This is a genomic window from Streptomyces sp. NPDC102258, assembly GCF_055584685.1.
The window spans coordinates 513,071-569,808 of the sequence record NZ_JBVJLO010000001.1 but is presented as its reverse complement, the minus strand read 5'-3'; the positions used below and the strand labels follow the sequence as shown (position 1 = coordinate 569,808).

Sequence of the window (56,738 nt, the reverse complement as noted above, 5' to 3'; positions counted from 1 at the left end):
CGCTGCCGTGCGAGGTCGATACGGAGAAGGCCCGGTAGCTCACGCCGGGCGCCGGCTCGACCGGGAGGACCCACCCCGGGCGGGCCTCCACCGGGAGCACCCGGGCCGCGCGGTCCTGCGCCCGCAGCACCCGGGCCGGGCGGGCCCGCGCGGACAGCAGCTCCACCGGCCCGGCTTCGGTGACGAGTGCCCCCAGCGTCGGAGCCTGCGCCGAAGCCCCCTCCGCCGGGAACCCGTCCACGACGGCGCCCACCGCTGCGCCGCCCACCGCGCCGGCTCCCGCTCCCCCTGGGCGGCCGTCGCCCGAGGGGGCGCCCGCCGGACCATCGCCGACCGAGCCGTCGCCGCCCGGGCCGCTGCCGCCCGGACCATCGCCGACCGAGCCGTCGCCGCCCGGGCCGCTGCCGCCCAGACCGTCACCGCCCGAGCCGTCGCCGCCCGGGCCGCTGCCGCCCGGACCGTCGCCGTCCAGGCCGTCCTCGCCCGGCTCGGATGCCCCCGGGAGCGCCCGCGTCGCGCTGTCCGGCACCTGTAGGCGGGCCGCCGGAGCGGCCCGCACCGGGAGCCGGTTCGCCGCGCCGGCTCCGGACGCGTGGTCGCCGCCCGGCCCGGACTCCGTTCCGGCGTCGGGCCCCGGGCTGCCACCGGCCCCGCGCGCGCCTCCCGGGTCGGCCGCCCCCGCCCGCCCCTCACCCGCCCGGCGGGAGTCCGGCACAAGGGGCTCGGGCCACAGCCGGAGGGGGGTCGCCGCAAGGGACTCCGGCGATGGACGGGGCTCCCGCCGGGCGCCCGTCTCCCGGGGAGCTTGCGCCGGGCGGCGCGCTTCCGGCGCGGCGGTCTCCGGTGGGCGGCCGGGGCCGGTGGCGGCGACGCTCGCCACGACCAGGGCCGCGACGGCCGCGAGGCGGGGGTACCTCTTCATCGCGTCATCGTGGGTGATGATCCGTTAAGAAGCCCGCAGACCCGCCGGGTTCGCTCCCGGTTCGCCCCGTTGTGCGCCCCGTTGTGCGCCGACCCGGCCCTCAGGACAGTTCCCCGAGGCCCCGCTCCCCCACGAGGGTGACCGAGCCACCGACCAGCACCCGGCGCACCGCCCGCCCGTGCCCCTCCACGTTGACGCCCATCTCACCGGGACACCCGATGAAGCGACCCTGCCGCAGTACGCGGGCGGTCGGCACCCTGTGGGAGCGGGGCCGCGCTTCCGGCGAGGGGCTGGCCCGCCTGCTGGGTCGCAGCCGGGTCAGGCTGCTGGTGTTCAGCAGCTCACCGGCAACCACGACGCAGCTGGCCGCCCGGACCGGGCTGAGGCCGCCTCGGCGCGGTCTGCCACACCTCGCGGTACTGCGCGACGCCTGCCTCGTCACGAGCCACCGCTACCGACGCGCGGTGCACTACGCGGCCGGCGAACTCGGCACCGACCTGCTGGACCGCGCCTGAGCCGCCCGGACCGGGCCACGCGGCCATAGGAGAGGATGAGGGCCGGTGCCGTCGCGAAGGCGGTCCGCGATCCCCGCCGCCCGGCATCCGGATACCGAGCCCACACTGACCCGACCGACCCCGAGGATGACCCGGGGTCAGAGCACGAGGCACATCATGAGCAGCGACACCCCCGCCCGGGTCCTCCTGGTCGTCAAGGACCGGCGGCTGTGGGGGCTGCTCGAACGGCTGCTCGTGGCCGGCGGGTACGCGGTGGTCGACGGCGGGAGCGGCCGGGACACGCTGGGGCTGCTGGAGCGGGAGGGTCCGGTCGCGCTGCTGGTCTGCGAGCGCACCGGGCCGGGGCTGGACGAGGTGGCTCTGTTCGAGGAGATCCGCAGGGACCCCGGCCACGGGTCCCTGCCGATCCTCGCGCTGCCCCCGGCCGACCCGGAGTGCACCGTCCAGGCGCTCCGGGCGGGCGTGGACGACGTCCTCGCGAAGCCCTTCCACCCGGCCGAGTTCCTCGACCGGGTACGCCGCCTCGCCCGTGGCGGCGCGGCGTCGGCCGGGTGAGCCTCAGGCGATCTGCCACTGCTGGTACGCCGACCCGTCGGCCGGCCGCTGCGTGACCGCGGCCCCGTCCGCGCCGGAGGCGGTGGTCAGCAGCAGGCCGCTCTTCCCGTTCGTCACCGCGTGGCCGCCGCCCGGCAGGTCGGTGATCTTCCAGCGCTGGCTGTCGGCGCCGGTGCAGGCCGCCTGGACGACGGCCGCGCCCGCCGCCGTCGAGCCGCCCTCGACATCGGCGCACAGTCCGGAGGCGCCGTTGACCAGGGTCAGGGCGGCGTCCGCGGCGGGGGTGAGCCGCCACTGCTGGTTGGGGCCGTCGTGCGGGGTCCAGGTGATCAGCCGGGTGCCGGGGGCGGTGGAGCTCGCCGGGTCGTCGAGGGCCTTGCCTGCGGCCGTGAGGGTGCGGACGGCCGCCGGCCGGCTCCCGTAGACCTCGAACTCGTAGAGGGAGTAGCCGTACGAGGTGCCGCGCTGGGTCCCGTACAGCCGGACGTAGCGGCCGGTCCCGGTGAGGCCGGTGAGGTCCTGGACTCCCCCGGTGGCGCCGGTCGCGGTATGGACGGTGCGCCAGGTGACGGCGTCGTCGGAGAGCTGGATCTGGAACGACTTGCCGTACGCCGCCTCCCAGCGCAGTACGACGCGGCCGACGGCCTGCGCGGAGCCGAGGTCCACCTGGAGCCATTGCGGGTCGGCGTAGCCGCTGGACCAGCGGGTGCCGGGGTCGCCGTCGGTGGCGGCCGCGGCCGGGAAGGCGGCGGTCTCGGTGCTGGAGGCGGTGGTCGGGCGGCCCAGGGCGAGGTTGCCGGGCTGGGCGGCGCCGGGCCAGGCCGGGTTGTGGCCGATGGCGGCGACGATCGGGGTGAAGGCGGCGTACGTGGCCACCGGCTTCGGGGAGCCCCAGGTCTGCTGGGCGAGCGCGCGCAGCGGGTACATGATCCCGGCGGCGATCTGTTCCTCGGTCTCGGCGCCCGGGTTGTCGCACCAGACGTGGAGGAGCGAGCCGGGGTTCTTCGCCGGGTCGGGCAGGGTGGCGCCGCCTTCGAAGCGGTCCGCGGTCCAGGTCTCGTACATCCACTTGGTGTCGGGTTTCGCGCCGCCGAGGACGTAATAGGTGGGTGTCCAGGAGGCGTTGGCGACGGTGTGTCCGGCGGCGGCGAGCTGCGCCGGGGTCAGGCCGTAGCTGTACCAGTACTCGACGAGGATGCCGGGGTGCGGGGTGAGCGTGCCGTCGCCGGACTTGATGCCGTCGTTCCACATCCGGGTGGTCTTGCCGGCGGCCCGGACCAGGTCGTCGGCCCAGTTCACGAACCCGTAGTAGGTGTCCTTGGCGGTGGCGGAGGTGCCGTAGTGGGCGCGGGCGTAGGTGAGGAGCTGGGGGTACTTGGCGTAGTCGGTGACGTATTCGTCCGCGCCGATGTGCCAGTAGGGGGCCGGGAACAGCGGCAGGTACTCGGTGACCAGGTCCTTGATCAGCGTGTACGAGGCGGGCAGCGAGAGGTCGATGAAGTCGGGGCTGACCGCTCCGGAGCTGCTCTTCAGCTTGAGTTCGGGGTGTGCGGCGAGGACGGCGTTCATGTGCCCGGGGGTGTCCAGCTCCGGGACGATGGTGACGTGGTAGCGGCGGCCGAGGTCGACGAGGTCGGCGATGTCCTGCTTGGAGTAGTGGTCGGCGGAGACGATCTCCGGGTGGGTGGAGCTTTCCAGGCGGAAGCCGAAGGTGTCCGAGAGGTGGAAGTGGAAGTAGTTGAGCTTGAGGTAGGCCAGTTCCTTGATGTGCTGCTTCAGCCAGGCGACGGTGAAGAACTTGCGGCCCTGGTCGACCATCAGGCCGCGTTCGGCCTTGTCGGGCCAGTCGACGGCGGTGCCTGCGGGTACCGAGGAGGACTGGTGCAGGAGTTGCAGGACGCTGCGGGTGCCGTTGAAGGCGCCGGTGTCGGTGCCGGCCCGGACGGTGAGGGCGGCGCCCGCGGTCATCCGGTAGCCCTCGGCCGGCAGGGCGGGTTCGCCGAGGGCCAGGGCGATGTCGCCGGTGGCCGGGCTGCCGGTGACGACGGGGACGTCGTGCCCGGTCAGGGCCGCGAGGTCGGCCGCGAAGGTGGCCGCCTCGTCGGAGAGCGGGCCGGCCGAGGCGGGGTCGACGACGATCCGGGTGGCGGCCGTGAAGGTGTAGGCCCCGCTGCCCGAGGGGGTCCACTGGCGCAGCGCCGGTACGGTCTGCGGAGCGGCGGCCCCGGCGGTGGTGCGGGCGGGGGGTGGTGCGCCGGGGGCGGCGACGGCGACGGACGCCGTCAGCAGGGACACCGCGCAGGCGGTGGCGACCAGTGATCCGAGCAGACGCATGGCTGCCTCCAGCCGGGTGGGGCCCGCGGGGAGAAGGGGTCACCAGTGCAGCGCAAGGGTCGCGTACATGTCAATAGATGCTCGGAACGGGGCCGGATCGAGCATGCACGCGCAGAACGGCGGCCGGAGCACGCGCACGCGCCGCCGGGGTGCGCCTTCGGCCGCAGGCGGCCCGGGCCCCTCTACTGTGGGCGCATGAGCGAACAGAAGGCGTCCGGGGTGGGCCCGTCGGGCATCGAGGTGGCGTACGAGCGCTTCGGCGATCCGCGCGACCCGGCCGTCCTGCTGATCATGGGGATCGCGCTGCCGATGCTGGCCTGGCCGGAGGGGTTCTGCGCCGAGCTGACCGGGCGCGGAGTCCAGGTGATCCGGTTCGACAACCGCGACGTCGGCCTCAGCACGCACTTCCCGGACGCGCCCGTGCCGGACCTGCGGGCCGCGCTGGCCGGGGACCTGTCCTCGGTCTCGTACACCCTGTCCGACATGGCCGCCGACAGCGTCGGCCTGCTCGACGCGCTGGGGATCGACGGCGCCCACCTCGTCGGGATGTCCATGGGCGGCGCGATCGCGCAGACGGTCGCGCTCGAACATCCCCGCCGGGTGCGGTCGCTGACGTCCTTGATGTCCACGACGGGCGACCTCCGCGTCGGGCAGCCGAAGCCCGGGGCGCTCGCCGCGCTGGCCGGGCCGGTCGCGACGGAACGCGAGGAGGTGGTCGAGCGGATGGTGCGGACCGTACGGGTCCTCGGCTCCCCCGGCTTCCCCTTCGACGAGGCCGCGGTCCGCGACCGGGCCGGGCGCTCCTACGACCGGTCCTACGATCCGCTCGGCATCGCCCGCCAGGCGCTGGCCTCCGTCGCCTCCGGGGACCGGACGGCGCGGCTGGCGTCGCTGGAGGTGCCCACGCTGGTGATCCACGGCGCCGACGACCCGATGTGCGACGTCAGCGGCGGCCGGGCCACCGCGGCGGCGGTGCCGGGGGCCGAGTTCGTCGCCTTCGACGGGATGGGACACGACCTGCCGCCCGCGCTGTGGCCGCGGATCGCCGCGCTGATCACCGATCTGGTGCGGCGGGCGGAGGCGGTCCCGGCGGTCCGCTGATCCCGGGCGCGGTGTCCGTCAGGGCTGGTCGTACCAGGAGCAGGCGGCGATGCGCCAGCCGTCCGGGGTCCGGACGAACTGGAGGGTCTTGGTGCCCCCGCCCTCGAAGGGCTGCCCGTCCAGGGTGCCGGACTTGCGGTACGTACTGAAGCGCGAGGCGATGTCGCCCTCGATCGCGGTGCGTTCGGTGGTCTCCCACTCGCTGAACTCCACGAGCCGGCCCTCGTTCAGCAGCCGCTCGCGCGGCGCGATGAACTCCTCGACGGTGTAGGCCGTGAAATCCGGGCCGGTCATGACGATCACGCCGCCGGGCAGGACCAGCCGGCGGAGCCGGGCCACGTCGGCGGACTTGCCGCCCCGGTTGTCGAAGGCGCCGAAGAACTCGGCGGTCACCGCGTCTATCGCGGTCTTCTCGATCTTGGACATGGGCGCGACGGTAACACCGTGGGGCCCGCTTCCGCCGGGGATCCCGGTTTCCCCCCGGGGGGTACGGGACTCAGCCGGCGCCGTGGTGGCCGAGGGCGGCGTGCGGGTCGTGGCCGTCCGCGGCGGCGTGGTCGGTGTGCACGGTGGCCGCCGTGAGCCGCGGCACCGCGTGGATCAGGGCGTGTTCGGCGGCCACCGCCACGTGGTGGGCCTCGACCACGGTCAGCCGGTCTCCCACCACGATGTCTGCCTCGGCGCGCAGGGTGTGCCCGAGCCACCTCATCCGCAGCTGCCCGATGTCCAGGACCCCGTCCACGCCGCGCAGGGCGTGCTCGGCGGCGTCGACGAGCGCCGGGTCGACGGAGTCCATCAGCCGTCGGCCGACCTGGCGGGCGGCGTCCCCGAGCACCAGCAGGATCGCGAGGGTGATCAGCAGGCCGACCGCCGGGTCGGCGGCCCGCCACCCGAGCGCGGAGCCGCCCGCGCCGAGCAGGACCGCGAGGGAGGTGAAACCGTCGGTGCGGGCGTGCAGTCCGTCGGCGACCAGGGCGGCGGAACCGATCCTGCGGCCGGTGCGGATGCGGTAGCGGGCCACCCATTCGTTCCCGGCGAACCCGGCCAGTGCCGCCGCCGCGACCGCCGGGAGGTGGGTGACCTCGCGGGGGTCGAGGAGCCGGCCGACGGCCGTCCACGCGGCGAGGGCGGCGGACGCGGCGATGGTGAGGACGATGAGCACCCCCGCCAGGTCCTCGGCGCGGCCATAGCCGTAGGTGTAGCGGCGGTTGGCGGCCCGTCGGCCGAGGACGAAGGCGATGCCCAGGGGGACGGCCGTCAGGGCGTCGGCGGCGTTGTGCACGGTGTCGCCGAGCAGCGCGACCGACCCGGACAGGACCACGACGACGGCCTGGACGACGGCGGTCGCCCCGAGGACGGCGAGGGAGATCCACAGCGTGCGCACGCCCTCGCGGGAGGCCTCCAGCGCCGCGTCCACCTGGTCGGCGGCCTCATGCCGGTGGGGCCGCAGCAGGTGGCCGAGCCGGTGCCGCCACCCGGCGGGGTGCCGGTGCGCGCCGCCGGGGCTGTGGCCGTGGCCCCCGTCGTGGCCGGCGCCGCCACCGGCATCGTCGCCGTCGTGGTCATGGTGGTGATGCTGGTGCGTGCGGGTGTTCCGGTCGCCCTCCATGGGCCCACGGTGGCACAGCGGACCGGTTGCGGCTACAGCCGTCGTACGCCCTGTGACCAGGTGCGACGCCCTCGCTGGTGCGTCCCCTGAGCGGGGGTCAGCGCATGACGCGCGGCAGCCGCAGGCTGAGCAGGACCGTCAGCACGATCATGCCGAGCTGGACGAGCAGGGTCACCCCGAGGGCCGTGCCCATCCCCACCGCCGGGATCAGCGCGAGGAACAGGCTGCCGAGGGTCGCGACGCCCAGGGCGAGCGCCGACTGCTGGGTGGTGACCATGACGCCGCCGCCCACCCCCGCCCGGTCGGCCGGCACGTCCGACAGCATCAGCCGCATCAGCACGGGCAGTTGGAGGCCCTGGCCGAGGCCGGCGATCGCGACGCCCGGGGCCAGCGAGGCCAGCCCGAGCTCCGGCCAGCCGCTCCGCACGGTCAGCAGGAGCACCAGGATGCCGAGGCCCTGGAGCACGCCGCCCGCGGTGACGACCCGGCTGCCGAAGCGGCCCACCAGGCGCGGTCCGGCGAGGGAGGCGGCGAAGAAGGCGAGCGCCATCGGCACCAGGGCGAGCCCGGCCGCCACCGGCCCCATCCGCAGCCCCGTCTGGAGCGCCACCGCGACCACGAACATGAAGCCGCTGAAGCCGATGGAGAAGGGCACCATGATGACCAGGCCGCGCCGCAGGGAGACCAGCCGCAGCAGGCTCGGCGGCACGAGCGGGGTGCGGCCGGTGCGGTCCGCGTGCCGCTCCACCAGGCAGAAGGCCGCGGCGGCGAACGGGAACACGGCCAGGGACACCCACGTCCACAGCGGCCATCCGGTCGCCCGGCCCTCGGTCAGCGGCAGCAGCAGGGAGACCAGCGACAGGGCGAGCAGCAGCGTGCCCGGTACGTCGACCGAGGCGGGGCGCTCCGAGCGGGTCTCGGGGACGGCCCGGGCGGCGAGCACCAGCCCGAGCAGCACGACGGGCACGTTCACGAGGAATACCGAGCGCCAGCCGGAGCCGGCGACGTCGGCGGCGACGAGCACGCCGCCGAGGATCTGCCCGGTGACCATGGACAGCCCCGCGGTGGCTCCGTAGAGGCTCATCGCCCGGGCCCGGCGCGGGCCCTGGGTGGTGGCCTGGATGGTGGCGAGCACCTGCGGCAGCATCAGGGCCGCGGCCGCGCCCTGCGCCACCCGGGCGCCGACCAGGGTCCAGGCGGTGGGGGCCAGACCGCAGGCGAGCGAGGTCAGGCCGAAGGCGGCCATGCCGATGAGGAAGAGCCGGCGCCGCCCGGCCATGTCGCCGAGGCGTCCGCCGAGTACGAGGAGCACCGCGTAGGCGACGCCGTAGCCGCCGACGATCAGTTCCAGCATGGCCGGACCGGCGGCGAGGTCGCTGTCGATGGCGGGCAGCGCCACGTTGACGATGAAGAAGTCGATCAGCGGGAGGGCCGCGCCCAGGAGCACGGTGAACAGTCCGAGCGGGCGCAGTGCGGCGGCTCCCGCCCCGGTCCCCGGGGTGGCCGGGTGCGTCGGGTGGGAGGGGGAGGAAGGGGAGAGGGTGCGTACGGTCGTTTGGCTCACACCGGGAACAATGCTCCGGCGCCCAGTCTGGTACCAGAGTGTCTTTATCCTGGTACCGGCACTACCTGGCACCGGGATGACGGGTACGGCACCCTGGTGCCATGAGCACTGTGGCACCCGAAAGCGATGTCCGCCGGCACGAGCTGGCCGAGTTCCTGCGCAGCCGCCGCGAGCGGATCACCCCGGAGCAGGCCGGACTGGTGCCCGGCCGGCGCCGCCGCACCCCGGGGCTGCGCCGCGAGGAGGTCGCGCAGCTGTCGGCGGTCGGCGTCACCTGGTACACCTGGCTGGAGCAGGCCCGCGAGATCCGGGTGTCCCCGCAGGTCCTGGACGCCCTGGCGCGCGCCCTGCTGCTGGACGCCAGTGAGCGGGCGCACCTGTTCGCGCTGGCCGGCAGTACCGATCCGGCGCAGCACACGTCCTGTCCGAACGTGACCCCGGCGCTGCGCGCGATGCTCGACCAGCTGGATCCGATCCCGTCCTGCGTCCAGAACAGCCGCTACGACATCCTCGCGTACAACGCCACGTACGGGAAGCTGCTCTGCGACCTGGACCGGCTGCCGCCCGAGGACCGCAACTGCATGTGGCTGGCCTTCACCGATCCGGACTGGCGGGCGGCCGTCGTCCACCTGCCCGAGTCGAACCGGACGATGGCGGCCAAGTTCCGGGCCGCGATGGCCGGGCACCTGGCCGAGCCGGCCTGGAAGGCGCTGCTGGCGCGGCTGGAAACGGCATCGGCCGAGTTCCGGGAGGTGTGGGCGCGGCACGAGGTGGTCGGGCCGGGCGGGAAGGCGAAGTACATCCTCAACCCGCACGTGGGGCTGCTGCACGTGGAGCACACCAACCTCTGGCTGGGTCCGGCGGACGGGGCGCGGCTGGTGAGCTACGTCCCGCTCGACGAGGAGACCCGCGAGCGTCTCGTCCGGCTGGGGGAACTGGCCGGCGGCGCAGTGCCGGCCCCGGAACGGATCCCCGTGCCCTGAAGTCGGCTTGACGGCGCGCCGTCGCGGCGAAATCGGCCGTGGCGGGCCTCCGCCCGGGCGACCATGGCGGTCCGGCACCCCCGGACACGACAGGAGCACGACTGTGGCCAGCCCCGGCGAGCACACCGACCGCACCGACCCCCCGGCACCCCCCGTACTGCGGGACCTGATGTACGGCCACTTCCACTCCTCGGCGCTCCGGGCCGTGGCCGTCCACCGGATCGCCGACCACCTCGCCGACGGCGCGCACACGCCCGGCGAACTGGCCGCCCGCACCGGCACCGACGCCTCCGCCCTGCGGCGCGTCCTGCGGCTGCTCGCGGTACGGGGACTGTTCCACGAGGACGAGCGGGGCGCGTTCCGGCTGACGGAGGCCGGACGGCCGCTGCGCACCGACGTGGCGCACTCGCAGCACGCCGGGGTGCTGATGATCACCGATCCGATGTTCGAGCGGGCGGCCGCCGAGCTGTCCGGGACGCTGCGCACCGGGCTGCCCGCCTTCGAACTGGCCTACGGGGCGCCGTTCTTCGAGTACCTGCGCACCTCCCCCGGGGACCGGGCCGTCTTCGACGCCGGTATGGCCTCGCTCTCCGGGCCGGTCGACGAACCGGTCGCCGCGAGCTATCCGTTCCCGGAGGGTGCCCGCGTGATCGATGTCGCGGGCGGCTGGGGCGGGCTGCTGCGGGCCGTGCTCGGCCGGGGGCCGACGCTGTACGGGGTCCTCTTCGACCGGCCCGACACGGTCGCCGAACACGTCCTGGACGGCCCCGGGCTCGCGGGCCGGTGGCACGCCGAGGGCGGGGACTTCTTCATGGCGGTCCCGTCCGGCGGGGACTTCTACCTGCTCAAGCACGTCCTGCACGACTGGGACGACGAGGACGCGCTGCGGATCCTCACCCGCGTGCGCCGGGCCGCGGCGACCGGTGCCCGGCTGCTGGTGGTGGAGGTCGTCCTGCCCGGCGGCGGCGTACCGCATCCGGGGGTGGAGCGGGACATCGTGATGCTGACGGTGGCGACGGGCCGCGAGCGCACCGCGGCCGAGTTCGAGACGCTGCTCGACCGGGCGGGTTTCCGGCTGCACCGGATCCTGCCGACGCCCGTGCTGCCCTCGGTCATCGAGGCCGTCGCGGTCTGAGCGCCCGGGCGCCGACGTACGGTGTCGGCCATCCGGGTCATACGCGCCGCCCGGGCTCCCGGCACGCTCCTAGGATGGGCGCCGCCGCCGCTCACGGTGCGGCGCCGGTGGTCCACGTACGGGAGTTGAGGCATGAGGCGGTTGCGGGTACTGGTCGCGGTCGGGGTCCTGGCGCTGGGTCCGGCGGGCGCGGGCACCGCCCGGGCGACCCCGGCCTCCGGCGCCGCGGGGTGTCCGACGGCGGAGGTCTTCGCGACGAACAACACGGCGGTCATCACCGATCCGGCCGACCCCCGGCTGACGGACCGCCTGACGGGCTTCGACCGCGAGGTACGCGCGATGGTCCGTGCGCAGGGCGCCCGGCCCGTGGGATCGACGCTGCTGGACGGGGTGTTCTGGTCGGGTGAGCAGCGGCGGGCCACGTACGAGCGGTCGCGGAAGTTCGATGTCGACCGGCTGAGTCCCTCCGGCCTGCACCACCTCGCCGCGGTCATCGGCAAGCGCTACGACCAGGAGTCGGTCCTCACCTTCCGCTGCCTGCCGCGTACGGCGCCGGACGTCGACGCGGTGGAGATCCAGGCCCCCGGCGTCAGCCCCACCGGGCTGCGCGACGCCCTGCTCGCCGACCCGCAGGCCCGCGACCGGCTGGGCGGCGGCTCGGTCACCCTCGACGGCCGCCTCGTCCTCATCGCGCCGCTCACCGACCTGCCCCTGGCCCGGGCGTTGACGGAGTCGCTCGGCGTGGACTGGAAGCGCGCCGAAGTCCGCTACGGGGACGAGGAGTTCGTGGCCGGTTCCGCTCCCGGGGAGTCACCCGGCGGGCGGTGAGCGCGGGGAGTGGACCGGGGCGGCGCGGCGCGGGGCGGGTGCGGGCGGCGTTTAGGCTGGCGGCGCGAGGGACTTCACACACAGGCAGGGTGAGCATGTTCGAGCCGGTCCAGGACAATCCGTACCCCGACACGCACGTCCTCGGCGAGGGGCCCGAGCCGCATCCGCAGCTCGCGCCGGTGCTGGGGCTGATCGGGCGGTGGCACGGGAGCGGGCGGGGCGAGTACCCGACGCTGGAGCAGGACTTCCGGTACGCGCAGGAGGTCGCCTTCAGCCACGACGGCCGCCCCTTCCTGCGCTACGAGGCGCGGGCCTGGCTGATCGACCCCGCCGGGACGCCGGTGCGGCCCGCGGGGCGGGAGTCGGGGTGGTGGCGGGTGGCTCCGGACGCCTCCCTGGAGGTGGTGCTCGCCCACCCGACGGGCATCGTGGAGACGTACACCGGGCAGGTGGACGGCGCGGAGATCGAGATCGGCACCGGGGAGGTGGCGCTCACCCCACGGGCCAAGGAGGTCACCGGGACGCGGCGGCACTACACCCTCGACGGCGACCGGCTGACGGTGGTGCACGACATGGCGGCGGTGGGCCAGCCCCTCCAGCACCACCTCACGGCGCACCTGGTCCGCCGCTCCTCCTGACCGGCCGCCGGGGGTGGTGCCTCGGCCTCAGAGGGGGTGGCCCTCCGGGCCGGTCCGGTCGGCCTGGCTGGAGAACTTGTTCAGGAAGACGTCGTACCAGCCGTCGGAGCGCCGGGTGAAGGTGGCGCCGTCCTGCCAGGTGCCGTTGTCGGGCCACCACTGGCTGCCGTACGGATCGCCCTGGTTCTGGTGGATGTTGTGCATGCCGAGCCCGCCGTGGTCGAAGGGCTGGCCCAGGACCAGGATCGGCCGGCCCGGGACGAGGATCGGTTCGAGGGCCGCGGCGGCGTCGAGGTTGGAGCCGGAGATCCAGGGCCGGGGCGGGTTCAGCCGGTCCAGGAAGGCCTGGATCCAGGCGGGCGGGCGGCGGAGGAAGAGGCAGCCCGGACGGTCCGCGAGGGCCGGGTGGCGCAGGTAGTCGACGGCGCCGGAGCCCGGGGAGGCCGACAGGTCGTGGTAGCCGGCGGCCAGTGCGGGCAGCGGGTCGAGCACCGAGGCGGCCAGGGTGAAGGTCTTCCACCGCACCCCGGTGGCGGATTCCTTGCTGTCCACGTCGACGGCGCAGCGGTAGCGCCCGGCGGGCGCGTCCACCTCCAGGTTGACGTGGAACCAACGGCCCTGGGTGTCGGGCTGGTCGCGGAAGTGGCTGTGCAGGGTCCCGGACAGCACCCCGTAGGTGTCGAGCGGCATGACCGTCAGTCAACCACCGCCGGCCGGCCCGCGCGCCGGGACGCGCGCGGCCGGCGGTCAGTTGGCGCAGGCGGTGTCGTGGGCGGGGCGCTTGCCGGTGGTGAGGAACGTGGTGACGGTTCGGTCGCCGCAGGCGTTGCCGTTGCCGAGGTAGAGGCCGTGGCCGCCCTGCTCGACGGTGACGAGGACGGCCCGCGCGCCCAGCGCCTCGCGCATCTTCAGGCTCTTGGACAGGGGCGTGGACGGGTCGCGGCGGCTCTGGATCATCAGGATGTCGGAGGGGCCGTCGGCGGTGATCCGGGTCGGCTTCTCGGCGGGGGCGCTCTTCCAGAAGGCGCAGGGCAGCACGTTCACGGGCATTCCGGCGGTCAGGGGGTGGCGGACCCGGTCCTCGTCGACGGCGCGCTGGCCGGCGGCGGCGCTCTCGCGCGGCCAGGCCACGTCGTTGCAGAGCACCCCGACGAGCTGGGCGGCGTCCTCGTCGCGCAGCGGCTGGGCCAGCTCCGGCGGCAGGGCGGGGGTGGCCGCCGGGTCGTCGAGGGAGAGCAGCAGCCGGGCCAGGGCGGGGAAGGACGCGTCGCTGTAGAGGGCGTTCTGGAGGGCCTGGCGCAGGCCGTTGCCGGTCAGGGGCACGCCGGGGGTGGTGGAGGGCCTCGGGGTGCGGTCCAGGGCGGCGGCCAGGGCCAGCAGCCGGGGCTCGACGTCCTCGGCGGCCGGCGCGAGGCGCAGGCCGTCCTTGTCGCGGTCGGGGTGGGAGGCCCAGGCGGCGAAGTCGGGGAAGCGGTCCTCGGCGCCCTGCGCCATGTTCGCGAGCCAGCCCCGGGCGACGCGCGCCGGGTCGGGGTCGCCGCTGCTGTCGAGGACCCAGCGGTCGGTGCGCTCGGGGTACTTCTGCGCGTACACGGCGCCCACGTAGGTGCCGTACGAGACCCCCCAGGCGGAGAGTTTGCGCTCGCCGAGGGCCTCGCGTAGCCGGTCCATGTCGCGAACCTGGTTGGCGGTGGTGAAACTGCGCAGGACGGGCCCGCCGTGGGCGGCGCAGGCCTCGGCGACGCGCTGGGCGCGGGCCACGTTCTCGGAGACGTCCCCGTCGGCGGCCGGCCAGGCGCGCAAGCTGGTGAGGTAGCGGTCGCCGGGGGCGAGTCCGCAGGAGGCGGTGGTGCTGCCGCCGACGCCGCGGGGGTCGAAGGTGACGAGGTCGTAGGCGCCGCCGAGTTGGGCGCGGAGCGCTTCGCCCTTCTGCGTCAGGCGCTGGACGCCGGAGCCGCCCGGGCCGCCGGGGATCACGACGAGCGCGCCGCGGCGGGCCTGGGGGCGGTCGCTGCGGACGCGGGAGACGGCGACCTTGATCTGGGGGCCGGCCGGGTCCGCGTAGTCGAGGGGTACGGGCAGGTCGGCGCACTCCTGGGTGGCGGGGCCGCCCGGCTTGGCGCAGGGGTGCCAGGCGAGCGGGGGGACCGGGGCGGCGCCCGCGCCGGCCGCCGTGCCCGCGCCCGCCGGGGTCGCCACCGCCGGGAGCGTGGCGCTGAGGGTGGTGGCGGCGGTGGCGGCGCAGAGGGCGAGGAGCAGGGCCTTGTTCCTGGAAGTCGTCATGGAGCAAGCCTCGTTGACCGGGGGCCGGCGCCCCATCCGGCAGCCCTGCCGCCCCGGGGTGGGGATAACCCCCGTTCTCCGTCAGGCGGGTGGGCCGGTGGGGTGGGTGGGGCAGCAGCCGTCGCGGAGCATCTGGCGCAGGACCGGCTGCCAGTCGGCAGCGGGTTCGGCGGCTCGGGGGCGGGTGGCTTCGAGTGCGGTGCGCTCGTGGACGGTTCCGGCGCGGACGGCCGCCCGGATCCGTACCAGGTCGTCGAAGTCGGTGAAGGGGTCGCCGTCGACGACGGTGAGGTCGGCGAGCTTGCCCGCCTCCACGGTGCCGAGCCGGTCGGCGACGCCGAAGACCCGGGCGGGCATGCGGGTGGCGGTGGTGAGGGCCTCGGCCGGGGAGAAGCCGTGGCGGTGCAGGGCGCGCAGGGCCAGGTGGAGGTGGAGGCCGACCGGGGTGAGGGGCGCGTCGGTGCCCAGCGCGAGCCGGCCGCCGCCCGCGAGGACCCGCCGGTAGGTGCCGACCTCCCGTTCCAGCAGGGCGAGTTGCTCCGCCGTCGGGGCCTGGGCGGCGGCGGCCCGGACGGCGCTGACGTCCCAGGGCGGCATGAGGGCCGTGACGCGGGGGTCGGCGGCGAGTGAGGGGTCGGCGCCGATCAGGGCCAGGGCCGTGAAGGGGGTGGCGATGAGGTCGAAGCCGCCGTGGGTGTAGAGCGCGAGGGTGTCCTCGTACGTATGGCCCGCGGGGGTGGCGCCGTGGCCGTGCTCGGCGCGTTCGGTGGCGACCAGGTGGGTGGTGAGGTCCTGGCCCGAGGCGATGCCCTGGGCGCACAGGTGGGAGCCGGCCAGGACGCCGAGCCGTTCGTGGGCGAAGCGGGCCGCCTGCTCCATGAAGGCGTACGGGGCGCGGACGTACGTCTTGACGAAGTCCCAGTCCAGGGCCTGGGCCCGGGTCAGCGAGCGGGCGAGGCCCTCGGCGGTGCGGTGGGCGCGGCCCATGCTGTAGGCGACGCGGGAGCCGTCGAGGAGTTCGCCGCCGGCCAGCAGCCGGGGGGCGGTGAGCCGGCCGGCCCGGATGTCGTCGCGCAGCCGGGCCTGTTCCTGGGCGGAGCCGCCGAGGGAGACGGTGGTGGTGACGCCGTAGGCGAGGTGCAGCAGGCCTTGGCGGGCGCCGTAGGTGTACGGGTACGGGTGGACGTGGGCGTCCCACAGTCCCGGCAGCACGGTGCCCCGGGAGGCGTCGACGGTGCGGGCGGCGCGCCGGCCGGGGCGGTGCGGCTCGACGGCGGTGACGCGGCCCCCGCTGATGAGGACGTCCACGTCGGCGCGGGGCGGGGTGCCGGTGCCGTCCCAGAGCAGGCCCGCGCGGACGACGGTGTCGACGGCGGCGGGGCGCCGGTGGCTCAGGGCCACCGGGGCGGTGCGGGGCGCCCGGGCGGGCGCGCCGTCGGCGTCGAGGGCGAGCAGGCGCAGCCGGGCGCCCGACTGGTAGAGCAGGCCGCGGGAGTCGGCGGACCAGGAGGGATGGTCGGCGGCCTCGTCGGTGATCCGGCGGGCGGGGCCGGCCGGGGCGCCGTCGGGGGCGACGGGCAGCAGCCAGAGGGCGGATTCGGCGACGCAGGCGAGGTGGCGGCCGTCCGGTGACCAGACGGGCCCGGCGGCGTAGCGGTCGGAGAGCGAGGTGTGCGGGGCGAGGGCGTACAGGCGGGCCGCGCCGGTGGTGGTGTCGACGATCCGGATCAGGTTGTAGCCCTCGCGGAAGCGGCGGTTGATCCGGTTGCGGTCGCAGAGGGCGAGGTGGCGGCCGTCGGGTGACCAGCTGGGCGGGCTGGGCAGTCCGCCGCCGCCGAGGGCGGTCACGAGCGGGGTTTCGGCGCCGTCGGCGAGGTCGCGGACGATCAGGCGTCCGGCGAGGTCGAGGCAGGCGAGGCGGGTGCCGTCCGGGGAGAGCGATCCGTACACGCGGCCCGCCGGGGAGAGCACGCTCTCGCGGCCGTCGGCGAGTTCGCGGCGGCGTACGGTGTTCAGCCCGTCGCGGTCGTCGGTGTAGAGCAGCGCGCGCCCGTCGGGCGTCCACACCGGCCCCTGGACGTAGGCGGTCGCGGGGGCCTGGACGATCCGGCGCGGGGCTCCCCCGGTGACGGGCGCGGTCCACAGGGCGTTGAGGGCGGCGAAGGCGACGGTGCGGCCGTCGGGCGAGAGGCTCGGCAGGTGGATGCCGCGCACGGGGCGCCCCTCCTCGGCCTCCAGGGCGTACGCCTTGATCCGGTGGTGGGGCCGGGGCACCTCCAGGGTGGCGTCGAGGGGGATGGTGTGGCGGGTGGTGTCGCGGTGCGGGCGGATCACCTGGAAGCGGCCGTCGAGGGTGACCAGCAGGCGGTCGTCACCGATCCAGCGCGGGGGCGCGGGGGCGAGGTCCCCGCCGAGGGGGACGGGCCGGCCGTCGGCGTACAGGGTGAGGGTCTGCGCCGTACGGGGGCCGGCGGCGCCGGACAGCCAGGCGGTGCGGCCGGCCGGGGAGAGCGCCGGGGTGAGCAGGCTGCCGTCGGGGGCGGTGTGTTCGAGGCGTACGGGGCCCCGCCCGTCGGCGGCGACGGAGGCGAGGGTGCGGGCGGTGAGGGTCTCCCCCGTGACGGTGGCCCGGACGAACAGCACGCGGGCGCCGTCCGGGGTCCAGACGGGGTCGAAGTCCTCCCAGGCGCCGTCCTGGCCCGGGCCGGTCTGGCCGGGGAGCCCGGTGAGGGGGGTCGGGGCGCCGCCGGTCAGGGCGGTGGTCCAGATCCGGTACGGGCTGCCCGCGACCGGGTCGCCGCCGCGCTCCGAGCAGAAGGCGAGGCGGCGGCCGCCGGGTGACCAGGCGGGGGCGCGGTGGTCGAAGGGGCCGTCGGTGAGGCGGCGCGGGCCGGAGCCGTCGGCGTCCATGACCCAGATGTGGAAGGCGCCGCCCCGGTAGGCGCTCATGGCGATCCGGGTGCCGTCCGGGGAGAACACCGGGCGGCCCGGCTCCAGGTCGGGCGGGGTGAGCCGGGCCGCGGGGCCGCCGTCGGGCGGCAGCGCCCACAGGACGCCCTGCACCTCGGCGACGACCCGCTCGCCGGTGGCGGTGGCGGTGGCCGCTCCGTTGGTGGTGCGGGTGAGGCGGATCCGGACCGTCTCGGCCGGCCCTGGACCCGGGGCGGCCGCGGCTTCCGCCCGGCCGAGCAGGGCCGTCAGGGCCCCCGCCGACGCGGCTCCCAGTACCGTCCTGCGTGCCATGCGCATGTCGACCACCACCCGCCTCGTGTGCCACGTCCGCCCGGCTGTCCGTCAGGCGGCTGAACGATCACGACCCGGCTCCGGCAACGGCCCCGCCCCGGCGGACCTGGTCCACCGGGGCGGGGTCCGGGTCAGGAAATCCGCATGTTCGCCATCATGCCCATGGCACCGTGGTCGAAAAGGTGGCAGTGGTAGACGTAGGTACCGCGGTAGCCGGTGAAGGTGGCCTGGACCTTGACGGTCTCGCCCGGCCTCAGCGGGACGGTGTCCTTGAGTCCGGTCTCGGGGCCGGAGGTGACCGGCTGCCCGTTGCGCTCCAGCACCCGGAACTGCACGAGGTGCATGTGGAAGTTGTGCGGGGCGAACTGGTTGGAGTTCTTCACGGTCCAGATCTCGGTGGCACCGTAGGCGATCTCGGTGTCGATCCGGTCCATGTCGTACGTCTTGCCGTTGATGTACGCCTGGCTGCCCGGGCTGCCGGTCTCGTCCATCTTCATGTCGACGGTGCGGTTGACGGTGGCGGCGGGGAGCGGCGGCAGGGTCCGCAGGGTGTCCGGGACGACGCTGTCGTCCTGCGCGCCGCGGGTGATCCGAAACTGGACGACCTTGCCGACCAGGTCGGCCGACTCGAAGGGGGAGACGTCCTTGTTGACCAGTTCGACGGTGCTGCCGACGGGGTAGCGGGAGAAGTCGATGACGACGTCGGCGCGCTCGCCCGGGCTGATGGCGACGGTGTCCGTCCGGTACGGGGCCGGGAGCAGTCCGCCGTCGGTGCCGATCTGCACGAGCTCGGAGCCGTCGGCGAGGCGGAGTCCGAAGAACCGCTGGTTCGCGGTGTTGGTGAAGCGGAAGCGGTACTTGCGGGCCGCCACCTCGAAGTAGGGCCAGGGCTTGCCGTTGGCCAGGATGACGTTGCGGTTGTGGAAGTCGCCCATCTCGTAGATGAGTTCGCCGGAGGTGGAGAAGCGGGCGTCGCGCAGCGAGACCGGGATGTCGTAGGCGCCGGAGGGCAGGCGCAGGCGGCGCTCGATGTCGTCGGTGAGGATGTAGGTGCCCGTCATGCCGCGGAAGACGTTCTCCGACTCCATGTGGTGGGCGTGGTCGTGGAACCACAGGTTCGCGTGCGGCTGGGTGTTGGGGTAGGTGTACGTCTTGGTGCCGCCGCCCGGGGCGATCAGGTCCATCGGGGAGCCGTCACTGTCCTGCGGGACGTGGGCGCCGTGCAGGTGGATCGAGGTGGGCACGGAGAGGGAGTTGGTCTGCCGGACGACGACGCGGCGGTTCGACTCGGCCTTGATGACGGGGCCGGGGAAGGAGCCGTTGAAGGTGCGGACGGGGGTCTTCAGGCCCGGCACGATCTCCCGGGAGACTTCCTTCAGGTCCATCCGGTAGTAGCTGGTGGTGCTGGTGGTGAGGTAGGGCTGGAGGACGGGCGCGAGCGGCATCCGCTGGGTGAACTTGGCTATGCCGGCCGGGTCGAGCTCGGCCGCGGCGGCGCGGGGCTCGGTCGCGGTGGCGGTGACGGCGGGCAGCAGCATGCCGCCCGTGCCGACGATGCTGGTGGCGGCCACGCCTGCCCTGAGTGCGGTCCGTCGAGTGATCAACTGTTCCCCCGTGGATGGGTCTCCCGGCGCCTCGCGTGCCGGACGGCTGGACGCACGGGTACGCGGATGTGGACGCCGGAAGCCTGTACGAATCCACTGGTGCCGCACTCGTGCCGCCGTGGTGCGCCGTGGTGCCGCCCTCTTGCCAGGCCGTACGGTCAGGTCGCCCGGGCCGGGGCGATGGTGAGGGCGTGCGGCGGGCGGGCCGGGGTGGGCGGGAGCCGCAGGGGGCGGCGGCCCGGGGTGAGGGAGCCGAGGACGCGGGGGCCGCGGGCGCCGGTGCAGTCGGGCACGTTGCCGGGGAGGCCGTGCAGGGTGAGGAAGCCGAGTACGGCGAAGGCGTACGCCTCCTTCGCGGCGGCCGGCAGACCGAGCGCGTCGGAGCCCAGCAGGACGGTGTGCGGGGGCAGTTCCGCGCGCAGCGCCGCCATCAAAGCCGGGTTGCGGGTCCCGCCGCCGGAGGCGATGACCTCGGTGGCGCCGAGCGGGCGCAGCGCGTCGGCGACCGTCCGGGCGGTGAGCCGGGTGAGGGTGGCCAGGACGTCCTGCGGCGGCAGGCCGGGGAAGGGGGCGAGGGCGGTGCGCAGGTGGCCGGGGTGGAACAGTTCCTTGCCGGTGGTCTTGGGGGCGGGCAGCCGGTAGAACGGCTCGGCGAGCAGGCGCAGCAGCAGCGGTTCGTGGACCCGGCCGGCGGCGGCGAGGGCGCCGTCCTCGTCGTAGTCGAGGCGGCCCGCGGTGAGTTCGCGTACGGCGGCGTCGAGGAGGGCGTTGCCGGGGCCGGTGTCGAAGGCCACGGGTGGGCCGCCGGGCGGGAGGGCGGTGAGGTTGGCGATGCCGCCGAGGTTGAGGGCGGCGGGGGTGCCGGGGCGGCCGCGCAGCAGCATCAGGTCGATCAGGCTGACGAGCGGGGCGCCCTGGCCGCCGGCGGCGACGTCCCGGGGGCGGAAGTCACTGACGACGAGGCAGCCGGTGGCCTCGGCGATCCAGGCCGGGTTGCCGAGCTGGAGCGTGCCGTGCACCTGGCCGGCGTCGGCCCAGTGGTAGACGGTCTGGCCGTGGGAGGCCACCAGATCGGCGCGGCCTTCGCACAGCTCGCGGTCGGCGCGGACGGCGAGGGCGGCGAAGGCGCGGCCGATGCCGGTGTCCAGGCGGCACACGTCGCCCAGGGTGGTGGCGGCGGGCGGCAGGGCGGCGGCGAGGGCGGCCCGCAGGGGGGCCTCGTAGGGGGCGCTGACCATGCCGAGCGGGGTCAGGCGCAGGGTGGTGGCGTCGTCGGGGTCGAGGGTGAGGTCCGCGGCGGCGGCGTCGACGGCGTCGTACGAGGTGCCCGACATCAGGCCGATGACCCTCACCGCAGCGGCCTCAGGTGGTCGTCGCCGCGCAGGCTCGCGAGGGCGGGGACGCTGAGGGCGCAGAGGCCTCCGGCGTAGTAGGCGGGGACGTCGGGGTCGCCGGTGGCGGCCGTCAGGGCGGTGATGACGAGGCCCGCGCAGCCGGCGAAGACGGCGTTGGCGAGGGCGTAGGAGACGGCGAGGCCGGTGCAGCGCACGGGCGCGGGGAACATCTCCGCGAGCATGGCGGGGCCGGGCCCGGCGAGCAGCCCGACGGCGGCGCCGGCGGCCAGGAGCGCGGCGGCCCTGGCCGGGGCCGGGGCGGCGGGGTCCTGGAGGAGGTGCAGCAACGGCAGCGCGCAGCCGGCGATGACGAGGGCCCCGCCGAGCATGACGGGCCGCCGGCCGACGCGGTCGCTGAGGATCCCGGCGGGCAGGATCGAGGCGGCGAAGCCGAGGTTGGCGAGGGCGGTGGCACCCAGCGCCTCCCGGAAGGAGGCGCCGAGCGCGGACTGGAGGTAGGCCGGCAGCACCACGAGAAACGCGTACCCGGCCCCGGACCACCCCATGACCCGCCCCACCCCGAGAACAACGGCCCACCCGACTCCGACCCTGCCCTCCGCGGGGGCGGGGGCGGGGTCGGGAACGGGGGGCGCGGGTTCGGGGAGGGTGGTGCGGAGGTGGAGGACGGTCAGGCCCATCGGGAGGGCGAGGAGGAACGGGACGCGCCACCCCCAGGCGTACAACGCCTCCTGCGACAGCAGCGAGGCGAGCACGGCGGCGACCGCGGCTCCGGCGAGGAGGCCGAGGGCGACGGTGAGGGACTGCCAGGCTCCGTGGCGGCCGCGCCGGCCCGGGGGCGCGAGCTCCGTCATCAGGGCCACCGCACCGCCGAACTCCCCTCCGGCGCACAGGCCTTGTACGGCCCGCAGCAGGACGAGCAGCCATGGCGCGGCGGCGCCGGCCGTCTCCCGGGTCGGGAGGAGGCCGATCAGGGTGGTGGCGAGGGTCATCAGGCCGATCACGAGGACCAGCGCGGGGCGGCGGCCGGCCCGGTCGGCGAGGCGGCCGAACAGCAGGGCTCCGGCAGGCCGGAAGAAGAAGGCCACGGCGAAGGACGCGTAGGTGGCGAGGAGCGGGACGGCCGTCGGCGGCGCCGTGGCCGCCGGGTGGTCCGGGGTGAAGAAGCGGGCGGCGATGACGGTGGCGAAGGAGCCGTAGACGCCGAACTCGTACCACTCGACGAAGTTCCCGGCCGCCCCCGCGAACAGCGCACGACGCGGCCGCCCCCCGGGTCCGGCGGCGCCACCCCGCGGCGGGGCGGCGGCCCCGCCGGGAACCCGGGCAGGAGGCCGCCCGGCGGGGCCGGGGGTCGGTGGGGTCATGTGGTGGGGAAGAGGCGGGTGGGAGTGGGGGGTGGCGGGGTGGTCGGGTGGGAGAGGGCGCTGCCTGCCAGCCAGGCGGACCAGGACAGGTTCCAGTCGCCGATGCCGTTCGCGAAGGGCGGCATCGGCTCGCCGCCGCTGTTGACCACCTCGACGACGTCCCCCTCCCGGACCTGCTCGAAGAACCAGGCCGCGTCCTCGGTGCTCATCCCCGTACAGCCGTGGCTGACGTTCTCCTCGCCCTGCGACTCCACCGACCAGGGCGCGGCGTGGATGTACTCGCCGCTCCACGTCACCCGGGTCGCGTACTGCACGGGCAGGTCGTAGAACTCCTTGGTGCCCTTTCCGATGCCGACCGTGTCCCCGCGCATCCGGACCTTCGGCTCCTTGCCGAGGACGACCTTGATGCCGCTTCGGGTGAGGAACCCGGCCTTGCCGGTGGTGACCGGGATGGTCCGGACGACCCGGCCGTTGCGGCGTACGGTCATCTCGTGCGCGGCGGCGTCGGTGACGGCCTCGATCCGGTCGGCGACGGTGAACTCCACGGGCTCGGACGGGCCCCCGTACCCGTGGTCGCCGAGCTCGACGCCGTCGAGACCGCTGCGGACGCGGACCACCGTGTGGGCGGGCCAGTAGGTGCGCGGCCGGAAGTGCAGGGTGGCGTCGTCGACCCAGTGCCAGGCGCCCTCGACGTGCGGCCGCGAGGTGACCTGGAGGGCCTGTTCGACGCGGACCCGGGCGTCGGTGTCCTCACCGGGGACCGGGTGGCTGAGGGTGGCCGTCACGATCTGCCCGGCTCCGTACGTGCCGGGCAGGGGCCCGAACTCGGCGGTGAGCCGGCCCCCGTCGGCCGGCGGCGCGGTCCGGAAGGCCATGGTGACGCCGACCGGGGTGCCGTTGCCGTCCTGGGCGCCGACCCGGACGGTGTAGCTCTCCCCCGCCCGCAGGGGTTCGGTGTTGCGCCAGAGCCCGCCGCCGTGGGCGAGGGCGCCGGCCAGGTGGCGGCCGTGCCCGTCCTGGACGGTGACGTCGGTGAGGCTGCCCGCCCGGGCCCGGGCGAGGGCGATCTCCAGCGGGCCGCCGGAGTCGGTGGGCAGGGCCGCGGTGCGGGCGAGCGCCGGGTCCGGCACGACGGACCCCGCCCCGCGGGCGGTGGCCAGCACCCGCTGCTCCCGCCAGTCCCCGCACCGCCCGGTGCGGAAGGCCCCGGCCTCGCACCAGCCTGCGCCGTCGGCCCGGCCCGCGTCCACGGCCCGGCCGACCAGCAGGGTGACCGCCGCCTCCCGGCCCGGGCCCGCGGCGGGCTGCCCGAAGGAGCCCTGGAACGGGTCCGGTTGGCCGGGGGCGGCGGCGACGGTCAGGACGGCGCCCGTCACCGCGGCCACCGCGCTCCATGCTTTGGTCCGTGACTTCGCCACGCAGCCCTCCCAGATCGCACACCGCCGGATGGCAGCATCAAAACGACCGGAAGCCGAAACGATGATCGTAAACTCGGCCCTGGGGCCGAACGGGCGCCCCAAGAGAACCCGTACGGAGCAGGGGCCGCCCCCTGCCGGTCCACCGTGTGGCGGAGGTGGCGGGTCCGGTCCCGTAGGCTCGGCGGATGGCGAAGTACTTCGACGTGCACCCCGAGAATCCTCAGCGGCGCACCCTCAGCAGCGTGGCCGACAGCATCCGCTCGGGTGCGCTCGTCGCGTACCCGACCGACTCGTGTTTCGCATTGGGATGCCGGCTCGGCAACCGTGACGGCCTCGCGCGGATCCGGACGATCCGCGATCTCGACGACCGGCACCACTTCACGCTGGTGTGCCAGAACTTCGCGCAGCTGGGTCAGTTCGTGCACGTCGACAACGACGTGTTCCGGGCGATCAAGGCCGCGACGCCCGGCCCCTACACCTTCATCCTCAAGGCCACCTCCGAGGTGCCGCGGCAGCTGATGCACCCGAAGAAGAAGACGGTCGGGGTCCGCATCCCCGACCACGTGGTCACCCAGGCGCTGCTCGCCGAGCTCGGTGAGCCGCTGGTCTCCAGCACGCTGCTGCTGCCGGACGAGGAGGAGCCGCTCACGCAGGGCTGGGAGATCAAGGAGCGGCTGGACCACGTGGTGGACGCCGTGCTCGACTCCGGGGACTGCGGCACGCGGCCGACCACCGTCGTCGACTTCTCCGGCGGCGAGGCCGAAATCGTGCGCCGGGGGGCCGGCGACACCGACCGCTTCGAGTAGCCCCGCGCCGCACCACCGCAGGTCCCGTTGCAGACGAAGGGTGGATTCCGCTTCCAGAAGCGGAATCCACCCTTCCTACAGTCTGGTTTTAGCCACGCGGGGGATCATTGCCCTCCAGGTCGCGGCGGATCCGCAATGTGACCGCAATTCAAACTCTGGCATCCGGCGCGGCAAAACTCGTTTACTTGCGAAGTATTGACGCCGGGCCGGTAACTCAACGAGTCTTGCGCGTGACGCAGAGGAGAAGGGCAGCCGGAACGCCGGAAATGATCCGGCCGACACCTCGACTTTCACAAGATCCGTTATGTAGGGTTCCAGCTATTCACCGCCCAACGGGGAGCGGCGAGGGGTATCAGACCATGGTCCGGACTATTTCCGGAGCAGGTCTGACGTCTGCCGTCTGAGGCATAAGCTCCGCACACCACCGCCCCCGGCACACTCGTCTGTGAGACACGTGACCCGACACGGGGGACCATCATGCGGTTCCAGCTATTGGGGCCCTTGAGTATTGCGCACGGCCCCGAGACGGTGGTTCTCAAACCGTCCAAACCCACCAGTCTGCTCGCGGCGCTTCTGCTCCATCCCGGCGTCGTGGTTTCCACCGGCTATCTGCTGCGCGCCGTTTGGGATGAGGAGCCGCCCGCCACGGCGCGGGCCGCGCTCCAGACGTGCGTGCTGCGGCTGCGCAGGTTATTCGCGAAATACGGCATATCCGCGACCACCATCGAGGCCGTGCCCGGCGGATACCGGATGCACAACGACACCGAGACCCTCGACCTCGTCCTGTTCCGGTTACTGACCGCCCGGGCGCGGGCCGCCGCCGGCACCGGCGAGGAGCTGTACCGGCTCCGCGAGGCGCTCTCGCTGTGGCACGGACAGCCGCTGGCCAACGTGGCCTCGCGCATGCTCCAGCGGGACGCGGTGCCGGCCCTGGAGCAGGAGCGGCTGCGGGTGCTGGAACGGGTCTGCGACCTCGAACTGGCCGCCGGGAACTGCCATCAGGTGCTCGTCGACCTCTACGAGAGCGCCCGCCGCCACCCGGTCCGCGAACGGTTCACCGAGCAGCTCGTCGAGGCGCTCTACCGCACCGGCCGGCAGGCGGAGGCGCTGGCCGAGTACCGCGCGGTGCGCGACCGGCTGCGCGAGGAGCTCGGTGTGGATCCCGGGCCGGGGCTGCGGCGGCTGGAACTCGCGATCCTGCGGGCCGAGGAGCTGGGGCCGGCGGTACGTACGGACACGCCTGCCGAAACCCCTTACCGCGGCGGCGAGTTGGCCACCGCCGTGCCGGTACGGCGGGAGGTGGCGGGCGGGCCGTCGCCGGTGCGTGCCTTCGCCGGGCGGGAGGCGGACCTGCGGGCGATGGCGCGGCGCCTCACCGACGCCGACGGACCCCGCATCGTCGTCGTCTCCGGGGCCCCCGGCATCGGCAAGTCGGCGCTCGCGCTGCAGAGCGCGTACGAGGTCCGCCGCGCGTTCCCCGGCGGGGTGTCGGTCATCGACCTGGCCCGGCCGGACGGGAGCGGCCTGGAGGTGGAGGAGGCCCGCAAGCTGCTGCCCGAGCCGGGCGGCGAGGGGCGGCGGCTGCTGGTCCTGGACAACGCGGCCGGCGCCGGACAGGTGCTGCCGCTGCTGTCCGGGGCCGGCGACGCCTCGGTGCTGGTGACCAGCCGGCGCGGGCTCGCGGCGGTCGTCGCCACCTACGGCGGGGCCGTGCACCGGCTCGACGTGCTCGGTCCCGGCGAGGCGTACCGGCTGCTGTCCGGGCTGGTCGGGGCGGAGCGGATCGGCGCCGAGGAGGCGGCCGCGCGAGAACTGGCCGGGGTGTGCGGGTACTTCCCGCTCGCGCTGCGGATCGCCGCCGGGCGGCTGCTGACCCGGCCGGGGCTGTCGGTCGCGGACTGCGCGGCCTGGCTGGCGGAGGATCCGCCGGGCCGGCTGGCCCTGGCGGAGGACCCCCGGCTGTCGGTGCCGGAGGTGTTCGGCCAGGCGGTGGGGGCGCTGACGGCCCCGATGAGGGAAACGTTTCTTCGACTGGGCGGGCTCGCTCCGGCGCAGGCCCTGACCCGGGCCGGTAGCGAGACCGTCCTCGAACAGCTCGTGGAGGCGGGCATGCTGGAGGACGGCCCGCCCGGCCAGCCGTACCGCATCCACGCCTTCCTCCACGTCTACGCCCGATGGCTCTCCCGAACCCTCACTCCCGATCCCGACACGGAACCCTTCGGCAAGGTCCCCGCCCGGGCGGGGACCGGAGCCGCCATCCCGACAGAGACGCAGACCGACGCGGAGTCCGGGGCCGGGCCTGGGGGCGACGCCGGGTTCGGGACCGAGGCCAGATCCGGGACTGACGCCGCGTCCGGGACCGACGCCGGTCCGGGAGCCCACGACGGTGCCCGGCCCGGAGCCCCCATCCCGACCGGGACCCGCACCGGGACGCAGGCCGACGCCCCGCCGTGGGCCGAAGCCCTGCCCACGGCCCGGGCCGAGGCCGACGCCGGCCCTGGCGCGGGGGCCCACGCCAGCGCCCGGGCCGGAGTTCCCCTCCCGACCGGGACCCGCACCGGAACGCAGGCCGACGCGGAACCCGGCACCGGCACCGGAGCCGAACCCGAGACCGGCGCGCGGGACGGGGCGCAGGCCGACCTCCGGTCCGGGGCCGGAGCCCCGTCCAGCGTGCGGGCCGAGGCCGGTGTCGGGGCGGGCGGCAATGTCAGTGCCCGGGACGGGGGGCGGGCTCGGCCGCCGACCGGTGTGGCGCCGGTGACGGGCTGACCCGCCGGTCCCGCTCCCCCGCGCCGCCGCCTCCGCGCCGTCCCTCCGGGCGTTTCCCGCCTCCCGTCTCCGTCCCCACCAGACCGCAACCAGAGGTGTTCCGTGTCCCAAGCCAGCTTCGACGACCTCGCCGCCACCCGGCCCCGGATCCGCCGGGACGTGCTCTTCACCGAGACCCCGGACGGCGTGCTCTTCCACAACTCCGACGGCGGGTTCCGGCTCACCGCCCGCTCGGCGTACCGCTTCGCGACGCTGATCGTCCCGCACCTGACCGGCGAGCACTCGGTCGCCGAGCTCTGCCAGGGGCTGGGCGACCCCCAGCGCGCGATGGTCGGTGAACTCGTCAGAACCCTGTACGAACGGGACTTCGCCCGCCCCGTGGCCGACCCGGCCCCCCGGCCCGCCGCCGTACCCGAGCCCGACGTGGCCCGGCGGTACGCCCCGCAGATCGCCTACGCCGACCACTACGCCGACGACGCCGAGGCCCGCTTCCTGCGCTTCCGCGGCACCCGGGTGGCCGTCCTCGGCGACGACGCCGTGGCCCGCTGGTGCGCGCTCAGCCTGGTGCGCAACGGCTGCGCGTCCGTGGCGCTGGCGCCGGGGGCGGACCTCGCCGAGGCGGCGGCCGAGGCGGCGGAGGCCGTCGCGGACGGCTGCCCGGTGGAGGTCCGTACGCTGACCACGGCCACGCCCGGCTGGGCGGAACTCGCCGACGCCGACTTCGTGGTGGTCACCGGAGGCCCCGCGGCCCCGGCGCGGCTGCTGCCCCTGCTGCGCGCCGGGATACCGGAGGGCCGCTCCCTGCTGGCCGCCTGGTCGTACGGGGACGACGTCGTCGTCGGCCCGCTGATGACGCACGGCACCGCCGGCTGCTGGTCCTGCGCCGCGCTGCGGCTGGGCGCGACGCGCGGCGGGGCGGGCGCCGCGGAGCTGTGGAGCGCGCTGGCGCTGCCGGAGGCCCCCCTCGCGGCGGGGCCGGTGCCGGGGCGGCCGCTGGCCGCGATGATCGGCAACCTGCTGGGCTACGAGGTGTTCCGCGCGACCTCCGGCACGCTGCCCGCCGAGACCGCCGGGCGGCTGCTCGTCCAGGACACCGCCTCGCTGGACGTCACCGCCGAGCCGCTGTTCCCGCACCCCCGGTGCCCGTTCTGCGCGCAGGAGGAGCCCGCGGCGGCTCCGCTGGACCTCGCGGCGGCGGGCCGTTCGGGGTCGCCCGCGCTGCCCACGCTGGAGACCGCCCGGGACGCCGACGCGCTGGTGGAGGAGCTGAACCGGCGTTCCGCGCTGGTGCGTCCGTACGCGGGGGTGTTCACCCGGTACGCGGACGAGGAACTGACGCAGATCCCGCTGAAGCTCGGCGCGGTCGAGCTGGGCATCGGGCACGCGGGGCCGCGTACGGTCGCCGCCTTCGACGTCCATCACGTGGCCGGGGCCCGGATGCGGGCGCTGGACGCCGCCGCACTGGTGTACGCGGAGCACGTGGTGCCCGCCCGGGGCCTGGTGAAGGCCGGCGCGGCGGACGCGGTGGCGGAGGCGGTCGCGGTCCCGGCGGGGCTGGCGACGGCCTCCGGGCTACCGGGCGAGGTGTCCGCGTACCAGCGGGGCGTGTCGCTGCTGACGAAGGAACCGGTGCTGGTGCCGGCGGGGGCGGTGCGGCCGTTCGGTCCGCACAACGCCGGCCGGCTCTTCGAGCGCACCCGGGCCGGGGCCGGGGCCGGCCCCTCCCCCGCCGACGCGGCCGCCGCCGGGCTGCTGTCCGCGCTCGGGCACGCCGCGCTGCTGCGGGCCGTACGGGGCGCCCCGGCGGCCCTGGTGCCGCTGCCGGATCCGGAGGGCGCCGACGCCGAACCGGCCTTCCTCGTACGGTCGGCGGAGCGGCTCGGGCTGCGGCCGGAGCTGCTGGACCTCGGCGAGGGCGGGCGCAGCGGGGTGCAGGTGCTGCTGGCCCGCGCCGGGGAGCGGTGGGCCCTGGGCGAGGGGCTGGACCGGCGCACGGCGGCGCTCGCGGCGCTGCGGGAGCTGCTGGGCGCCGCGCAGTACGCCGCCGATCCGGCGGGCCGGGCCCCGGCCGACACGGGGGACCCGCTGCTGGCCGACCTGGACCCGCGGACGCTGACGACGGCCGGTGCGGCGGACGCGGCGGCGGACACGGACGGGGCCGTCTCCTGGGAGCGGGTGCTGGAGCGGCTCGGCGCGGCCGGGCTGGACGCGTACGCGGTGCCGACCGGCTCGGCGGAGCTGGCGGGCGCGGGCCTCCACACCGTGCGCGTGCTGCTGACGGCGGCGGTGCGGGAGCCCGGCGATGACGCGTGACTCCCCCGCCCCCGCCGACCGGGTGAGCGCCGCCGCCACACTGGCGCGGGCCCTCGGCGCGGAGGCCGCCGCCCGGTTCGCGGTCCTGCTGGACCGCGCCCTCACGACCCTCGACGGCCCACCGGTGACCCTGGCCCCCCTGGGCCTGGACAACGCCTTCGCCACCCCGGCCCCGGGCGAGGCAGGGGCCGACGCGGCCGAGGCCCCCGACGCGCCTGCTGCACCCGGCACGGCGGCCGAGCCCGAGGGGACCGAGGGGGCTGCTGCACCCGGCACGGCGGCCGGGGCCGACGGGACCGAGGGGGCTGCCACACCCGGCACGGCCCCCACCCCCGGCCGGGCCCCCACCTCCGGCCGGGCCGCCGCGGCCGGTGCAGCCGGTGCGCCCCAAGGCAGGGGCCTGCCTGCCGGCGTGCCCGACGCGGCCGACGTGCCCGGCGGGGCCGAGGGGCCCGACGCGGCCAGCGCGGCCAGCGCGGCTGACACGACTGACACGGCTGACACGGCTGACACGGCCAGCGTGCCCGACGCGGCCAGCGTGGCTGACGTGCCCGGCGTGGCTAACACGGCTGACGCTGCTGACACGGGTGACACGGGCAGCGTGGCCGACGCGGCTGAGACGGCTGAGACGGCCAACCCGGCTGACGCGACCAGAGTGCCCGACGCGGCCACCGTGGCTGACGTGCCCGACGTGCCCGGCGCAGCCAACGCAACCGCCGGCGCGGGTGCGCCCCTCGCCGACGCCCTCGGCGCGGCGGCCGGCCGGCCCGCCATCCCCGTGCGCCTGTACGGGTACCAGGCCGTCGTCGGGCCCGTGCCCGTCGCGGGGCCCGGCTGTGCGCGGTGCCTGGAGCGGCGGTGGCAGGCCGTGCGGTCCGTCGCGCTGCGGGACGCGCTGGAGCTGGGCGGCGGGACCCGCGCGGCGGGCGGGTGGCCGTACGCGCACGCCTTCGCCGCCGACGCGGTGGCCGCGCTGGTCACCGCCGTCGCTGGAGCCGGCCCGGCAGCCGCTCCAGGAGCGACCCCGGCGGGCGCGCCGGCAGCCACCCCGGGAGGCACGTCGGCAGCCGCGCCCGGGGCCGTCCCGCAAGCCGGCCCGGCAGCCGGTCCGTTTCCCGGGGTGTGGGCGCTGGACCTGCGGACCGGGGCCGTCCGGCGCTACCCGCTGGTGCCGGACCCGGAGTGCCCGGGGTGTGGCGCGCCCGCGGTGGACGCGCCCGCTCCGCTGGATCTGACGCCCGCACCCAAGTACCGCCGGGGGACGTTCCGTACCCGTCCCGTGGAGTCGTACGCACTGGAAGTGGCGGCCTTCGCCAATCCGCTGTGCGGGGCCCTGGGGCCCTCCCTGGTGCAGGACGTCTCCTCGACGTCCACCTCCGCCACCATCGGCTGCTTCTCCATGCGTTCGGGCGAGTACCTGCGCGAGACGTTCTGGGGCGGTCACACCGCCACCTTCGACCGCAGCGCGCGCGTCGGGGTGCTGGAGGGGCTGGAGCGGTACGCGGGGATGCGCGCCCGTTCCCGTACCACCAGCGTGACCGGCTCGCTGCGGCGGTTCGGCGCCGAGGCCGTGGACCCCCGCGACGTGGGCCTGTACAGCGAGCGGTTCCACCGGGACAACCCCCGCGTGCGGCCCTTCGACCCGGACCGGGAGATCCCCTGGGTATGGGGCTGGTCGCTGCGCGACCGGGAGCCCCGTCTGGTGCCGGAGATCCTGACGTACTACCACGCGCCGGGCCTGGAGAACCGGTTCGTCCAGGAGAGCTCCAACGGCTGCGCCTCCGGCGGGAGCCTGGCCGAGGCCTGCTACTTCGGGCTGATGGAGGTCATCGAGCGGGACGCCTTCCTGCTCGCCTGGTACGGGCGCCAGCCGCTGCCGGAGATCGACCCCGCCACCAGCACCCGGGCCGCCACGCGGGCGATGGTCGACCGGCTGGCCCTTTACGGGTACCGGGCACGGTTCTTCGACACCCGGATCAGCTTCCCGGTCCCGGTGGTGACCGCCGTCGCCGAGCGGTTCGACGGCGGCACGGGCCGGATGTGCTTCGGGGCGGGCGCCGGGCTGGACCCGGAATCGGCGCTGGACTCGGCGCTGTGCGAGATCGCCACCGACGCCGTCAACCTGCCCGGCCGCACCGAGCGGGACGCGGACCGGCTGCGTGCCATGGCCGCCGACTTCGACCTGGTCACCGCGCTGCACGACCATCCGCTGGTGTACGGGGTGCCGGAGATGGGCCGGCACGCCGACTTCCTGCTCCGCGCCCCGGCCCGCGAGCCGCTGCGGCCGCTGTCGGCGCTGCGCTTCCCCGAGGGGGTGGCGGACGACGTGCGCGAGGACCTGGCGCGCTGCGTCGGCGCCGTCGCCGCCCAGGGGTTCGACGTGGTGGCCGTCGACCAGACGCTGCCCGAGCAGCGGGCGCTGGGCCTGCACACCGTCAGCGTGCTGGTGCCCGGACTGCTGCCGATCGACTTCGGCTGGTCGCGCCAGCGGGCGCTGGGCATGCCCCGGCTGCGGACCGCCCTGCGCGCGGCGGGACTGCGCGAGCGGGACCTGGCGGACGCCGACCTCAACCCGGCTCCGCACCCCTTCCCCTGACCCCCGGACGCCGGCGCGCCCGGCACCCCCGACCGACCGAGGAGGCCCCCGTGGGCCACGCCCATGACTACGCCGGCGCCATCATGTACCGGGGCCGGATCCCGATGGAGCCCGTGGACTTCGTGCCCGACTGGGCCGACCGCCCCCGCAAGGCGAAGTTCTACCCGGACGCGGAGACCCTGCCGCTGCCGGACCCGGCGGAGGGGCCGCGGCCCGCGCCGGGGTTCACCCTGCCGCTGCTCTCCGGCATGCTCCAGGACTCGTACGGGCTGACCGGGCGGCGCCTGGGCGTGCAGGCCAACACCGACCTGGCGGCGCTGCCGCACTACACGCAGGCCAACTGGTCGCGGGGCACGGCCTCGGGCGGCGGTCTCTACCCCGTCGGCGTGTACTGGGCGGCCGGGCCGGGCGGCCCGCTCGCCCCGGGCCTCTACCACTACGCCCCGCACCAGCACGGGCTGCGCCGGCTCCTGACGGGTGACGTGACGGGCGACGTGCGCGAGGCGCTCGGGACGACGGGGCGGGAGGGGGCGACAGGGACGGAGGGTACGGCAGGGCCGGAGGCGGCCTCCCACTACCTGGTGCTGAGCGTCAAGTACTGGCAGAACGCCTTCAAGTACAACAGCTTCTCCTTCCACGCCGTGAGCATGGACGTCGGCGCGCTCCTCCAGACCTGGCGGCTGTGGGCGCGGGCGTACGGGCTGCGGATCGCGCCCGCGCTGTGGTTCGACGAGGAGCGGCTCGCCCGGCTGCTCGGCGTGGCCCCCGAGGAGGAGGGGATCTTCGCGGTGCTCCCGCTGGAGTGGGCGGGCGACGGGACCCGGCCCGCCCCGCCGGCGCCGTCCTCGGGCGCGGCCGTCCGCCACCGGGACAGCGAGCGTTCCCGTACGGTGCTGTCCTTCGCGGCGCTGCTGCGGATCCACACGGCCACCCTCGGCCGCGCCGCCGACCGGCCCGCGCCGGAGGCTTTGGACGCGGCGGCCGCGTACCCGCCGCGCGGCGGGACGCCGCTCCCGCTGCCCGCCCCGCCCGCCGCCCCGCTGGAGCCGGTGGCGGCGCTGCGGGCGCGGCGCAGCAGCTTCGGCCGGTTCGACGCGACCCGGCCGGTGACGGCGGCGCAGCTCGGCGCCGCGCTGGCCGACTGCGCGGCCACCCGGGTGGGCAGCGAGGCCGAGCGCCCCGGGGGGCCTTCGCTGACCGCGCTGTACGCCTTCGTCAACCACGTCGAGGGCGTCGAGCCGGGCGGTTACGCCTACGATCCGGCGGCCCACGCGCTGCGGCCGGTGGTGCCGGAGCCGCCGGGGGCGTTCCTGCAGGCCAACTACTTCCTGTCCAACTACAACCTGGAGCAGGCGGCGGCGGTGCTGGTGCCGACCGTGCGCACCACGGCCGTCTTGGACGCGGTGGGTGACCGGGGCTACCGACTGGTGGGCGCGGCGGTCGGCGCGGTGGCGCAGACCTTCTACACCACGGCGGCCGCGCACGGGCTCGGCGCGGGCGTGGCGCTGGGCTTCGACAACGTCTCGTACGCCGAGCGGTTGGGACTGGCGGGCACCGACGAGGCGCCGCTGCTGATCATGCTGCTCGGCCACGAGCGGCCGCGGCCCGCCGACTTCCGCCACGAGATCGCCTGACCGGGTGCCGAGAGCCAACGAGAGAAGCGGACGATCAGGATGAACACCACCACCGAATGGCGCGCGGGCGACCGGTTCATGCTGCGGGTGGCCGGCCTGCCCCTGACCGCGGCCGACGCGCTGCGCTGCCCGGACACCCGGCGCTGGGCGGCCGACGTGCTGGCGGCCGAGGACGCCCTGCGGGCGGACGCTCAGTGGCTGAGCGAGGTCCTGCACCGGGCGGTCGGCGCGACGGATCCGGAGCCGGGCGGCCCGGACGCGGCCCGGCGCCGGGCCCTGCTGGGGTTGCGTCGGCAGATCCACAACGGCCGCCCGCCGGCCGACCCGGAGGCCGCCCTGCGGGTGCTGGCGGAGATCGGGGAGACGGGGAAGATCCAGCAGACCGGCGGGACCGCGGAGACCGGGGAGATCGGGGAGCCGGGCGCGTCCGGCGCCGCCGTGGAGCGCCTCGGCGGCTGGCTGCTGCGGGCGGCCGAGCTGGCGAAGCTGCTGGCCGAGGGCGAGCCGCTGCTCGCCGCCGATCTGGGCCGGGGCCGGGCCGCGCTGTGCGAGCTGCTGGGCGACGAACGGCTGCGGCACGGGCTGCTGCTGGCGTCCCCGGTGCTGGAGGGTCAGCTCGACGCGTACGCGGAGGCCGTCGCGGACGGCCGGGTACCGGGGGGCCGGGCCCGCAAGGCCGAGCGCTCGGTGCTCTCGTACCTCTACCGCACCGCCTGCAAGACCAGCCCCTTCAGCACCTTCACCGGGGTGGCGACCTGCCGGTTCACCGAAGCGGCCGGGGAGGCGGACGGCATCCGGGTCGCGGACGACTGGAGCAGCCATGTCCGGCTGAACGTGGTGGTGCTGGCCCGGCTCGCCGAGCTGGTCCTGGCCGATCCGGTGCGCCGCCGGGACCTGCCGCTGCGCCCGGCTCCGGGCTGGGGGCACGCGGAGGACCGGATCCGTTACGTGCGCCGCTCGGTCACGGCCGGCGACGACTCGGCGGCCGTCACCTTCGACGCCGTCAAGGACCGGCTGTTCTTCCTGCGCCGCAGCGGCACCCTCGACCGGATGCTGGCCCTGTTCGCGGAGCGGGAGGAGCGGTACGGGGCACCGGAACTGCGCCACCGGGAGCTGGCCGGGTGGCTGGCGGCGGAGCACGGGGCGGCCCCCGCGGAGTGCGAGGCGTACCTCGGGGCGCTGCTCCAGCTCGGCATGGTGCGGGTGCCGTGCCTGGACACGCAGGTGCACGGCGGGGACCCCGTACGCGCCTTCCAGCGCTCCCTCGCCGCGCTGGAGCGGCCCTGGGCCGACGCCCTCGCCGGGCTCCTGGAGGAGCCGGCCCGGCTGCTGGAGCGCTACCCCCGGGCCGGGCGCGCCGAGCGGGCCGGGCTGCTGCGCGCGCTGCGGGCCGCGCTGCGCCGGGCCCAGACGGAACTCGGCGCGCCCCCGGACGCGCCGCTGCCGCAGACCCTGGTCTACGAGGACGTGAGCGCGGGCCGCGAACTGGCCGCGCCGGTCCCCGCGTGGGCGCGGGAGGGTTCCGGCGGGGGCGCGCTGCGCTCGGTCGAGCGGATCCTGCCGGCCTTCGACCTGACGCTCGCCCAGCGGATCACCTTCGAGGGGTTCTTCACGGCCCGCTACGGGCCCGGCGGGCGCTGCGAGGACCTCCTCGGCCTGGTCCACGACTTCCACGAGGACTTCTTCGACCAGTACCTGTCCTTCACCGCCCGGCGCACGCCCTTCGACGCGCGCGGCCAGTACGTGCCGGAGGAGAACTGGCTCGGCCTGCCGGGGATCCGGGCCCTGGACTCGGCCCGGTGCGCCTTCACCGACCGGATGCGGGCGCACTGGGCGGCGTACCGGGAGCAGGGTGGCAGCGGAGGCGAACTGCGGCTCTCCGAGGAGGACATGGCTGCGGTGGCGGCCGAACTGGAGCCCGTGGTGCCCGGTTTCGCGCCGCGCTGCCACCACGTGCAGCTGGCCCGCGACCCGGCCACGGGCGGGCCGCTGACCGTGCTGAACCGCTCGTACGGCGGCCTGTCCTTCCCGTTCAGCCGTTTCACCCACGTCTACGGGGAGCGGGACGGCCGGTCGGGCCTCGACGGGCAGCTGCGCGCCACGGCCGCCGAGGTCACCCCGGACGGCGCCGTGTTCGCCGAGGTCACCGGCGGGCCTGTCACCACGAACCTGAACCTGCACGGGCGGCTCACCGAGTACGAGATCGTCTGCCCGGGCGAGAGCGGCACCCTGCCCGAGGACCGGCTGCTGCGCCTGGACGACCTGTACGCGGAGCACTCCGCCGGCACCGGCCGGGTGGAGCTGTGGTCGCGGCGCCTCGGCGTGCGGGTGATCCCGGTGTACCTCGGCTACCTGGTGCCGCTCGCGCTGCCCGCCGTACCGCGCACCCTGCTGCTGCTGTCGCCGTCCTCGATGTCCCCGCTGGACGTGTGGGCGGGGGTGCCGGAGCCGGTGGCGCACGGCGGGGTGAGCGCGCGGCCCCGGGTGGTGCACGGGGACGTGGTGCTCAGCCGGCGCAGCTGGAGCACCACGGCGGGCTGCCTGCCCGCGCGCGGGGCGCGGGAGGCCGCGCACTTCCTGGAGTGGCAGCGCTGGCGCCGGGCCCACGGGCTGCCGGAGCGGGTGTTCGCGACCGTGTCGGCGGGTCCGTCCGCGCTGGGGGCGAAACCCCAGTACGTGGACTTCGCGAGCCTGCTCTCGCTGGCCGCCTTCGAACCGCTGCTGCGGGAGCCCGGGCACCGGGTCGTCTTCCGCGAGATGCTGCCGGACCCCGGGGCGCTGCACACCTTCTCGGCCCGCGGGGCGCACGTCGCCGAGCTCGCCGTGGAAACCTTCACCACGACCCTCCCCAACCCTTCGGACGCGGAAGGCACTTCGAGATGTCAGAGCTGACCCCGACGCGTGGCGCGTGGCAGGCCATGCACATCTTCTACGCCGCCAACCCGCAGCCGCTGCTGGTGCGGTGCGTCCGCCCGCTGATCGCCTCGCTGACCGGGGACGGCCTGCTGGCGGGGCACTTCTTCATCAACTACTGGCTGGAGGGGCCGCACGTACGGCTGCGGCTGCGGCCCGTGACCCCGCGGGCGGAGGCGGAGGTGCGGCGCCGTACCGAGGAGGCGGTGTCCGCGTTCCTGCGCTCCCGCCCGGCGCTGTACGAGGTGGACTCCGGCTTCCTGAACGAGTTCTACAACACCCTCTTCGACATCGAGTTCCCGGGCGGGGACCGGGCGGCGTTCATGGGCGCGGACGGGCGGATGAACCTGCGGCCCAACAACTCGTACGCCTACGAGCCGTACGAGCCGGAGTTCGGCAAGTACGGGGGCCCGGCCGGGGTGGAGCTCGCCGAGTGGCACTTCGCGCACTCCAGCGATCTGGTCATGGACGCCTTCGGCTCGATGAACCTGCACCTGCGGACGGTGCTGCTGGGCACGTCCGCGCAGCTGATGATGGTGATGGCGGGGGTGTTCCTGCCCGGCCGGGAGGAGCTCGGCGACTACCTGGAGCGCTACTACCGGTTCTGGCACCAGGCCTTCCCCGGTACGGGTTTCATCGGCTCCGCCGAGTACGACCGCAGCTACGGGGAGACCGCCCCCGGGCTCGCGCGCCGTTTCGCGGGGGTGCTGGAGGCCCTCGGCTCCGGGGAGACCGGCCGGCTGCCCGCCTTCCTCGCGGGCTGGGCCGAGCACTGCCGGGAACTGCGGCGCCGCGCCGAGGCCCTGGCGGTGGGCGGGGAGCTGGTCTTCCGGTCCTGGGACGGGAGCCGCGACGAGCGGGTGACGGATCCCGCGGTGGCGCTTCCGCTGCTGCTCTCGCCGTACATGCACATGACCAACAACCGGCTGCACGTGACCATCCGCGACGAGGCCTACCTGGCACACCTGCTGGGCCGGGTCCTGCGCGAGGAGATGACGGCCCGGGGCGCCGCGTCCGGGGCGGCCGGGGCGCCGGTGGTCGGGCCGTGAGCGCCGCCGCGCCCCCGGGGATGCCGGAGCTCCGGCCCGCGCTGCGGCCCGGGATCCTGCTGTCGCCGCCGCTGCTGAACGGCCCGGCCGTGGTGCACCTGGTGAAGGACCCGGTCTCCGGGGCCTCCTTCGAGATCGGCCCCAAGGAGTACTTCCTGGTCTCGCGGCTGGACGGCTCGCGCAGCCTCGCGGAGATCGGCGAGGCGTACGGGGCGAGGTTCGGGCGCCGGCTCGGCGAGCGGAACTGGCAGCAGCTGCTGGGGCTGCTCGGGGCCCGGCGGCTGCTGGCGGGCGGCCCGGCGCCCGACCCGGCCGCCGGGCCCGGCCCGCAGCGCACCGGGGGGCTGCTGCGCGGGACCCTCCGGCTGGTCGCGGACGCCGATGCCACGACGGCGCGGCTGCACCGGTTCCTGCGGCCGGCCCTGCGGCCGGTGGTGCTGGGTGCGCTGGTCCTCGTATGCCTGGGCATGGAAGGGGCGGTGGCCCTCGCGGGCCGGGAACTCCTAAGTGACCTGTGGTGGTTGCTGTCGCGGCCCGTGCCGCTGCTGGCGGTGGCCACGCTGCTGTGGCTGAGCACCGCGCTGCACGAGTTCGGCCACGCCGTCGCCGCCCGGCACGTCGGCGGGCGGGTCGGGGAGATCGGGCTGCGCTGGCGGCTGCCGGTGGCGATCATGTACTGCACCGTGGAGAACTACCGCTACCTCCCGCGCCGCCGCGCCCAGCTGGCCGTCGCCGGGGCGGGGGCCTTCGTCAACCTGCTGTTCCTGCTGCCCTTCTGCCTCTGGTGGGTCGCACTGCCCGCGGGCGACGCCACCGGCCGGGTGCTGGGCGCGCTGTTGCTGCTCGGCAGCGCGCAGGCCCTCGTCAACCTGGTCCCGCTGCCGCCGCTGGACGGGTACACCCTGTTGGGGCACGCGTTGCGCGTGACCCGGCTGGCGCCCGCGAGTTCGGCGTACCTGCGGCTGCGGATGCGCGACCGGGCCGCGGCGGACGCGTACCCGCGGCGGGCCCGTCGGCTGTACCTCGGCTACGGGATCGGCTCGGCCGTGCTGGTCCTGCTGCTCGCCGGGGGCGGGGTGGCCGCCGTGGTACTCGCCGTGCGCGCGTGAAACGCCCTCCGCCGCCGGCCCTTTCCCCGCTCCCGCTCCCCACCCAGACCGAACACCGAACACCGACACCGAGGGAACCGCACCGCCCATGACAACTGACCGCACCCCACCGCCCGACGCGACCGAGGCCGGTCCCGTCGCCGTCTCCGTCCAGGAGGTCCGCAAGCGCTACGGCGACCGGCAGGCCGTGGACGGCATCACCCTCGACGTGCGCCGCGGGGAGTTCTTCGGTCTCCTCGGCCCCAACGGCGCGGGCAAGACCACCCTCATCGAGATCGTCGAGGGCCTGCGCCAGGCCGACTCGGGCACGGTCGAGGTCCTGGGCCACCGCCCCTGGCCGCGCAACACGGCCCTCCTGCCGCGGATCGGCGTCCAGACGCAGGCCTCGGCCTTCTTCGTCCGGCAGACGGCGCGCGAGCACCTCGCCACCGTGGCGGGGCTGTACCGCAAGGACTCCGCCGCCGCCGACCGCACCCTGGAGACGGTCGCGCTGACCGAGCAGCGCGACGTGCTGGTCGAGAACCTCTCCGGCGGCCAGCGCCAGCGCCTGGCCATCGCCTCGGCGCTGGTCCACGACCCGGAGCTGATCTTCCTGGACGAGCCGACGGCCGCCCTCGACCCGCAGGCCCGCCGGGACCTGTGGGAGGTGCTGCGCGCCCTGAAGGGCCAGGGCCGCACCATCGTCTACACCACCCACCACCTGGACGAGGCCGAGGCCCTGTGCGACCGGGTGGCCATCCTCGTCGCGGGCCGGATCGCCGCCCTCGACTCCCCGCACCGGCTCGTGGCCGCCGCCGGGGCGCCGGCCCGGCTGCTGGTGCCTGCCGGGCGCATCGACCGGGCGCGGGCCGCGGCGCTGGACGGCGTCGACCGGGTGAGCGAGCAGGGCGGCTCGCTGGTGCTGGAGACCTCGTCACCCGGCCGGGTCCTCCAGGCCGTCGACGCGCTCACCGGGCTCGACGGGGTGATGACCCGTACCGCGACCCTGGAGGACGTCTACCTCGAACTGACCGGCCACCACGGCCCCGCGGCCGACCGCATCCCCGCACAGCACACCACGGAGCCCACGGCATGAGCGCGTACACGGCACTGACCGCCGCCGGATACCGGGCCCAGGTCCGGGACAAGGCCACCCTGTTCTTCACCTTCGCCTTCCCGCTCCTCTTCCTCGTCGTGTTCGGCCTGATCTTCAGCGGCCAGGACGTCGAACAGAGCGGCCGGCCCTACATCTCCTACATCGCGCCGGGGGTGATGTCCTGGGGCGTCGCCAACGCCGCCGTCTTCGGCATCGCCTTCACCCTGATGCAGTGGCGGCGCGACGACCTGCTGCGACTGATCCGGCTCACGCCGACGCCGCTGACCACCGTGCTGGCCTCCCGGTACGTACTGTCCCTGGTAGTGGGCGTGGTACAGGCGGCGGTGTTCGTCGCCGTCGCCATGCTGCCCGGCTTCGGGCTGGTGCTGGACGGCCGCTGGCCGCTGGTGCTGCCCGCGCTGGTGGCGGGCGTCACCGCCTTCATGGCGATCGGCGTGATCGTCGGGACCTTCGCCAACACCCCGGAGGCGGTCGCGGCGATCGCCAACTGCCTGATGGTGCCGATGGCGTTCCTGTCCGGGTCGTTCCTGCCGCTGGACATGATGCCGGGCTGGCTGCGGTCGGTGTCCCGGGTGCTGCCGCTGCGCTACCTCAACGACGCGGCGACCGGGGCGCTGACCGGCTCGGGCTCGCTCGCCACCATCGGGATCGGCTGCGCGGCCCTGTGCGGGTTCGCCCTGGTGTTCGGCGGGATCGGGCTGAGGACCTTCCGCTGGAGCAACCAGTCATGACCGCGACGAGCACGGCGCCGGCCGGGGCGGCTCCCGGGGCGGCGGCCGGCGCCCCGCTGGAGTCCGCGCGGCGCACGCTGGAGGGGTACCTCGCCGGGGCTCGCGGCGGGCCCGCCGTCGTCACCCTCGGGGTGCACGACGCCCTCGGGCCGCGCGCCGCCGACCCGTTCGCGGCGGTGCGGCCGGGCGCCGCCGTCCACCTCGGCGCCCGGGCCGTGCTGCTCGGGCCCTGGGGCGGCGACGGCAGCGCCCCCGCCTGCGGCCAGTGCCTGGCCATGCGCTGGCAGCGGCTGCGCAGCCGCAGCGAACGGGACGCGCTGGAGACCGGCACCGGGCCCGTCACCGCCGTCGGAGCGGAGTGGCCCCGGCTGTCCCCGTACGTCCTGGAGGCGGTGGCCGCCCTGTACGCGGCCGTCCGGGGCGGCGGAGTGCGCGCCCCCGGGCCGCTGGCGGCCGACCGGGCGCTGCCCCAGGTGTCCCGGCTGGACCTGGAGACCCTCCAGGTGCGCACGTACCCGCTGGCCGCCGACCCGCTGTGCCCGGACTGCGGCCCGCGCGGGACCGACGTACCGCGGCCGCTGCGCCCCGCCTCCCGGCCCAAGCCCTCCCCGGGCGCGCAGCGGCTGCGGGCGGCTTCCTCGTACCCGCTGCCGCGGGAGGCACTGGCCAATCCGGTGACGGGGGTGCTCGGCGGCGGCACCTGGATCAACGTGACCTCACCGACCACCGCGCCCGTCGCGGGCAGCGTCTTCATGCGCGGCTACGCGGGGCTGACCGACGTCACCTGGAGCGGGCAGGCCAACAGCTTCGCCGCCAGCCGCGACCTGGCCTTCCTGGAGGGCCTGGAGCGGTACGCGGGCACGCACCGCCGCACGGGCGCCACCGAGGTGCTCACCGCCTCGTACGCGGAGCTCGGCGAGCGGGCGCTGGACCCGGCGGAGTGCGGCTTCTACCCCGCCTCGACCTACCGCGACGACCCGCTGGTCTCGCCCTTCGACCCACGGCGGCCCATCCCCTGGGTGTACGGGCATTCGCTGCGCGACGACCGGCCGGTGCTGGTCCCGGCCCGCCTGGCCTATTACAGCGCGGGGCTGGCCGCCGACAACTTCGTCTTCGAGTGCTCCAACGGCTGCGCCATCGGCGGCTGTACGGAGGAGGCGCTGCTCGGCGCGCTGCTGGAGCTGATCGAGCGGGACGCGTTCCTGCTCGCCTGGTACGGGAGCCAGCGGCTGACGGAGATCGACCTGGCCTCCGTACCGGGACCGGCGGTGCGCATGATGGTGGACCGGGCGGCCCTGCAGGGGTACGACGTGCACGCCTTCGACAACCGGATCGACCTGGCGGTGCCCGTCGTCACCGGGCTCGCGGTGCGGCGCGACGGCGGGCCGGGGCTGTACTCCTTCGGGGCGGGCGCGGCGCTGGATCCGGCGGCGGCGGTGGAGGCCGCCCTCTCGGAGGTGCTGACCTACATTCCGCACCTGCCCGGGCAGGTGGCCGGCCGTCGGCCGGAACTGGAGGCCATGGCCGGGGACTTCTCCCTGGTCAAGCACCTCAAGGACCATGCGCAGCTGTACGGGCTGCCCGCGATGTCCGAGCACGTGCGCCCCTACCGGGAGCCGCTCGCGGTGCGGCCGGTGGCGGAGCTGTACGCCGGGTGGGAGGAGCGGCGGCCCCGGACCGGGGACCTGCGCGACGACCTGATGCTGTGCGTCGGCGAGTTGACGGCCGCCGGGCACGATGTGATCGTCGTCGACCAGACCACGCCGGAGCAGCGCCGGGCGGGGCTGAGCACGGTGTGCGCGATCGTGCCGGGGCTGCTGCCGATCGACTTCGGCTGGTCGCGCCAACGGGCCCCGTACCTGCCGAGGCTGCGGACGGCCGCCGTGCGCGCGGGGCTGCGGGAGGCGCCGCTGACGGACGCGGAGATCCGGCTGGTGCCGCACCCGTTCCCCTGAGGCCGGGGGCGGGACGCCGGATGCCCCGGGCCCCTCGTGCGAGGGGTCCGGGGCATCCGTGTGCACGCCCTGCCGGGCTCGGGTCAGGCGCTGCAGGAGGTGGTGCTGGTGGTGGAGGAGCAGGTCGAGGTGGAGCTGCAGCTGGTGGAACCGGCGAGTACGACCTCGCTGGCGTCCGAGTAGTCCGAGATCTCGAAGGTCTCCGACTCCAGCTCCAGGATCTCGTCGGCGAGGGAAGCGAGCGGCGACTTCTCCATGGGGACTCCTTCAGTAGGTGCGGTCACTGGGTGCGCGACCACGGGACGGCCGTCTCCGTGCGGTGCCCCTCCAGGAGAGCCCCTCGCGCCGTCATCCCACCCGGTCCCTTCCTGACATTCCGCTGACACGAAGTGTCAGCGGTCTGACGGACGCGGCCGGGCCGGGTGACCGAGCATGGGCACATGACCCCGCCCGTCACCGCCGCCACGGCCGCTCTCGGCGCGTACCCCTCGCTCGCGCGGCCCCTCACCACCCTCTACCTGGATCTGCACCGGCATCCCGAGCTGTCGGGCGGGGAGCGGCGTACGGCCGGAGCGTTCGCCGACTGGCTGGAGTCCGCCGGGTACGCGACCACGCGCGGGATCGGCGGCCACGGCGTGGCCGGGGTACTGCGCCGGGGCGAGGGACCGACGGTGCTGCTGCGCGCCGAGCTGGACGCGCTGCCGCTGCGGGAGACCACCGGGCTGCCGTACGCGAGCGAGGGCCCGGCGGCGCACGCCTGCGGCCACGACCTGCACCTGGCGGCGGCCGCCGGGGCCGCCTCCCTGCTGGCGGGCGCCGGACCGGAGGCGGATGCCTGGCGGGGCACGCTGGTGGTGGTGGGACAGCCCGCGGAGGAGACCCTGGACGGCGCCCGGGCGATGCTGGCCGACGGGCTGTACGAGCGCGTCGGCCGCCCGGACGTGGTCCTCGCGCAGCACAGTGCCCCGCTGCCGGCCGGGATGGTGGCGCACGGGTACGGGCCGATGACGGCGGGGAGCGTCACCTTCCGGGTGGTGGTGCACGGGCGGGGCGGCCACGCGGGCGCCCCGCACCTGACGGTGGACCCGGTGGTGACGGCGGCCCATGTGGTGACCCGGCTGCAGACGGTGGTGGCGCGGGAGGCGGCGCCGTCGGAGCAGGTGGCCGTGACGGTGGGCTCGTTCCGGGCCGGTGAGCGGGCCAATGTGATCCCGGACCGGGCCGAGCTGGGGATCACCGTACGGGCCGCGGGAGGGGCGGCGCTCGCGCGGGCGGCGGCCGCCGTCGAGCGGATCGTCCGCGCCGAGTGCGCCGCCGCCGGCTGTCCCCGTGAGCCGGAGGTGGTGCGGGAGACGGAGTCCCCCGTCACCCATCCCGACCCGGCGACGACGGCCGCCGTACGGGAGGCGCACGCGGCGCACTTCGGGGCGGAGCGGGTGGCGATGTGGCCGCCGTCCCTGGCCACCGAGGACTTCGGGCTGTTCGGCGACGCGGGGCGGGCGGTGCACGGCGCGGCGGGGGTGCGGCTCGCCTACTGGATGTTCGGCGTGATCGGTCCGGCGGCCTGGGCGGCGGCGCCCGGGGAGGGCGCCGCCGGGAAGCTGGCCGCGCTCCCGGCCAACCACGCCCCGGACTTCGCCCCCGACGCGCGCACGGCGCTCCCGGCGGGGGTGGCCGCGCTCACGACCGCCGCCCTGACCTGCCTGCGGGCCCGGCCGGGTGGCGGCGCCGCGTGAGCGTCAGAAGGGCCTGGTCGGCAGGTACTTGCCGTCGAGGGTGATCACGGCGCGCTCGCCGCCCTCGGGGTCGGCGACCTTCTTCACGTCGAGGCGGAAGTTGATGGCGCTGATGATGCCGTCGCCGAACTCCTCGTGGACCAGGGCCTTGAGGGTGGTGCCGTAGACCTGGAGCATCTCGTGGAAGCGGTAGATGGTCGGGTCGGTGGGGACGGAGCCCGGGATGGAGCCCCGGGTGGGAATGGTCGCCAGCCACATCGCGGCATCCTCGTCCAGGCCGAGGAGTTCGGCGACGGCCTGCGCGGCGGGCTCGGGCAGCGGGTGCTGGCCGAGGACGGCGGCGGTGACGAAGGCCGGCGACAGGCCGGCCACCTCGGCGATCCGGCGCCAGGTCAGGCCCTTGCGGACCTTGGCCTCGACGGCGGCGTCGGCGATGCGTTCACGGACGGCGGGGGCGAACTGGGCGTGGGTCATGGTGGTTCCTTCCGGGGGGGGTGGGGTGTGCGGGCGTTCGGGCCACGCGGGCGACGGGCCGGTCAGGCCGCGAGGGTGACGGGCCGGCCGGCGTCGCCGAGCCGTTCGACGGCGCCGGAGGCGATGTCGTAGACCCAGCCGTGGGCGGTCAGGGTCCGCCGGGCGAGGGCGCGGGCCACCGAGGGGTGGGTGGCCAGGTTCGCGAGCTGGGCCCGTACGTTCTCCCGTACCAGCGCGTCCACGGCGTACGGGGCGTCCCCGGCCGGGGCACTACGGGCCACGGAGGCGTCCGCGTGGCGCAGCCAGGCGGCGACGGCCGGGGCGGCGCGGAGGTCGTGGCCCTCGGCGAGCGCGGTCATCGCGCCACAGGCGGAGTGGCCGCAGACGACGACGTCGGTGACGCCGAGGACGGCGACGGCGTACTCGATACTGGCCGCCACCCCGTCGGGGGCCGCCGTGTGGGCGGGGACGAGGTTGCCCGCGGTGCGGATGACGAACAGCTCGCCGGGCTCGCTCTGGGTGATCAGCTCGGGCACCACGCGGGCGTCGGAGCAGCCGATGAACAGGGTCCGGGGGTGGTGCGCCGAGGCAAGCTCCGCGAAGAGTTCCGCCTTGGCGGGGAAGACGTCGTGCCGGAACCGTTCGACGCCCTGGAAGAGGTCGTGCATGGTCACTCCCGCTTTCCCGTTTTCTGGGATCCGCCCGGTGGGGGCGGCTGACCTGTTTCACCCTGCCTGACCAGCGACCATAATGTCCAAGACGTGAAATCGATCCAACCCATCGATGACATCTATACTTGCGCCATGGCTGTCGAACTGCGTCACCTGCGCTACCTGGTCGCGGTCGCCGAGCACCGCAGCTTCACCCGGGCCGCCGAGGAACTGCGGATCTCCCAGCCCACCCTGTCCCAGCAGATCAAGCAGCTGGAGCGGACGGTGGGGACGCGGCTCCTCGACCGTGGCGGGCGGGCGGTGCGCCTCACCGACGCGGGCGCCGTCTACGCGGAGCACGCGCGCCGGGCGCTGCGCGATCTGGCGGCCGCCGAGCGGGCGGTGCACGACCTCGCCGACCTCACGCGGGGCCACCTGCGCCTGGCCCTCACCCCCACCTTCACCGCGTACTTCCTGGGCCCGCTCCTCGCCGCCCTCCACACGGCCCACCCCGCCCTCACCGTGCAGGTGCGGGAGATGCCCCAGGACCGCATCGAGGCCGCCCTGCTGGCCGACGACACCGACCTCGGCATCGCCTTCCACGGGACCCACCTGCCGGGCATCGCGGCCACCGGCCTCTTCACGGAGACCCTCGGCCTGGTGGTCGCCGGCACCGAATCCGGCCCCGCCCCCGGCCCCCTGCCGGTCGAGGATCTGGCGGATCGCCACCTCGCCCTCCTCAGCGGGGACTTCGCCACCCGCTCCCACGTCGACGCCTACTTCGCCGCCCACGGGGTCCGGCCGCGCATCGCGGTGGAGGCCAACTCCGTACAGGCGCTGACCGAGCTGGTCCAACGGACCCCGCTGGCCACCGTGCTGCCCGACGCGGTGACCGACGACCACCCCCGCCTGACCCGCGTCCCGCTGACCCCGCCGCTCCCGGCCCGCACGGCCTGCCTCCTCCACCGCGACGGCGCCTACCTGAGCGCCGCAGCCCGCGCCTTCACCACCCTGGCTCCCCACGTAGCCACCACTCGCAGCTACCCCCCACCCCCAAAACCCCTTACCACCCCGACCACCACCCCGCCTACGGTGTAGCCATGCACCGGCACCGCGGGCGGCCTTCGTGACGCCGTTGTCCGAGCGGCAACGTAGGGTCCTGGGCGGGGTGTTCGGCCGGCCGGTGGTCGGGCTGGACCGGTTTCCGTAGCCCGGCGGCGTGCCAGGTCCGGCCCATCGGGGCGGGACGGGCTCCCTTGTGCCCCTTCCCGGGGGCGCGTCACCATCCATGACGACCCGCACCGCGATGACCGCAGCGACGAGGAGCACCACATGGTTCAGCACGGCACCACCCCCGGCGACAACCCCGGGCAGGGGAAGCGGAACAGGGGCAGGGGGACCGGGGGGATAGCGGTGGCTTCGGCTCTCGCCCTGTCCGTCCTCCTCGCGCTGACGGCCTGTTCGCCCTCCTCTTCTTCCTCCGACTCGTCCTCGAAGGACAGCGGTACCTGGGAGGTCGGCACCTGTGGCGGGCCCGACCCCGACGACGCACCGGACGGGTTCCGCCGGTTCGACTGCGGGGACTCCGGGGCGACCTTCAAGGCGCTGGAGATCGCGGCGGCCGGGATCCTGCCCGGCTCGATCCAGTGCCCGGCCGGGACCGACCTGATGGTCCGCGTATCGGTGTCCTACGGCAAGAAGAACAGTGGCGGCGGGATCCCCACGAAAACCGTCTGCGGACGCAACCTGTCCGGCGACCACCCCGGTGACCCGGGCGCCGGCGGCGGGCAGCTCGTGAAGGGCGACTGCGTCACCTCGACGGCCCAGGAGGTGGCCTGCTCGTCCGCCGGGTCGGGCGGCTTCAAGGTCCTCGACCTGGTCGACAAGAAGGAGCTTTGCCCCGCGGGGACGACCGAGCCCATGGAGCTGACCCTGTCCATAGGCCGTCCGTACGACGTGATCTGCGCGACCGCCGTCTAGCGGCGCCCCCGGCGTACGCGACCGCAAAACGCGGGTAAAGCCGACGGGCGGGGAGGCTCGGATCGGCCCACGATGGAAGGCGTAGCAGCGGCCACCGACGGGAGAGCGCAGATGAGCGTGAAGCGGTACGAGCTGGCCTTCCCCGCCGCGGACGGAACGGAAGGCGAGGACATCGTCGTGGTCGACCGCACCGACACGGCGGGGCCGGGCGGCCACCCGGTCTACGCCGACGCGACCGGGATCGTCCGCGCGGAGATCAGCGACCAGGGCGAAGTCCGCATGATGCCCTCGGGCGGCCACCAGGCCCCCGCCCACCCGCTGGCGGCCCGCCCGCTGCCCGACCGCTGACGCCCCGCGCCGCGCGGCGTGATCCTCACGGGCGCCCCGGTCCGAGCGCGGCCCCGCGGCGTCCCGCGGTGGTCAGGCGGATGACGAAGTGGATGGCCGCCGCGGCCGCGACCACGTCCAGGAGGTCGGAGAGGACCACCAGGAGCAGGGCGCTCTTGACGTCCCCCAGGCTCTCGGCCCTTTCGTAGAGCCGGCCGGTGTAGGCGGTGGCCACCCCGCCGCACACGAACAGTCCCCACCACAGGTTGACCGGCCAGAACGACACCGCGCCCGGCTTCCCCCGCCCCTCGGGCGGCCGCACGCAGACCGCCCACATCTCCACGGCGATCCGGTACGGCCTCCACAGGTTCACCACCGGCACCAGCCAGCCGCCGACCGCCCAGCCGGGCGCGGTCGAGAAGGCGTGCGGCGCGAGCGCCTCCGCGCAGCGCCGCATCCGGTGGAACCAGAGGATGAAGACGAGGACACACAGCGAGAAGGCAAGGTCGTGGACCGTGGCGGCCGTGCGGACGAGGGCGTCGGCGGCGTCGTACTCCTCGGCGTCGGCGACGGCGAAGCCGGCGGTCCCGTCGATCAGCCCGTACGTCCGCGCCTCGGCGAAGACGGCGAACAGGTCGGCCAGGGCGACCGCCCCCAGCAGCGCCACCGCCGCGGCCGGCAGGACGCGCGGCATCCCCGGGGACCCGGTCGGCAGGGACGGGCGTGGTCTCAGCTGGCTGGATGCGGACATGACGAAGGACCCCCCACGGGTGAACGAAGCAAACCGAAACCGCGCGCCACGGTGGGCGCGCTGGGGGAACATACGCTGCCGGGGGCCGCTCCGTCCATCGCGTCCCCGCAGGTCGCAGGCCTACGGGGGGGCCGGCGACGGCCGGGTACGGCAGGACGGTCAGGCGTCGTCGCGGGCCGCCGCCTGGCGCTGGCGCTTGCTCTGCTTGGCCAGGGAGAGGTCCTCGGCCGTGCAGCGCAGGCGCTTGAACCCGTAGCCGCGTTCGGTCAGCCAGGCCTCGGCGGCCAGTTCCGCACGGGCGGCGGCGTCGATGATGTCCTCCTCGGTCTCGCCCGAGTCGAGGAAGCGGAAGGAGAAGGAGTTCCGGGCGGCCAGCTCGTAGGAGAGGTGCCCCTCGGGCGTGAAGGAGGCCGTCAGCAGGTCGTGCTCCGGGGCCGCGGCCGTCAGTTCGGCGCGCTGGTCCGCGCTGAGGTCGTCGAAGAAGCCGCGGACGGTGATGCGGAAGGTGCGGGTGCTCATCCCCCCACCGTAGGGCCGCCGGCCCGCACCCCGCACCGGAGTTTCCCGCGGCCGGTACGGGGTCACCCGGGGCGGGGGCCCTCCGGCGGCCTCAGGCCCGGCCGCGGGCGGGGCGCAGGCCGGCCAGCTTCTCGGGGTTGATCTGGCAGCGGAGCGTGCGGAGCAGGCCGTCCTCCAGGTCGAAGGTGACCGCCCCCATCGGGGCGTCCCCCACCAGGCCGAGGACGCCCAGCTCGCCGTTGATGTCGGCCGGGACGACGCGGAACCCGTCCCCGGCGTTCTTGGCGAGCACGCCGAGCAGCCAGCGGGCGACGTGGTCGGGGCCGTGGATCGGCCGGCGGGCGGCGCTGACCTTGCCGCCACCATCCGACCAGGCGGTGACGTCGGGGGCCAGCATGTCCAGGACGGCGTTGAGGTCTCCCCCGGCGCAGGCGTTCAGGAAGCGGGCCGTGATCTCCTCGCGCTGCGCGGTGTCGGTGTCGTAGCGGTGCCTTCGGGACGCCACGTGCCCGCGCGCCCGGTGGGCGATCTGCCGCACCGCGGGCTCGGGGCGGTCCAGGAATCCGGCGATCTCGGCGTGGGAGTAGCCGAAGACCTCGCGCAGGACGAACACCGCGCGCTCCACCGGCGTCAGGGTTTCCAGGACGACCAGCATCGCCGTGGAGACGCTCTCGGCGAGTTCGCGTTCCTGCGCGACGTCGGGCGAGGTCAGCAGGGGCTCGGGGAGCCAGGGGCCGACGTACTCCTCGCGGGTGGCCCGGGCGGAGGTCAGCCGGTTCAGCGACAGGTTGGTGACGGTGCGCACGAGGTACGCCTTGGGGTGGCGTACCTCGGACCGGTCGGCCTTGTGCCAGCTGAGCCAGGCGTCCTGGACGATGTCCTCGGCGTCGGTGACGGTGCCGAGCATGCGGTAGGCGGTGGCGAAGAGGATCCTTCGGTGTTCTTCGAAGGGGTCCGGTCCGGGTTCGGTCGTGATCACCGTTCGATTCTGCCCGTCCGCGCGCGCCGCCGGTCACCCGCCCCCGGCGGTGCGTCAGCCGGCCGGTCGCGTCCCGGCCATCGCGGCCAGCCGGACCACCGCCGCGCGCCCGTCGGTGCGCAGGAGGACGGGGGCGGGCCCGGTCACCAGGGCCGCGTCGTACGGGCCGAGGGCGGCGGCCGGGCCGGGGCCGAGGGTGGCCGGGCCGTCCAGGGCGCAGACCAGCAGGATCTCGTCCGCCCCGGCGGCGAGGGCGAGTTCGCCCCGGACGACGGCGGTCCGCGCCCGGGCGCCGGCCCTGCGGTACATCACGTTGAAGTTCACGACGGGGCCGTCCAGCAGCCGGCAGCCGGTCGGCAGGTCGCCGGGGAAGTGGTGGGGCGCGTAACGCTCGTCGACGAGGCGGCGTTCCCCGCCGACGGTGAGGTCCATGCCCGCGCCGTCGGCCAGGGTGAGCGTCCGGTCGACGCCGGGGAAGGCGGAGAAGGGGCCGTCGGCGGCCACTTCGGCGAGGCTGACCCGCCAGTCGAAGCCGGCCGTGCCCGCGCCCTCGGGCCCGGCGGCGATCTCGCGGGTCACTCCCCCGCCGTTCTTCCAGGGCACCGCCGTACGGTCGGCCGCGCGCAGGATCCGGATGTCGGCGGGGCCGGGCATGCGGCGTTCCTTCCCTCGGGTCGGTGCCGGGTCGGGGACACGGCGGCCCCGAGCCTACCGGGGGCTCCGCCGGGTGGGCCGGGCGCGCCCGTGGGCCCCGCCCGACGCGCCGGACGGGGCCCACGCAGCGGGGCCCACGGGCGGGGCCCGCGGGCCGGGATCACTTCACGTTCACGACCACGGTCGGGGAGATCGTCTTGTCGTCGCCCATGACGCGCAGTTGCTCCTTGCCCTTGGTGTTGAGCTTGCCGGGAAGGGAGTAGCTGCTGCCGTTCTTGACGGTGGTGCTCGACTGGAGGGTCGTCCACTTGCCCTTGCTGTTGTGCTGGAGCACCAGCTTGCTGCCGACCTTCAGGCCCTTGGTGCGCCCGGAGAAGGTGACCACGTCACCGGCCTTCGCCTCGGTCTTGTCGGCCTTGACGGTGATCTGGCCGGCCGGGCTCGCGCTCGGGGTGGGGGTGGCGGCGACGGCCCCGGCGGTCCCCGCGCCCAGGAGGGCGGCGGACAGCAGGGCGGCGGTGATGCTCCGGGTACAGAGGCTGCGCGGTATGGACTTCACGGTGACTCCCGTCTCGGCGTTCTCCCCCTCGGTGCGAACCCGTACGAAACCGTACGAACCTCCACGAGGCTATCCATCACCCGGATGACCCGCGACCAGACGGAGCGCGCGTTACGCCGATGGGGGGACGGGGCCGCCCGTCGCGGTGCGGCGACGGGCGGCCCGGCGGCGGGGAGGGGGCCGCGCCCCGTGTCAGCTCACGGCGAAGTCGTCGCCGTGGACGGCGCCCTGCCCGTACCAGCCGTGCAGGTAGGCGGTGACCGTGCCGGAGGCGCCGGTGGTGAAGGGCACGCTCAGCCTGGTCCAGCCGGCCGAGCTGGTCCACGTACTGGCGTTCGCGCCGCCCCGGACGCCGAGGTAGGCGTAGCTGCCCTGGACCCAGCCGCTGAGGGTGTAGGCGGTGTTCGGGGTGAGGGTGAGGGTCTGCGCGCACTCGCCGGTGCGGTCACCGGCCGGTGTGCCCTGGACGGCGTACGTCCCCCCGTGCGCCGGGGAGGTCACGACGGAGCCGCCGCTCTCGCACGTCCACGGCGCGAGGGAGCCGCTCTCGAAGCCGCCGTTGACGAGCGCGCCGCTGCCGCCGCCCGGGCCGGAGACGCTGAGGGTGAAGGCGGCGGAGTGGCTCAGCGTGCCACCGGCTCCGGTGACGGTGAGCGCGTACGTTCCGGGCGCGGCCGAGGCGGCGGCGGTGACCGTCAGCTTGGCCGTACCGCCCGCGGTGACCGAGCCGGGGGCGACGGAGGCCGTCACCGCGGCCGGGGCGCCGGTGACCGTCAGCGCGACGGGCTGCGCCGCGCCGGAGGTGACCTGCGTGGAGACGGTGGCGGTGGCACTGCCGCCGGGGGCCACGGAGGCGGAGCCGGGTGCGACGGAGAGCGAGAAGTCGTCGGCGACGGGTCCGGCGTCCCGGGTGAAGGGAGCGAAGGTGTGGGTGAAGTACCAGGGGTCCTGGGCGATGCCGGAGCAGGTGTCGGAGCCGCCCGTGCCGGGGCAGCCGCCGTTGTCCCGCTGGAGCGCCCAGAACGAGAGGGTGTTGATGCCCTTGGCGACGGCCCAGTCGTAGACGGCGGTGGCGTCGGCGGTGGTGAACGTCTCGGCGGGTCCGTAGTCGTCGATGCCGGGCATCTCGGTGACGCCGATCATGCCCCACAGCTGGGCCGGGGTCTTGGCCGGGTAGAGGGCCGCGAGCTGGTCGTAGAGGCCGGTGGCGGCGCTCTTCGTGTCGCTGGCCATGTTGTGGGCGGCGCCGTCGTAGTAGTCGAAGGTCATCAGGTTGACGACGTCGACCCGGGCTCCGGCCGTCTTCGCGCTCTTCAGGACGGCCAGGCCGCTGGCCGCCAGGCCGCTCGTGGTGGTGGGGAGGGTGTAGGAGACCTGGAGGGGGCGGCCGTTGGCCGCGGCCCAGTCCTGCACCTTCTTGATGGCCTGGTTGCGGCGGTCGATCCCGGCCTTGTTGGTGAGGGAGTTGTCCTCGATGTCCATGTCCAGGCGGGTGACGTCGTACGTCGTGATCACCTTCTGGTAGGCGGCCGCGATGGAGTCGACGCTGGTGCAGCTGTCCGCGATCTCGGTGCCGCCGTTGTCGGCCGCGTAGCCGCCGAAGGAGGGGATGACGTCGCCGCCGCGCGAGCGCAGGGTGGCGAAATCGGCGCCGAAGACGGAGGAGGCGATGGGCTGGGAGGTGGAGCCGTTCCAGTACGGGGTGCAGGAGCCCTTGGCCTCGGTCTGGACGAAGGCCATCGTCAGGTACCGGGCGCCGGACCTCTGCGCGAGGTCGGCGGGGCTGTCGGAGGAGTAGGCCTCGAAGTACGGGGCGAAGACGTGCGTGGGCAGCGGGGCCGGCGCGGCCTGCGTGGCCTGCGCGGGGCCCGCGCCTCCCGCGACGAGGAGCGCGGCGCAGGTGGCGAGGGTGGCGAACGCCGCGGTTAAGGACCGCGGGGGGCGCGGACGGCGCGCGGAACGCGAAGGGTGGGTCAACGTGGCTCCCGGTGGGGCGCGAGCGAACGGACGGACGCCCCATGATTGGTCTGGACCAACCACGGGGTCAAGGGGCCGGCCACCCCGGATCCAGCCGTCTGCCGCGCCGCGTACGGGAGTTCAGCGCAGGATGCCCGCCTGCCGGGCGGCCCGCAGCCAGGAGGGGAACTCCGAGAGCAGCCGGTCGTACAGCTCGGCGTCGGAGAGGCGGTCGATGTCGTCGACGGCGAAGAAGCCCACGTTGTCGACCCGGCGCCCGGTCATGGTGTCGAAGCGCTCCAGCACCCCGAACCCGGCCCGGCCCAGGCCCACGAACTGCCAGAACACCGGCTCCTCCACGGCCTCCCGCAACTCCCGCTCGATCTCGGCGTCGCGGTGGACCCCGCCGTCGGAGAAGAACAGCACGAGGGTCGGGGCGGGCACCGGGTGCGCGCGTACGTAGGCACGCACCTCGGCGATCACCTTCTGCTCCTCGTTCTGGAACCCGACCTCCCGCATGTCGATCTGACCGGGCAGCAGGCCCCGGGCCGGCTTGCGGCGGCCGAAAAGACTCATCTGGCCGACGCGCACGTGCAGCCGGATCCATTCCGGCATGTCCCCGATGGTGAGGTCGGGCAGCCGGGCGGGATGGCTGGCGAAGGTCCAGGCCTGCATCTCGCCGTCGTCGTCGAGCTGCGCGGCGACGGCCGCCATCCGTTCCACGACCGAGCCGACGGTGCCGCGGGAGTAGAGCGCGCTCATCGAGCCCGAGGCGTCGAGGACGAGGACGACGCGGGCCGTCACGCCCGCCGCGCCGCTCTTGTCGAGGCTGACGGCCACCTGCCGCTTGCGCAGGGAGAGCCGGTCGCGCATGTCGGCGGGCAGCCGCTCCTCCCCCTTGACCATCCGGACGACGGGCCCGGCGGCCGGTGCCGGGGCGGCGGGCGCGGGGACGGGCCTCGGGACGGGCCTCGGGGCGGGCGGTACGACACGGGCCGGCGGGGCGGGGATGGGGGCGGGCGCGGCGGTCCGGACCGGCGGGGCCACGGGCGCGGGCGGGGCGGCCGGTTCGTCGTCCACGGTGATCCCGAAGTCCCTGGCCAGTCCCGCGAGCCCGCTCGCGTATCCCTGGCCCACGGCCCGGAACTTCCAGACACCGGCCCGCCGGTAGAGCTCTCCGCTCACGAAGGCCGTCTCGGGCCCGGCGGTCATGTCGAAGCGGGCGATCTCGGCCCCGGACCCCGTGTCGAGCAGCCGCAGGTGCAGTCCGGGCACCTGTCCGAAGGTGCCGCCGTCCGCGGAGGCGCAGAGCGCGACGCGCTCCACGTCCGGTTCCAGGGCGGCGAGGTTCACCTCCACCGCGTCCGCGCCGGGCTGCTTGCCGAGGTGGCGCACCGCGCCGCGGGTGTGCACCGGCTGATTGTAGAACACGAAGTCACCGTCGGAGCGCACCCGGCCGCCGCCCGCGAGCAGCAGGGCGGAGGCGTCCACGTCCGGCACGCCCGGGCCGGGCCGCCAGCCGAGGACCACTCTGACGGAGGAGGCCGGAACCGGCAGGTTGGCGCCTTTGCTCAGTGTCGTCACGCCGGACAGTCTGCCGGGTGGGTCACGCCTCCCGGTAGCCGCCCGGGACCCGACGGCTCCCGGGGCGTAGAAGGGGTGGCGGGCCGGGAAACGGGGCCGGGGCCCGCACCCATCGGTGCGGACCCCGGCTCTCGGCTGCGCGTCGGCGTCAGGCGGGCACGATGTTCTCGGCCTGCGGGCCCTTCTGGCCCTGCGTGACGTCGAAGTTCACCTTCTGGCCCTCCTGAAGCTCGCGGAAGCCCTGGGTGGCGATGTTCGAGTAGTGGGCGAACACGTCGGCGCCGCCGCCGTCCTGCTCGATGAAGCCGAAACCCTTTTCCGCGTTGAACCACTTCACGGTGCCGGATGCCATATGGATTCTCCTTCGGGGCTGTACCCGGGGCCGCACTGTGCGACGCCGGCGTCGCCGTGTTGATTGACCCTGTCCGAAAGCATCCGGAAATAAAAAGTGCTCCCGTCGGAAAAACCGACGGCCGCGCTTGAAATCTTGGGAACCACACCTGCAACTGAGCCGACCGTAGCACAGGGCAAACGGTCCGACGCGGAACGTTAACGCGCCCGGCCGAACGGGTCAGCCTCGGAAGTCCTCCGGCCGCACCGGCGAGGCCTCGGACAGGGCCCGGGTGACCTCGGCGACACCCGCGCGCAGGCCGTAGACCGGCGTGTCGGGCTGCTGGCGCCAGGACTCGTCGATGCCGCCCGCGTCGACGGTGTCGAAGCCGATCTCGTCGATCAGGGCGCGGACGGTCTTCTTGGCCGCCTCGTCGTCGCCGGCGACCGGGAGGGCCATGCGGTCGGGGTCGCCGGCCGGGCGCGGCCGGTCGAGGAGGTCGGCGGCGAACGTGCCGTTGAAGGCCTTGATCACCGGGTGTCCGAGGTGCTGTTCGGTCCAGCGGCTCTCGGTGAGGCCCTCGTCCTCGATCGCGGCGATGCGCCCGTCACGCTGACGCGGGTAGTAGTTGCAGGTGTCGATGACGGCGAAGCCCTCGGCGGCTCCGTCGAAGAGCCCGGCCGGGAGGTCGGGCACGTTCTTGAGCGGGACGGTCACCACGACGACCTCGGCGCCCCGGGCGGCCTCGGCGACGGGGACGGCGGTGGCACCGGTCTCCTCGACGAGGTCGGCGAGGGTTTCGGGGCCACGGGAGTTCGCGACGGAGACCTGGTGCCCGAGGGCGGTGAGCCGGCGCGTGAGGTTGCCGCCGATGTTGCCCGCGCCGATGATGCCGATCTTCATGAGCTCTCCAGTGCGTGTGTGCGTGCGTGCATGCGTGCGGAGGAACCGGATATCGCGTCTGTCCGAACCACCGGACCGCCCGCCGCATTCCGCTGGGGGCACCCGGATTTCCCGGTTACCCCGTACGGGCGAATTTCGGCCATTCCCCGCACACCGAGAACCGGTTGGCCGGGGCACGCCGTCCTCCAGGGCAGTGCCGGGGGACCGTACCGGCAGGCAGCACTCAGCACGGGGAAAGGTACCGACCGATGTCCAAGCTCCCGACCAAGCGCGCCACCTCCCTCGCCCTGGCGGCCACCGCCGGCGTGGCGGCGCTCTCCTTCGCCCTCGTCACCGGCACCTCCGCCACCGCGGCCGCGCCGCAGTCCGTGTCGGGCAGCCCCGAGGGCGCCTTCAGTCGGATCGCCGACTTCTACGGCTCGTACATCGACGCGGTCTACGACGGCGACGGCAAGACGGCCGACCAGCTGCGCTCCTTCTACCTCTCCAAGCCGCTCCAGCAGGAGCTGAAGCAGTGGGAGGAGACCAACCACGCGAACGGCGTCCTGCGCGCGCAGAACGTCCCCCTGGAGTGGAAGGTGACGTCGACCGGGAGCGGGACGGGCAAGACCAACGCCACGGTGACCCTGACCTGGGGCGGCAGCGGCGACAACACCACCCGGATCCACGTGCAGGCCGACCTGAAGACGAAGAAGATCACCTCCATCACCGACTGACCGGACACGTCCGGGACCGGACGCCTCCGGAAAGGCCCGCCGCCACGGGCGTCCCGGTCCGGAGACACGAGTGGGGGCCGCCCGCCGGCGGGGCCCCCCCCCCCCGGCCCGCCCCCCCCGCGACCCCCCCCCCCCCCCCCCCCACCACCCCCCCCCCCCCCCCGCCCCGCCGGGCGCCCCCGGCCCGCCCGGGGGCGGCG

At 75.2% G+C, this 56,738-nt stretch carries 47 protein-coding genes (1 of these 47 cut by a window edge); 23 read left to right on the top strand and 24 right to left on the bottom strand.

The genetic code is table 11. The annotated features are described in order from the left end of the window. On the bottom strand, positions 1–922 hold the 5' end (the start) of the coding sequence (locus tag ACZ6ZT_RS02605; RefSeq protein ID WP_469714801.1) for a phosphodiester glycosidase family protein. Its footprint begins 1,070 nt before the window's first position; 922 of the gene's 1,992 nt are visible here — the first part of the coding sequence; it begins with the start codon at positions 920–922; its stop codon lies beyond the left edge, outside the window. Between the two features lie 218 nt (positions 923–1,140). Between ACZ6ZT_RS02605 and ACZ6ZT_RS02600 the strand changes: the two genes are divergently transcribed. Then, the gene (locus ACZ6ZT_RS02600) at positions 1,141–1,437 is read left to right on the top strand and encodes a hypothetical protein (protein ID WP_469714799.1); all 297 of its coding nucleotides are present in this window, start codon (positions 1,141–1,143) and stop codon (positions 1,435–1,437) included. Positions 1,438–1,593: 156 nt separating this feature from the next. Next, on the top strand, positions 1,594–1,992 hold the full coding sequence (locus tag ACZ6ZT_RS02595; RefSeq protein ID WP_469714798.1) for a response regulator: 399 nt from the start codon (positions 1,594–1,596) through the stop codon (positions 1,990–1,992). 3 nt (positions 1,993–1,995) lie between these two features. Here ACZ6ZT_RS02595 and ACZ6ZT_RS02590 read toward each other — a convergent pair whose 3' ends face one another. Then, positions 1,996–4,326 (bottom strand): family 20 glycosylhydrolase, encoded by a 2,331-nt coding sequence (locus tag ACZ6ZT_RS02590; protein ID WP_469714796.1) that lies wholly within the window; start codon positions 4,324–4,326, stop codon positions 1,996–1,998. A 195-nt stretch (positions 4,327–4,521) separates the two neighbouring features. Between ACZ6ZT_RS02590 and ACZ6ZT_RS02585 the strand changes: the two genes are divergently transcribed. Next, a complete protein-coding gene (locus ACZ6ZT_RS02585; RefSeq protein WP_469714795.1) occupies positions 4,522–5,427 on the top strand; it encodes an alpha/beta fold hydrolase in 906 nt (301 codons plus the stop codon). A gap of 18 nt (positions 5,428–5,445) precedes the next feature. Here the strand turns inward: ACZ6ZT_RS02585 and ACZ6ZT_RS02580 are convergent, their stop codons facing one another. From ACZ6ZT_RS02580 to ACZ6ZT_RS02570, 3 genes are all read right to left on the bottom strand, one after another. Beyond that, positions 5,446–5,853, bottom strand: coding sequence for a nuclear transport factor 2 family protein (locus tag ACZ6ZT_RS02580; RefSeq protein WP_469714794.1), 408 nt, complete (start codon positions 5,851–5,853; stop codon positions 5,446–5,448). 70 nt (positions 5,854–5,923) lie between these two features. After that, complete coding sequence (locus ACZ6ZT_RS02575; protein ID WP_469714792.1) at positions 5,924–7,036, bottom strand: cation diffusion facilitator family transporter; 1,113 nt, start codon at positions 7,034–7,036, stop codon at positions 5,924–5,926. A gap of 97 nt (positions 7,037–7,133) precedes the next feature. Continuing rightward, positions 7,134–8,507 (bottom strand): MFS transporter, encoded by a 1,374-nt coding sequence (locus ACZ6ZT_RS02570; protein ID WP_469715029.1) that lies wholly within the window; start codon positions 8,505–8,507, stop codon positions 7,134–7,136. A 194-nt stretch (positions 8,508–8,701) separates the two neighbouring features. Here ACZ6ZT_RS02570 and ACZ6ZT_RS02565 point away from each other — a divergent pair, with 194 nt between their 5' ends. The 4 genes from ACZ6ZT_RS02565 (at position 8,702) to ACZ6ZT_RS02550 (ending at position 12,184) form a co-directional block, all read left to right on the top strand. Then, complete coding sequence (locus ACZ6ZT_RS02565) at positions 8,702–9,583, top strand: helix-turn-helix transcriptional regulator (protein ID WP_469714791.1); 882 nt, start codon at positions 8,702–8,704, stop codon at positions 9,581–9,583. Between the two features lie 103 nt (positions 9,584–9,686). After that, positions 9,687–10,718 carry a methyltransferase gene (locus ACZ6ZT_RS02560; protein WP_469714789.1) on the top strand — a complete coding sequence of 344 codons (1,032 nt, stop codon included), beginning with the start codon at positions 9,687–9,689 and terminating at the stop codon, positions 10,716–10,718. A gap of 132 nt (positions 10,719–10,850) precedes the next feature. Beyond that, positions 10,851–11,546: a hypothetical protein gene (locus ACZ6ZT_RS02555; RefSeq protein ID WP_469714787.1), complete on the top strand. Its 696-nt coding sequence runs from the start codon at positions 10,851–10,853 to the stop codon at positions 11,544–11,546. Positions 11,547–11,641: 95 nt separating this feature from the next. After that, the gene (locus tag ACZ6ZT_RS02550) at positions 11,642–12,184 is read left to right on the top strand and encodes a heme-binding beta-barrel domain-containing protein (protein ID WP_469715027.1); all 543 of its coding nucleotides are present in this window, start codon (positions 11,642–11,644) and stop codon (positions 12,182–12,184) included. Between the two features lie 27 nt (positions 12,185–12,211). Here the strand turns inward: ACZ6ZT_RS02550 and ACZ6ZT_RS02545 are convergent, their stop codons facing one another. The 7 genes from ACZ6ZT_RS02545 to ACZ6ZT_RS02515 all read right to left on the bottom strand — a co-directional run bounded on the left by ACZ6ZT_RS02545 (position 12,212) and on the right by ACZ6ZT_RS02515 (position 23,448). Next, the gene (locus ACZ6ZT_RS02545) at positions 12,212–12,874 is read right to left on the bottom strand and encodes a DUF2278 family protein (protein ID WP_469714785.1); all 663 of its coding nucleotides are present in this window, start codon (positions 12,872–12,874) and stop codon (positions 12,212–12,214) included. Positions 12,875–12,931: 57 nt separating this feature from the next. Next, positions 12,932–14,467 (bottom strand): alpha/beta hydrolase, encoded by a 1,536-nt coding sequence (locus ACZ6ZT_RS02540; protein WP_469714784.1) that lies wholly within the window; start codon positions 14,465–14,467, stop codon positions 12,932–12,934. An 81-nt stretch (positions 14,468–14,548) separates the two neighbouring features. After that, positions 14,549–17,710, bottom strand: coding sequence for an amidohydrolase family protein (locus tag ACZ6ZT_RS02535; RefSeq protein WP_469714782.1), 3,162 nt, complete (start codon positions 17,708–17,710; stop codon positions 14,549–14,551). Between the two features lie 131 nt (positions 17,711–17,841). Then, positions 17,842–19,314, bottom strand: a complete 1,473-nt coding sequence (locus ACZ6ZT_RS02530; RefSeq protein ID WP_469714780.1) for a multicopper oxidase family protein — start codon at positions 19,312–19,314, stop codon at positions 17,842–17,844. Positions 19,315–19,472: 158 nt separating this feature from the next. Continuing rightward, positions 19,473–20,666: an anhydro-N-acetylmuramic acid kinase gene (locus tag ACZ6ZT_RS02525; protein ID WP_469714778.1), complete on the bottom strand. Its 1,194-nt coding sequence runs from the start codon at positions 20,664–20,666 to the stop codon at positions 19,473–19,475. Then, positions 20,663–22,030, bottom strand: coding sequence for an MFS transporter (locus ACZ6ZT_RS02520; protein WP_469714776.1), 1,368 nt, complete (start codon positions 22,028–22,030; stop codon positions 20,663–20,665). The genes ACZ6ZT_RS02525 and ACZ6ZT_RS02520 overlap by 4 nt, the downstream gene beginning before the upstream one ends. Then, positions 22,027–23,448 (bottom strand): L,D-transpeptidase, encoded by a 1,422-nt coding sequence (locus ACZ6ZT_RS02515; RefSeq protein WP_469714775.1) that lies wholly within the window; start codon positions 23,446–23,448, stop codon positions 22,027–22,029. The genes ACZ6ZT_RS02520 and ACZ6ZT_RS02515 overlap by 4 nt, the downstream gene beginning before the upstream one ends. Before the next feature lie 185 nt (positions 23,449–23,633). Between ACZ6ZT_RS02515 and ACZ6ZT_RS02510 the strand changes: the two genes are divergently transcribed. From ACZ6ZT_RS02510 to ACZ6ZT_RS02460, 11 genes are all read left to right on the top strand, one after another. After that, entirely contained in the window at positions 23,634–24,254 is a 621-nt protein-coding gene (locus ACZ6ZT_RS02510) for an L-threonylcarbamoyladenylate synthase (protein ID WP_469714773.1), read from the top strand. Between the two features lie 501 nt (positions 24,255–24,755). Next, positions 24,756–27,023 carry an AfsR/SARP family transcriptional regulator gene (locus ACZ6ZT_RS02505; protein WP_469714772.1) on the top strand — a complete coding sequence of 756 codons (2,268 nt, stop codon included), beginning with the start codon at positions 24,756–24,758 and terminating at the stop codon, positions 27,021–27,023. Positions 27,024–27,125: 102 nt separating this feature from the next. Continuing rightward, on the top strand, positions 27,126–29,336 hold the full coding sequence (locus ACZ6ZT_RS02500; RefSeq protein WP_469714770.1) for a TOMM precursor leader peptide-binding protein: 2,211 nt from the start codon (positions 27,126–27,128) through the stop codon (positions 29,334–29,336). Between the two features lie 673 nt (positions 29,337–30,009). After that, complete coding sequence (locus ACZ6ZT_RS02495) at positions 30,010–31,932, top strand: TOMM precursor leader peptide-binding protein (RefSeq protein WP_469715026.1); 1,923 nt, start codon at positions 30,010–30,012, stop codon at positions 31,930–31,932. Between the two features lie 50 nt (positions 31,933–31,982). Continuing rightward, a complete protein-coding gene (locus ACZ6ZT_RS02490) occupies positions 31,983–33,566 on the top strand; it encodes a SagB family peptide dehydrogenase (protein WP_469714768.1) in 1,584 nt (527 codons plus the stop codon). A 39-nt stretch (positions 33,567–33,605) separates the two neighbouring features. Then, positions 33,606–36,458, top strand: coding sequence for a lantibiotic dehydratase (locus ACZ6ZT_RS02485; RefSeq protein WP_469714767.1), 2,853 nt, complete (start codon positions 33,606–33,608; stop codon positions 36,456–36,458). Next, entirely contained in the window at positions 36,446–37,528 is a 1,083-nt protein-coding gene (locus ACZ6ZT_RS02480) for a lantibiotic dehydratase C-terminal domain-containing protein (protein ID WP_469714765.1), read from the top strand. Before ACZ6ZT_RS02485 ends, ACZ6ZT_RS02480 begins: the two co-directional genes overlap by 13 nt. 20 nt (positions 37,529–37,548) lie before the next feature. Then, entirely contained in the window at positions 37,549–38,637 is a 1,089-nt protein-coding gene (locus tag ACZ6ZT_RS02475) for a peptidase M50 (RefSeq protein ID WP_469715024.1), read from the top strand. An 88-nt stretch (positions 38,638–38,725) separates the two neighbouring features. Next, positions 38,726–39,712 carry an ABC transporter ATP-binding protein gene (locus ACZ6ZT_RS02470; protein ID WP_469714763.1) on the top strand — a complete coding sequence of 329 codons (987 nt, stop codon included), beginning with the start codon at positions 38,726–38,728 and terminating at the stop codon, positions 39,710–39,712. After that, a complete protein-coding gene (locus ACZ6ZT_RS02465) occupies positions 39,709–40,464 on the top strand; it encodes an ABC transporter permease (protein ID WP_469714762.1) in 756 nt (251 codons plus the stop codon). Before ACZ6ZT_RS02470 ends, ACZ6ZT_RS02465 begins: the two co-directional genes overlap by 4 nt. Further along, positions 40,461–42,419 (top strand): TOMM precursor leader peptide-binding protein, encoded by a 1,959-nt coding sequence (locus ACZ6ZT_RS02460; RefSeq protein WP_469714761.1) that lies wholly within the window; start codon positions 40,461–40,463, stop codon positions 42,417–42,419. Before ACZ6ZT_RS02465 ends, ACZ6ZT_RS02460 begins: the two co-directional genes overlap by 4 nt. Before the next feature lie 83 nt (positions 42,420–42,502). On the opposite strand, the gene ACZ6ZT_RS02455 is transcribed toward ACZ6ZT_RS02460, so the two are convergent. Then, positions 42,503–42,676, bottom strand: a complete 174-nt coding sequence (locus ACZ6ZT_RS02455; RefSeq protein ID WP_007268044.1) for a thiazolylpeptide-type bacteriocin — start codon at positions 42,674–42,676, stop codon at positions 42,503–42,505. 183 nt (positions 42,677–42,859) lie between these two features. Here ACZ6ZT_RS02455 and ACZ6ZT_RS02450 point away from each other — a divergent pair, with 183 nt between their 5' ends. After that, a complete protein-coding gene (locus tag ACZ6ZT_RS02450; protein ID WP_469714760.1) occupies positions 42,860–44,155 on the top strand; it encodes an amidohydrolase in 1,296 nt (431 codons plus the stop codon). A gap of 3 nt (positions 44,156–44,158) precedes the next feature. On the opposite strand, the gene cynS is transcribed toward ACZ6ZT_RS02450, so the two are convergent. Together cynS and ACZ6ZT_RS02440 are read right to left on the bottom strand one after the other, a co-directional pair. After that, positions 44,159–44,629 carry a cyanase gene (cynS, locus tag ACZ6ZT_RS02445; RefSeq protein WP_469714758.1) on the bottom strand — a complete coding sequence of 157 codons (471 nt, stop codon included), beginning with the start codon at positions 44,627–44,629 and terminating at the stop codon, positions 44,159–44,161. Positions 44,630–44,691: 62 nt separating this feature from the next. After that, positions 44,692–45,297, bottom strand: a complete 606-nt coding sequence (locus ACZ6ZT_RS02440; RefSeq protein ID WP_469715023.1) for a carbonic anhydrase — start codon at positions 45,295–45,297, stop codon at positions 44,692–44,694. 135 nt (positions 45,298–45,432) lie between these two features. Between ACZ6ZT_RS02440 and cynR the strand changes: the two genes are divergently transcribed. From cynR to ACZ6ZT_RS02425, 3 genes are all read left to right on the top strand, one after another. Next, on the top strand, positions 45,433–46,377 hold the full coding sequence (gene cynR, locus ACZ6ZT_RS02435; RefSeq protein ID WP_469714757.1) for a transcriptional regulator CynR: 945 nt from the start codon (positions 45,433–45,435) through the stop codon (positions 46,375–46,377). Positions 46,378–46,611: 234 nt separating this feature from the next. Next, positions 46,612–47,259, top strand: a complete 648-nt coding sequence (locus ACZ6ZT_RS02430) for a hypothetical protein (protein ID WP_469714755.1) — start codon at positions 46,612–46,614, stop codon at positions 47,257–47,259. Positions 47,260–47,370: 111 nt separating this feature from the next. Further along, on the top strand, positions 47,371–47,607 hold the full coding sequence (locus ACZ6ZT_RS02425) for a DUF6296 family protein (protein ID WP_469714753.1): 237 nt from the start codon (positions 47,371–47,373) through the stop codon (positions 47,605–47,607). 25 nt (positions 47,608–47,632) lie between these two features. Here the strand turns inward: ACZ6ZT_RS02425 and ACZ6ZT_RS02420 are convergent, their stop codons facing one another. The 9 genes from ACZ6ZT_RS02420 to ACZ6ZT_RS02380 all read right to left on the bottom strand — a co-directional run bounded on the left by ACZ6ZT_RS02420 (position 47,633) and on the right by ACZ6ZT_RS02380 (position 55,873). Continuing rightward, positions 47,633–48,337 carry a DUF4328 domain-containing protein gene (locus ACZ6ZT_RS02420; protein ID WP_469714752.1) on the bottom strand — a complete coding sequence of 235 codons (705 nt, stop codon included), beginning with the start codon at positions 48,335–48,337 and terminating at the stop codon, positions 47,633–47,635. A gap of 159 nt (positions 48,338–48,496) precedes the next feature. After that, on the bottom strand, positions 48,497–48,856 hold the full coding sequence (locus ACZ6ZT_RS02415) for a DUF6204 family protein (RefSeq protein ID WP_469714750.1): 360 nt from the start codon (positions 48,854–48,856) through the stop codon (positions 48,497–48,499). Positions 48,857–48,947: 91 nt separating this feature from the next. After that, complete coding sequence (locus tag ACZ6ZT_RS02410) at positions 48,948–49,835, bottom strand: RNA polymerase sigma-70 factor (protein WP_469714749.1); 888 nt, start codon at positions 49,833–49,835, stop codon at positions 48,948–48,950. A gap of 54 nt (positions 49,836–49,889) precedes the next feature. After that, positions 49,890–50,489 (bottom strand): HutD/Ves family protein, encoded by a 600-nt coding sequence (locus ACZ6ZT_RS02405; RefSeq protein ID WP_469714747.1) that lies wholly within the window; start codon positions 50,487–50,489, stop codon positions 49,890–49,892. Positions 50,490–50,649: 160 nt separating this feature from the next. Further along, a complete protein-coding gene (locus ACZ6ZT_RS02400; protein ID WP_469714746.1) occupies positions 50,650–51,048 on the bottom strand; it encodes a hypothetical protein in 399 nt (132 codons plus the stop codon). A 192-nt stretch (positions 51,049–51,240) separates the two neighbouring features. After that, the gene (locus tag ACZ6ZT_RS02395; protein ID WP_469714745.1) at positions 51,241–53,025 is read right to left on the bottom strand and encodes a carbohydrate binding domain-containing protein; all 1,785 of its coding nucleotides are present in this window, start codon (positions 53,023–53,025) and stop codon (positions 51,241–51,243) included. Positions 53,026–53,145: 120 nt separating this feature from the next. Further along, complete coding sequence (locus ACZ6ZT_RS02390) at positions 53,146–54,588, bottom strand: VWA domain-containing protein (RefSeq protein ID WP_469714743.1); 1,443 nt, start codon at positions 54,586–54,588, stop codon at positions 53,146–53,148. 148 nt (positions 54,589–54,736) lie between these two features. Beyond that, on the bottom strand, positions 54,737–54,940 hold the full coding sequence (locus ACZ6ZT_RS02385; protein WP_030228921.1) for a cold-shock protein: 204 nt from the start codon (positions 54,938–54,940) through the stop codon (positions 54,737–54,739). Positions 54,941–55,159: 219 nt separating this feature from the next. Then, positions 55,160–55,873, bottom strand: a complete 714-nt coding sequence (locus ACZ6ZT_RS02380; RefSeq protein WP_469715022.1) for an NADPH-dependent F420 reductase — start codon at positions 55,871–55,873, stop codon at positions 55,160–55,162. Positions 55,874–56,070: 197 nt separating this feature from the next. Between ACZ6ZT_RS02380 and ACZ6ZT_RS02375 the strand changes: the two genes are divergently transcribed. After that, positions 56,071–56,538 (top strand): hypothetical protein, encoded by a 468-nt coding sequence (locus ACZ6ZT_RS02375; protein ID WP_469714741.1) that lies wholly within the window; start codon positions 56,071–56,073, stop codon positions 56,536–56,538. Positions 56,539–56,738 lie beyond the last annotated feature (200 nt).

Excerpts from the sequence above, each read along its gene's own strand:
- ACZ6ZT_RS02600 (WP_469714799.1), top strand. The coding sequence starts at position 1,141 with ATGAAGCGACCCTGCCGCAGTACGCGGGCGGTCGGCACCCTGTGGGAG.
- ACZ6ZT_RS02595 (WP_469714798.1), top strand. The coding sequence starts at position 1,594 with ATGAGCAGCGACACCCCCGCCCGGGTCCTCCTGGTCGTCAAGGACCGG.
- ACZ6ZT_RS02590 (WP_469714796.1), bottom strand. The coding sequence starts at position 4,326 with ATGCGTCTGCTCGGATCACTGGTCGCCACCGCCTGCGCGGTGTCCCTG.
- ACZ6ZT_RS02585 (WP_469714795.1), top strand. The coding sequence starts at position 4,522 with ATGAGCGAACAGAAGGCGTCCGGGGTGGGCCCGTCGGGCATCGAGGTG.
- ACZ6ZT_RS02580 (WP_469714794.1), bottom strand. The coding sequence starts at position 5,853 with ATGTCCAAGATCGAGAAGACCGCGATAGACGCGGTGACCGCCGAGTTC.
- ACZ6ZT_RS02575 (WP_469714792.1), bottom strand. The coding sequence starts at position 7,036 with ATGGAGGGCGACCGGAACACCCGCACGCACCAGCATCACCACCATGAC.
- ACZ6ZT_RS02565 (WP_469714791.1), top strand. The coding sequence starts at position 8,702 with ATGAGCACTGTGGCACCCGAAAGCGATGTCCGCCGGCACGAGCTGGCC.
- ACZ6ZT_RS02555 (WP_469714787.1), top strand. The coding sequence starts at position 10,851 with ATGAGGCGGTTGCGGGTACTGGTCGCGGTCGGGGTCCTGGCGCTGGGT.
- ACZ6ZT_RS02550 (WP_469715027.1), top strand. The coding sequence starts at position 11,642 with ATGTTCGAGCCGGTCCAGGACAATCCGTACCCCGACACGCACGTCCTC.
- ACZ6ZT_RS02545 (WP_469714785.1), bottom strand. The coding sequence starts at position 12,874 with ATGCCGCTCGACACCTACGGGGTGCTGTCCGGGACCCTGCACAGCCAC.
- ACZ6ZT_RS02540 (WP_469714784.1), bottom strand. The coding sequence starts at position 14,467 with ATGACGACTTCCAGGAACAAGGCCCTGCTCCTCGCCCTCTGCGCCGCC.
- ACZ6ZT_RS02535 (WP_469714782.1), bottom strand. The coding sequence starts at position 17,710 with ATGGCACGCAGGACGGTACTGGGAGCCGCGTCGGCGGGGGCCCTGACG.
- ACZ6ZT_RS02520 (WP_469714776.1), bottom strand. The coding sequence starts at position 22,030 with ATGACCCCACCGACCCCCGGCCCCGCCGGGCGGCCTCCTGCCCGGGTT.
- ACZ6ZT_RS02510 (WP_469714773.1), top strand. The coding sequence starts at position 23,634 with ATGGCGAAGTACTTCGACGTGCACCCCGAGAATCCTCAGCGGCGCACC.
- ACZ6ZT_RS02485 (WP_469714767.1), top strand. The coding sequence starts at position 33,606 with ATGAACACCACCACCGAATGGCGCGCGGGCGACCGGTTCATGCTGCGG.
- ACZ6ZT_RS02480 (WP_469714765.1), top strand. The coding sequence starts at position 36,446 with ATGTCAGAGCTGACCCCGACGCGTGGCGCGTGGCAGGCCATGCACATC.
- ACZ6ZT_RS02475 (WP_469715024.1), top strand. The coding sequence starts at position 37,549 with ATGCCGGAGCTCCGGCCCGCGCTGCGGCCCGGGATCCTGCTGTCGCCG.
- ACZ6ZT_RS02470 (WP_469714763.1), top strand. The coding sequence starts at position 38,726 with ATGACAACTGACCGCACCCCACCGCCCGACGCGACCGAGGCCGGTCCC.
- ACZ6ZT_RS02465 (WP_469714762.1), top strand. The coding sequence starts at position 39,709 with ATGAGCGCGTACACGGCACTGACCGCCGCCGGATACCGGGCCCAGGTC.
- ACZ6ZT_RS02460 (WP_469714761.1), top strand. The coding sequence starts at position 40,461 with ATGACCGCGACGAGCACGGCGCCGGCCGGGGCGGCTCCCGGGGCGGCG.
- ACZ6ZT_RS02455 (WP_007268044.1), bottom strand. The coding sequence starts at position 42,676 with ATGGAGAAGTCGCCGCTCGCTTCCCTCGCCGACGAGATCCTGGAGCTG.
- ACZ6ZT_RS02450 (WP_469714760.1), top strand. The coding sequence starts at position 42,860 with ATGACCCCGCCCGTCACCGCCGCCACGGCCGCTCTCGGCGCGTACCCC.
- cynS (WP_469714758.1), bottom strand. The coding sequence starts at position 44,629 with ATGACCCACGCCCAGTTCGCCCCCGCCGTCCGTGAACGCATCGCCGAC.
- ACZ6ZT_RS02440 (WP_469715023.1), bottom strand. The coding sequence starts at position 45,297 with ATGCACGACCTCTTCCAGGGCGTCGAACGGTTCCGGCACGACGTCTTC.
- cynR (WP_469714757.1), top strand. The coding sequence starts at position 45,433 with ATGGCTGTCGAACTGCGTCACCTGCGCTACCTGGTCGCGGTCGCCGAG.
- ACZ6ZT_RS02430 (WP_469714755.1), top strand. The coding sequence starts at position 46,612 with ATGGTTCAGCACGGCACCACCCCCGGCGACAACCCCGGGCAGGGGAAG.
- ACZ6ZT_RS02425 (WP_469714753.1), top strand. The coding sequence starts at position 47,371 with ATGAGCGTGAAGCGGTACGAGCTGGCCTTCCCCGCCGCGGACGGAACG.
- ACZ6ZT_RS02420 (WP_469714752.1), bottom strand. The coding sequence starts at position 48,337 with ATGTCCGCATCCAGCCAGCTGAGACCACGCCCGTCCCTGCCGACCGGG.
- ACZ6ZT_RS02415 (WP_469714750.1), bottom strand. The coding sequence starts at position 48,856 with ATGAGCACCCGCACCTTCCGCATCACCGTCCGCGGCTTCTTCGACGAC.
- ACZ6ZT_RS02405 (WP_469714747.1), bottom strand. The coding sequence starts at position 50,489 with ATGCCCGGCCCCGCCGACATCCGGATCCTGCGCGCGGCCGACCGTACG.
- ACZ6ZT_RS02385 (WP_030228921.1), bottom strand. The coding sequence starts at position 54,940 with ATGGCATCCGGCACCGTGAAGTGGTTCAACGCGGAAAAGGGTTTCGGC.
- ACZ6ZT_RS02375 (WP_469714741.1), top strand. The coding sequence starts at position 56,071 with ATGTCCAAGCTCCCGACCAAGCGCGCCACCTCCCTCGCCCTGGCGGCC.